The organism is Lysobacter sp. K5869, from assembly GCF_018847975.1.
GTDB lineage: Bacteria > Pseudomonadota > Gammaproteobacteria > Xanthomonadales > Xanthomonadaceae > Lysobacter.
In genome coordinates, this window is sequence record NZ_CP072597.1 from 3,575,744 (window position 1) to 3,630,070 (window position 54,327).

Below are 54,327 nucleotides of genomic sequence, written 5' to 3' on the forward strand. Positions count from 1 at the left end.
AGTACAAGGACATCCAGCTGTCGGTGTTCACCGCCTACGACAGCAACGGCGACGGCACCAACGACGCGTTCTTCGGCGACTTCACCAACGCCGGCAAGGGCACGGTGCAGGGCCTGGAAGTCGAGTACCAGTGGCTGCCGACGCGCAACTGGCTGATCTCGGGCAACCTCGCCTGGCTCGACGCGAAGTACGACGAATTCATGTACGCCGGCGTCAACATCGCCAAGGAACAGGAATTCACCAACGCGCCCGAGTTCTCCGGCGCGCTCAACGTCGAATACCGCACCGACCTGTCCGACGGCAGCAACCTGTCGGCGCGCGTGGGCTACAGCTATCAGAGCGAAGTGGTCGCCACCACCGAGATCGTGCGCACCGGCGCCAAGCCGATCACCCAGGACGGTTACGGCCTGATCAACGCCGGCGTGACCTGGAAGGGCAAGGGCCCGTGGACGGTGTCGCTGCAGGGCAGCAACCTCGCCGACAAGGAATACCGCACCACCGGTTACAGCCTGAATTCGGCGCTGGGCGTCTACACCGGCTTCTACGGTCCGCCGCGCCAGTACTCGGTGACGGTCAAGTACGACTTCTGATTCGTTCCAAGCAAGCGTGGGGAGTGCGGCCGGGACGCCGCGTCGGGCCTGCGTTCCTGGGGACGCAGGCCCGGTTTATTCGGCGGCGCGCGAATGCCGAGCGCCGCCAGGGTTGGGAACGGGGCAGGGACGCCCCGTTCGCTTTTACGTTCGCGCGATGCGCAACGCAGCGACTGTAGGAGCGGCGTAAGCCGCGACCAACCGAAGCCGCTAACGCAAGCGAAGCGACCCGAAGATACCGGCAATCGGCCGCCTTCAGACCAACGCGTGACGCAGCCCGGCTTCGGCGGATGCGCTTACGTCAATCGCTGCGGTGGGTCGCGGCTCACGCCGCTCCTACAAGGCGCCTTCGCAACCGCGCCAGCGGCCGGCTGTTCCGCGCTCCGCGCCCCCGCTATCCTGCGCCGATGCGCCACGCCTCATGCCCATGCTGAGCCTCGCCACCGTCGCCTTCGCCAGTCTGGCGTGGCTGGCGTTGATGTTCGGCACTGCGCTGTTCGCCGAACGCCGGCCCGGGGTGCTGGCGCGCCACTGGCATCACATCTACGCGCTGTCGCTGGCGGTGCACTGCACCTCCTGGACCTTCTACGGCACCGTCACCCAGGCCGCGCGCTACGGTTGGCCGCTGCCGCCGACGTTTCTCGGCTCGATCCTGTTCTACGCGCTGGCCGTGGGCTTCATGGTCAAGCTGGTGCGGCTGGCGCGCGAGACCAATGCGACCTCGCTGGCCGATCTGATCGCCACCCGCCTGGGCAAGGACGCGTGGCTGGCCGCGTTGGTGACCTTGGTCGCCGCGCTCGGCCTGATTCCCTACATCGCCCTGCAATTGAAAGCGGTGGCGATGAGCTTCGCCATGCTCACCACCCACGCCACCGACGGCGCCGCGCTGCCGGCGTGGCGCGACAGCGCGCTGTACGTGGCGCTGGCGATGGCCTTGTTCGCGATGCTGTTCGGCACCCGCCGCGCCAGCGCGGCCGAGCACAATCGCGGGCTGGTGCTGGCGATGGCGTTCGAGTCGGTGTTCAAGCTGGCGGCGATGCTGGCGCTGGGCGGCTTCGTCTGGCTCGGCCTGGACGCGCTGCCGCCGGCGCCCGCCGCGCCCGCGCCGGCGGGCGATCCGGCCGGCGGTTTCGCGCCGCTGGTGTTTCTCGGCGCGCTGGCGATGTTCATCCTGCCGCACCAGTTCCACGTCGGCGTGGTCGAATGCCGCGACGAGCGCCACGTGCGCACCGCGCGCTGGCAGTTCCCGCTGTACCTGCTGCTGATCGCAGCGCCGGTGCTGCCGGTGGCGATGCTCGGCCAGCGCCTGCTCGGTTCGCAGGTGCCGTCGGACTTGTACGTGCTGGCGCTGCCGCTGGCGCAGGGCCAGCAAGGGCTGGCGCTGTTCGCGTTTCTCGGCGGGCTCAGCGCCGCCACCGGCATGGTCGTGGTCAGCACGCTGACCTTGAGCCTGATGATCGGCAACCACTGGTTCGCGCCGAACCTGCTGCGCGGCGCGTGGTCGCGCAACCGCGACCTGCGCGGACGGGTGCTGGCGCTGCGCCGCGGCGGCATCGTCGCGATCATGCTGCTGGCCTGGGGCTACAGCCGTTTGATCGCCGGCAGCGAAGCATTGGCCGACGTCGGCGCGGTCTCGTTCTCGGCGCTGGCGACGCTGGCGCCGGCGCTGGCGTTCGCGGTGTGGCGACCGCAGACGCCGGCGCGCGCGGCCATCGCCGGCATCGCCGCGGGCTTCGCGGTGTGGTGCTGGACGTTGTTGCTGCCGATGCTGTTCGAGGTGCGCGGCGCCGCGCCGGCGTGGTTCGCGCAGGGGCCGCTGGGGATGGAATGGCTGGCGCCGGAGCGCTTGTTCGGTCTGACCGGTTGGAGCCGGCTCGGCCGCGCGGTCGGCGCGAGCTTGTTCGTCGGCACCCTGGTCACCGTGCTGGCCGCGCTGTGGCGGCGCGAGCCGGCCAAGCGCGCGCGCCGCGGGCTCGACGCGCAGACCCTGCGCGACGCCGGCCTGCGCTTCCTGCCGCGCGAACGCGTGGCGCAGCTGCTCGACGGCGTGCCGACCGGCGCGCCGGTGGCGGCGGCGGTGGAAGCGGGCGTGGAGCGCGAACTGGCCGCGGTGCTGGGGTCGTCGTCGGCGCGGGTGCTGCTCGACGCGGCGCGGCGCGAGGCCGGGCGCGATCTGGACACGGTCGCGGCGATCGTCGGCGAAGCCTCGGCGGATTTGCGCTTCAACCAGCGCGTGCTCGAAGCGGCGCTGCAGAACATGAGCCAGGGCATCAGCGTGGTCGATGCGCAGCTGCATCTGGTGGCGTGGAATCGCCGTTACGCCGAACTGTTCGATTTCCCGCCGGACCTGTTGCAGGTCGGCCGTCCCATCGCCGATCTGGCGCGCTGGGCGATGCACCGGCTGCCGTTCCAGGGCGATCTGGAAGGCGCGCTGCAGCGGCGGCTGGCGTACATGCGCGCCGGCACCGCGCATTTGTCCGAACGCGTGCTCGCCGACGGCAGCATTCTGGAAATCCGCGGCAACCCGATGCCGGGCGGCGGTTTCGTCGCCACCTTCACCGATGTCACCGCGTTCCGCCGCGCCGAGGCCGGATTGATCCAGGCCAACGAAACCCTGGAGCAGCGCGTGGCCGAGCGCACCGCGGATCTGGAGGTCGCGACGCAGGAAGCGCAGCGCGCCAACGAGGCCAAGAGCCGCTTCCTCGCCGCGGTCGGCCACGATCTGATGCAGCCCTTGCACGCCGCGCAGTTGTTCGCCGATGCGCTGAGCCAGCAGGTGGTCGATCCGGCCCAGCGCGACACCGTCGCGCGCATCGGCGGCGCGCTGGAGTCCACCGGCGATCTGCTCACCGGGCTGCTCGATATGTCGCGTTTGCAAGCCGGCGGTTTGGTGCCGCAACCGCGCGAATTTCCGCTGGCCGAAGTGCTGGATCCGCTCGCCGCGCAATTCGCCGCCATCGCCGCCGCGCGCGGCCTGCGTTTCCGCTACGTGCCCACGCTCGCGTGGACGCGCAGCGATCCGCAATTGCTGCGGCGGGTGCTGCAGAACTTCCTCGCCAACGCGGTGCGCTACACCGCGCAGGGGCGGGTGTTGCTGGGCGTGCGCCGCGGCGCGGGCGGCTTGCGCATCGAAGTGCACGACACCGGTCCGGGCATCGATCCGGCGCAGCGCGAGGCGATCTTCGAGGAATTCCGCCGCGGCCAGGACGCGCCGGGGCAGGGGCTGGGGCTCGGCTTGTCGATCGCCGACCGCATCGCGCAGTTGCTCGACGCGCCGTTGAGCCTGCGCAGCCGGGTCGGCCGCGGCACCGCGTTCGGCGTGCGCGTGGCCGCGGTGCGCGCGGCGCAGGCGCCGCTGCCGGCCGGCGCGCGCGGCGCGTTCGCGGGCTTGCGCGTGCTCGCGGTCGACAACGACGCGCAGGCGCTGGCGGCGTTGGGCGAAGTGTTGCGGCGCTGGGGCTGCGAAGTCGCCACCGCCGCCGACGAAGCCGGCGCGCGCGCGGCCTTGCGCGCGGCGCCGGCGCAGCTGTGGCTGTTCGACTTCCACCTCGACCGCGACGACACCGGCGTGGCCCTGGCCCAGCGCCTGGAGCCCGAGTTCGGCGCGCCGCCGTGCCTGCTGCTCAGCGCCGACGGCGGCGCGCAGGTGCGCGCGGCGGTGCACGCGGCCGGCCGCTCGCTGCTGACCAAGCCGGTCAAGCCGCTGGCGCTGAAGTCGGTGCTCGACCGGCTCCTCGCCGGCGCCGCCGCGGCGCGATGAACGGGTAAAGCCGGCCGGAACGGCCCGACTTCGGTTCCGCGACGGCCGTCTGAAATCCGCTGGCGATTTTTTCGCCAAATCTGTTGCAACGCTTATGTAACAAAGGCTTCAGCCCTGTCCGACCCCCACTGTCCGCAGGTTTGTCCACAGGCTGTGTGGACAACATCGGCGGTTGGAGTGAGGGCGGGAGAGCTTGACGTGAGTGTGGGTGAGCGGCTAGGGCGGGAGAGCGGGAAGAAGGGAGCAAAGGGAAAGAGGGGAATGGAGGGAAAGAGGGGAATGGAGGGAATCGAGGGGCGGGCGCGGTCGAAGCGCCGACGAGACCGGCGTTCCCGCCATTCCCCGTTCCCTTCGTTCCCCTTATTCCCTTATTCCCTTATTCCCTTATTCCCTTATTCCCTTATTCCCTTATTCCCTTGCTCTCGCTTACTCCATCCGCCGCGCCGGATCCGCCAGCTCCAGCTCGCGCAGCACCACGCCCGCCTGCGTCCGGTTGCGCACGCCCAGACGGTCGAAGATCGCCGACAGATGCGCCTTGACCGTGCGCTCCTGGACTTCCAGGCGGTCGGCGATCTGCTTGTTGAGCAGGCCTTGCGCGACCAGGGTCAGGACCCGGAACTGCTGCGGCGAGAGACTGGCCAAGCGCGAAGCGAGATCGGCGTCGCCGCGTTCGCTGTGGGTGCGCGCGACCGCCGCGCGCAGCGAGGCCGGCAGCCATTGCTCGCAGGCCAGCACCGCGCGGATCGCGTCGCGCAGTTCGTCCAGGCCCGAGCTCTTGGGCAGGTAACCGGCGGCGCCGTGGTCGAGCGCGCGCCGCACCACGCGCGGATCGTCGTTGGCCGAGACCACGGCCACCGCGGTGCCGGGGAACTGGGCGCGGATCGCGGCGAGGCCGGCGAGGCCGTGGTTGCCGGGCATGTGCAGATCCAGCAGGACCAGATCGATGCCGGGTTCGGCTTCCAGCGCGGCCAGCGCGTCGTCGAGCGTGCCGGCTTCGCGCACCACGGTCTCGGGCACCGCGTCGGCGGCGGCCTGACGCAGCGCAGCGCGGAACAGCGGGTGGTCGTCGGCGATCAGCAGGGTCGGCATCGCGTTTAGCCTAGCAGGCCGGAGCGGGACGGGAGCGCGGCGCGCGCGGGCGCCGGGCGCAGGTGTACCAAAGTACGATGAGCGCGCGCCGGCGGATTGCTAGCCTGCGCGGATGAGCGCCCACACCTTACGCACCGCGGCCCTGGCCGCCTCCTTGCTGCTGGCCTGCACGGCCGGCGCCGCCAGCGCCGCCCCGGCGCGCAAAGCCGCCCGACCGGCCGCACAGGACTCCGTCGCGATGTACACGCAGGAACGCCAGACCGACCACCGCGACAGCGACGACTTGTTGACCGCCGGCCTCGGCCTGGACGGCCTGCGCGCGATGACGCCGCCGGCGTTCGCCGACGCCGCCCATCCCAGCGCCGCGGAACTGCGCCGCCGCGCGCTGTGGTCGAACTGGCGCGGCATCGCCGATCTCGCGCCCGGCGGCGGCTACGGCGAACTTTACGGCAGCCTGGCCAACGTGCCCGGCCGCGAGTACAGCGCGTTCGCGCGCGTGCCCGGCGCGCATCAGCCGCACCGCGTGCTGGTGCAGGTGCCCGACGGGTTCGACCGCGACAAGCGCTGCGTCGTGGTCAGCGCCTCGTCGGGGTCGCGCGGCATCTACGGTTCCATCGCCGTGGCCGGCGCCTGGGGTTTGCCGAAGGGCTGCGCGGTCGCCTACACCGACAAGGGCGCGGGCACCGATTATTTCGATCTCGACGCCGGCGTCGGCGTGCGCGCCGACGGCACCGTCGGCAAGCCCGGCGACGGCGAACTGGCGTTCCTGCCCGACGCGCAGGCGCGCAAGGCCGGCGGCGTCGCGTTCAAGCACGCGCATTCGCAGGACAACCCCGAAGCCGATTGGGGCCGCCACGTGCAGCAGGCCGCGCGCTTCGCGCTGCGCGCGCTGGACCGCGCGTTTCCCGACGCCGCGCCGTTCACCTGGGCCAATACCCGGGTGATCGCGGTCGGCATCTCCAACGGCGGCGGCGCGGTGCTGCGCGCGGCCGAGTTGGGCGAGGAGCCGTGGCTCGACGCGGTGGTCGCCGGCGAACCCAACGTCTACGTGCAAGGCGCGCGGCCGTTGTACGACTACACCACCCAAGCCGCGCTGCTGATGCCGTGCGCGCTGCTGCACAAGCCGCTCGGCGCGATGCCGGTGGCGCCGCTGAGCGGCGACAGCGCGCAATCGTTCTGCGATTTCGCCGCCGAACACGGCTTGCTCGGCGACGCCGCGCGCGCCGGCGACACCGCCGCGCGCGCGCAGGCCGCGTACGAGCGCATGCGCGGCGACGGCTGGAGCGACGACGCGCTGCGCGCCGGCGCGCTGTCGGTGAACTTCGATCTGTGGCGCGCGGTCGCGGCGACCTACGCCTCGTCTTACGGCCGCTACGCGCCGGTCGCGCGCGAAACCGGCGCGGCGAATCAACCGTGGGTGGCGTATGCCTATTCGACCGCCACGCCGGCCGCCGCCGCCGACGCGCCGCCGGCGCCGCGCGCGGCCAGCGAAACCGAACGCGCGGCGTGGTGGGCCGACGCCAGCGGCATTCCGCCCGGTGCCGGCGTGCAGTTGTTCGGCCCCGCCGGCGCGCCGCGCCTGCAGTCGCTGGCCGGATTGCGCGAGCTGTGGACCGGCCAGCCGCTGCGCGCGGACGCCGACAAAGCCGGCCTGAAGGCGGCCGGCGAGCGCGTGCGCAAGGGCGTCGAACAGACCCGCGCCGGCGCGCCGCGCAAGGGCTTGCCGGTGGTGGTGGTGCACGGCCTCGACGACGGCCTGATCCCGCCGGCGTTCAGCAGCGCGCCGTACGTGGCGATGGCGCGCAAGGCCGGGGCGCAGGTGACTTATTGGCAGGTCAAGAACGTGCAGCACTTCGACGCCTTCCTCGGCCTGCCGACGCTGGGCGCGCGTTACCTGCCGCTGCTGCCATACGTGTACGCGGCGCTGGACCGGGTCGACGCGCATCTGGCCGGCGGCGCGGCGCTGCCGGGCGACGCGGTGATCGACACCGTGCCGCGCGCGCAAGGGCAGGGCTTGCAGGCGCAGAATCTGGCGGTGCCGAAGTAAGCCGCCGGATCGACGCGCCGGCGCCGATGTAAACCGCTGAACCGAGCCGGCGCGCACGGCCGGCATTGCGCCGGGATTCAGGCCCGGCGTCGCGAATGCCGCGCCGTACGCATCGCGCGCGGCGCGCTTGCGACTTCAGCCTCTTGCGGCGCACGCGCCGGCTTTGGCAGGCTGAACGCCCTCAGGCGGCCGCGTGGCCGCCCGCCACGGAGTCGCTCCGCATGCCGCGTCACTTTTCGATGCTCCGCGAGTTCCACCTCGCGGATTGGTTCACCCTCGCCAACGCCTTCTGCGGCACCGGCGCGATCTTCGCCGCGATGCGCTTCCTGCAGGACGGGCAGGTGCGCCACCTGATGATCGGCATGGCCTTGATCCCGCTGGCGTTCGTGTTCGACGCGCTCGACGGGCGGGTGGCGCGCTGGCGCAAGTCCTCGTCCACGCTCGGGCGCGAGCTCGATTCGCTGGCCGACGTGATCTCCTTCGGCGTCGCCCCGGCCGCGCTGGCCTACGCCTGCGGCCTGCAGGGCGGGTGGGACTGGGTGGTGTTGAGCTATTTCGTCGGCTGCGGCGTCAGCCGTCTGGCGCGCTACAACGTCACCGCCGAAGCGCTGGCCGGCGACGAAGGCAAGGTCAAATACTTCGAAGGCACGCCGATCCCGACCAGCCTGTTGCTGGTGATCGTGCTGGCGGTGGCGGCGTGGCAGGGCGCGATCGGCGCGGATTTGTGGTTCGGCGGCGTGCGCATCGGCCCGTGGCTGTTCCATCCGCTGGTGCTGATGTTCGCGCTGTCGGGCTCGTTGATGATCAGCAAGACGCTGCACATTCCGAAGCCCTGAGCGATTCCGCATCGCGCTTCCTGTAGGAGCGCCGCGAGCCGCGACCGCAGTGTTCCAATCTTGCGCCGGACGCCGCGATTCGCGGTCGCGGCTCGCGCCGCTCCTACGCGGCATCGTCGAAACTCGCGCGCAACCGCCGCATTCACGCCGTTATGTGCCCCAGCGCACAAGCAGCGCCCGGCAACGCGCCGTTGCTATCATCGGCGCAAACCCTGGAGGCGGCGATGGCGAATTTCGGTTTCGGCTCGAACAACCCCGGCGATTTCGGCGCCGGCGCAGGTTTCAATCCGCAGGACTTCGAGCGCCTCGCGCGTCAGTACTGGGGCGCATGGGGCGAGATGATGCGCGGCGCCGCGCCGCAGCCGCCCGCGCAGCCCTCGATCCCGGGCTGGAACGAGGCGCTGAACTGGTGGTCGCAGCTCGCCCGCGGCGGCGCCCAGCCGCAGGTCGAGGACACGCTCGACCGCTTCAACAGTCAGGCGCGCGGTTGGTTCGGCGAAATCCAGAAGCTGGCCGCGCAGTTCGCCGGCCGCGACGCCTCCGCCGCCGACATCGCCGGCGCCTGGAAGCAGGCGCTGGGCGGGCAGGGCGCCAATCCCTTCGCCGACGTGTTCGGCGCGATGCGCGGCCCGGGCCAGCAGGATTTCGCCCGTTGGGTCGAACAGGTCAAGCCGTTCCTGGAACGCATGCGCGATGGCGGCAGCAGCCTGCTCGGCCTGCCCGCGTTCGGTTTCGCGCGCGAGCATCAAGAGCGCGTGCAGCAACTGGCCCAGGCCTATCTCAACTATCAGCAGCAAAGCCAGGCCTACAACGCGCTGATGGCCGAAGCCGGTCAGGACGCGTTCAAGCGCTTCGAGGACAAGCTGGCCGAACGCAGCGAGCCCGGCCGGCAGATCGGCAGCGCGCGCGCCTTGTTCGATCTGTGGATCGACGCGGCCGAGGACGCGTACGCCGAGATCGCGCTGTCGCCGCGCTTCCGCGACGCCTACGCGGCGCTGGTGAATTCGCAGATGCGCCTGCGCGGCGGCGTGCAGAAGGAAATCGAGCAGGCCAGCACCCAGTTCGGCATTCCGACCCGCACCGAGATCGACGCGGCGCACCGCAAGATCGTCCAGCTCGAACGCGAGCTGCGCCGTTTGCGCGACGAATTGCTCGACGCGCGCGGCCGCGACGCCGCGGCCGAACCGCCGTCCAAGCCCGCGCCCAAGGCAGCTTCCAAGCCGGCGGCGAAGCAGGCCGCCGCGGCCAAGCCGCGCACGGCCCAGGCCGCCGCGCCGGCGCCGAGCCGTTCGGCCGCCGCGAGCAAGCCCGCCGCCAGCAAGCCTGCCACCGGCAAGCCCGCCGCGAAGAAAACCGCCATCGCCCGCCCGCAACCGCCGGCCAAGCCCGCGGCCGCGAAAGCCGCCGCTCCGGCCAAGCGCGCCGCCGCGCCCGCGAAGTCGGGCAAGTCCGTGAAGCCGGCCAAGTCCGCCAAGCAGGGAGCGCGCTGAGATGACCGCACCGATCAACTTCACCGCCGAATCATTGGCCCAGGAAGCGCTCAACGCCCAGCGCAAGCTCGGCGCCGGTCTGGAGACGCTGCACGAGGTCGACAACATCGACTACGGCGCCACCGCGCGCGAGGAAGTCTGGCGCGACGGCAAGGTCGCGCTGTACCGTTTCCGCGGCGAGCAGGCGCCGACCGCCAAGGCGCCGCTGCTGATCGCCTACGCGCTGGTCAACCGGCCGTACATGGTCGATCTGCAGGCCGACAAATCCATCGTCCGCGGCCTGCTCGAACGCGGCCAGGACGTGTACATCCTCGACTGGGGCTATCCCGACCGTTCCGACCGCTATCTGGAACTGGAGGATTACATCCAGCGCTTCCTCGGCGGCGCCGTCGACCACCTGCGCCGCGAATACCGCCAGGACGCGATCAACCTGCTCGGTATCTGCCAGGGCGGCGCGTTCTCGCTGTGCTATTCGGCGCTGAACCCGACCAAGGTGCGCAACCTCATCACCATGGTCACGCCGGTGGATTTCCACACCCGCGACAACATGCTCTCGAACTGGACCCGCGGCCTGGACGTGGACCAGTTCGTCGACACGCTCGGCAACGTGCCCGCCGACGTCATGAACTGGTGCTACCTCACGCTCAAGCCGTGGCGGCTGTTCGTGCAGAAGTACGTCGGCCTGATCGACATCCTCGACGACAAGCGCGCGCTGGAAGACTTCCTGCGCATGGAGAAGTGGATCTTCGACTCGCCCGATCAGGCCGGCGAGGCCTTCCGCCAGTTCATCAAGCAGTTCTACCAGGGCAACGGCTTCGTCAACGGCGGCATCGACATCGGCGGGCGCGCGGTCGACCTGGGCTATGTCGATATGCCGGTGCTGAACATCTACGCCGAGCAGGACCATCTGGTGCCGCCGGCCGCGTCGAAGGCGCTGAAGGATTTGGTCGGCAGCGAGGATTACAGCGAACTGTCGTTCAAGGGCGGGCACATCGGCATCTACGTGTCCGGCCGCGCCCAGCGCGAAGTGCCGGGCGCGATCCACGACTGGTTGACCCAGCGCTCGCGCTGAGCGCGGGCGGCGCGACGGCGCGGCCTTCGCCGCGTTGTCGCGTGGGAGCGCGTCCCGCTGCCGCGCGGACGCGCTCGTGCAAGCTCACACCCGCACACCCGCACACCCGCACACCCGCACACCCGCACACCCGCACACCCGTGGGTCCGCACATCCGCACATCCGCACGTCCGCCCGCGAGCGAACGTGAGCACGTGAGCCCAAGCGCCCACGAACGAACGCTCGCCCGCGCCCGCGAGCGGCCCGATTCGATGCAGCCCGCTTTAACGCCGTCCGGGTTAGTCTCCCGTGTCCCCTCCGCGGAGCCGCCCCGCATGCGCCGTTTCCTGCTGCCGCTGCTGTCGATCCTGCTCGCCGCCTGCGCCACCGCGCCGCACGACGGCGCCGCCGCCGCTGCCGCCGCCACACCCACGCCCGCCGGCACCGCGCCGCGCGATCCGGCCGAATGGGAGCCGACCGTGCAGGCCTGGGAGGCCGACGACGCGCGCGTGCGCCGCATGCCGGGCAGCGTGGTGTTCGTCGGTAGTTCCTCGATCCGGCTGTGGACCACGCTGGCCGAAGACTTCCCCGGCGTCGCCACGATCAACCGCGGCTACGGCAGTTCGCGCGCTTACGATTCGGTCTACTTCGCCGACCGCATCGTCAACGCCTACCAGCCGCGCGCGGTGGTGTTCTACGCCGGCGAGAACGATCTGCACGAAGGCCGCACCCCGCGCCAGGTGCGCGACGATTTCGCCGCGTTCGTGCGCAAGGTCCAGGCCGCAACGCCGAAGGCGCGCATCGCCTTCGTCTCGATCAAGCCCAGCCCCTCGCGCGCGGCGATCGCGCCGCAGGTGCGCGAGGCCAACGCGCTGATCCGCGATTTCGCCCGCGGCGTGCGCGGCGTCGACTATCTCGACGTATACACGCCGATGCTCGGCGCCGACGGCGCGCCGCGCGAAGAACTGTTCGTCGCCGACCGCCTGCACATGAACCGCGCCGGCTACGAACTGTGGACCGGCGTGATCGGCCGCTGGCTCGCCAAACTTCCGCAAAAATCATGAACGCACGAATCCTTGTCGTCGCAGCGCTGAGCGCGCTGCTCGCCGCCGCGCCGTCCGCCCACGCCGCGCCTTCGGCCCAGGCCGAACGCGAGACCGAGCAATTGATCCAGGCGCTCGGCCGCTCGGGCTGCGAGTTCGAGCGCAACGGCAGCTGGTACGGCGCGGCCCAGGCGCAGGAGCATTTGCGCAAGAAGCTGGCCTACCTGCGCAAGCGCGGCTTGGCCGACACCGCCGAGCTGTTCATCGAGCGCGGCGCCAGCCAGAGCAGCTTCAGCGGCCAGCCTTACCACGTGCGTTGCGGCGGGGCCGCGGCGACGACCTCAGCGGCGTGGCTGCAGGCCAAACTCGTTCAGCTACGCGCGGCGAAACCGTAGACGCCACCGTCGCGACGACGCGCTAGACTGGCCGCGACTCCCCGCCGGAACGCCCGCGAACGATGAGCCGCGCCCGCCGAACCCTGTGCCGTTCGCGCCACGACCGCATGATCGCGGGCGTGTGCGGCGGGCTCGCCTTGCGCCTGCGCTGGAACCCGGTGCTGGTGCGCGCCGGCTTCGTCGTGCTGGCCCTGGCCACGTTCGTGCTGCCGGTGGCGCTGGCCTATCTGGTGCTGTGGCTGCTGATGCCGGAAGAGGGCTGCTGACTGGGCGCGGCGCTGCGAACGGCCGCACGCGCGGGCGGCACCGCGCTCGGCCTGATCTGGACTTCGCCGATCAGCGCGCTCGGCCTGATCGCCGGCCTGCTGGCGTTGCCGTTCGGCGCGCGCGCGCGGCTGCGCCGGGGCGATCTCGCGCTCGTGTTCCACCACTGGCCGTGGGGGCCGGGCGGGGCGATCACCTTGGGCAACGTGATCCTGCACACCGGCGGCGATCTGGATTCGCCGTGCCACACCTACGCCCACGACGCCGGCCACGGCGACGAGCCGCCGATCTGCCTGGCCGATCACGAACGCGCGCACGTCTATCAGTACATGGTGCTCGGCCCGCTGTTCCTGCCGCTGTATCTGCTGTGCGGCGGCATCAGCGTGCGCAACCGCTTCGAGCGCGCGGCCGATCGCTACGCGCAGACCGGACGCGGCTGGTGGCCCTGGCCGGGGTGAGCGGCCGCGGCGCGGCGTGAGCCGATTTCCTCGGGGAATGCGAGTACTTCGACGCCGGCGCAGCGACGCGCCGGTCCGGCGCTCACGACGAGCGCCGCGAACCGCATTAACAGAGGACAGGATCGATGACGTTCAAAGCGATCGCGTTGGCGCTGATCGGCGCCGCAGGCCTGATGCACGCCGCCTGCGCCCAGGCGCAGTACAACGAGGGACCGTTCGCCAGCGAGCAGGCGCTGGTGGCGTACTGGCAGACGCAGAACTTCGGCCAGACCGAAATTTTCCTGGACGGCCGCAAGGTCCACCAACGCACCACCGGCTTCGGCCCGCCGCTGACCGAGATGTATTTCCGCTGCAACAACTCGACCCAGGACATCCGCGTGCGTTGCGGCAGCTACAAGGATCCGCACTACGACTTGACCCGCCTGATCGATCTGTTCGACACCAACAACAACACCCGCCCGGCGTATCCGCGCGACGCTTATCTGGACGGCGTGCTGTATCGCGACATCGCCAGCAGCACCAACGGCACCGGTTCTTACTGGAAGACCTGCAAGGGCGATCCCAGCCGCTACTATCCCAGCGGCATTCCGTATTACCTCTACCTTGGCGTGATTCCGGACTTCGGTCCGCCGCCGCCGGTGCCGCAGTGCCCGTCGCGCTGACCGCGCGCTAGCGCCATGCTCACACCGGCTTGACCGGTACGTAACGCCGCTGTGTCTACTCTGCGCACGTCGGAGAAAAACCAGTGGACAGCCGTTCGTTGAAGTAGCTCCGACAACGGAAGACCCGGACACCCGAGGAACATCTCGAGGCCCGGGTCTTCTCATTTGCGCGTGTTTTCGCACGGCCATATCTGCGTGGCCGTGAGTGCCAGTCGGCTGCTGCCGGAGAACTATGAAGCGCAAGCCATCCAACACGGCCTGCGTTTGCGCCTTCACCTTCAATGGCGCCGGCTATCCCCCCGGAGCGGGTGCGTGCAACATCGATCGACGAATGCCAGCGCCAAGAAGGATCGATGCCTGCGATCGGAAACGCAGTAAACGAAGAATTAAAGAGCCGTTTGCAGGCGTGGGGAGCGAAGGCGGGAACGGCAGGCGAAGCGCGGCCAAGCCGTTGAATCCTCCGCCAATGCGGTGAAACTCCTGCCAGCACCATCTGGTCGGATTAAACGTCCGCTGGGTTGAGCGAATGCGTGTGGTCGTGTCCGGGCGCGTGCGCCCGCATTCCCGCTCAGCCGCCCGCTGCGCGCAGCGGCAAGCGTATCGCGCTTTCGCCGCCGTCCGCGCCGTTGGGTCCATAGCGCCGTTCGATGAAATCGATCCCTTCTTCGCCGATCAGCACGATGGTGCTGCAGCGCGTGCCGTAGTTTTCGCCGAGCACGAACGGCGGCGACAGCAAGCGCTCCAGTTCCAGGCCGACGCCGGTGTCGGGCAGGGCGTCGTCGGGCGCGATCGTGGTGTCGGCCATCGCCGCCAGCAGCATCGCCAGGCCGGGATCGGCGCTGGACGGCGCGTCGCCGTCGCGGCGCAACGGCGCTTGCTGCGACGCCGGCGATTCCAGCCACGCCGACAGCGCGCGCGTGGCCAAGCCGCTCTTGGGCCAGGCCGCATCGAAGGCGCCGTTGGTCATCGCGTGCACGCCGGGCGCGACCGCGAAGGTTTGGAACGGGCCGTGGCCGGCGGGCGGGTGGTTGCTGCCGAAGCGCAGTTCCTCGCCGTCCCACAGCAGCAGGTTGAAGCGGCCGAATTGGCCGGCTTGCGGGCGCAACGTTTCCAGATAGTCCCGCGCGCTCATCGCGCCGCGCGCGAACTCGCGCACCAGCGCGCCGCGCGAACGCGGCGCGGTTTCCAACTGGCGCCCGTCGCGCACGTTGGTCACCGCGGCGAGGCGGCCGCGGTCGGACACCATCAGCCAACTGCCGCCCTGCGAGAGGTCGCGGCCGCCGTAGACGCGCGGATCGTCGGGATCGGCGCCGGCCGGCGCGGTCGGTCGCGGGTGGGCTTCGTCGCGGTTGGCGATCAGCGCCAGCGAGTAGCGGGGATGGTGTTGCCAGGCGAGGGCGATCAGGCACATGGCCCGCATTCTAGTCCCGCCGGCTATGCATAGTTGCTCACAGCGCGGCTCGCGCCACAACCGGCATGCGGCCTAAGGGCCCCCGGACCAATGGCAGAGGCCGCGGCCGCGCGCTGGCCATATTCTGGCCACCGTCTCATCGGCTGAGACCTGTCCCCGCTCTCCTAGCCGGCTCATGGGCCGGGCGGATCGCAGGGGAGAGGCAATCGATGAATCGTGGCGCCAGGATGTCGTTGGAGTTGTTCGCGCCGGCCCTGATCGTGGCCGCCGGCGCGCTCGCCGTGGGCACGCTGCCGGCCGACGCGGTCGCCGCGTCCAGCCTGCCGGGCGGTTCGTACGCGCGACTGGCGCAGTGTTTGCAAGTCGGCGGCCTCGGCATCGCCGCGGCCATGCTCGTCCATTCGCTCTGGCGCCTGTGGCGCTGGGAGCGCGGCAGGGAGCCGCAATGCGCCTGCGGCGGCCTGCTGTCGCGGCCGCGCCGCCACCGCGACGGCCTGCGCCGCTGCCTGGGATGCCGCCGTCCTCACCCGGAGATCTGACCATGCTCACCGCCGCCGCCATCCGTTGCACCGTCGGCCTGTGGCCGCTCGCGGCGATCGCGCTCGCGGCGGGCGAGGGCGGCGATATCGACGCGTCGGAGCGCCGCGATTGCGAGCGCCCGGAACCGGGCGCGGCGGACGCCGAGGACCGCGAACCGCGACGGCCGACTTGATCGCGATGGGGGCAGACGCCGGCCCGAGAGCCGGTTATACTTCCCGGCCCGCTGCCGGAGTGGCGGAATCGGTAGACGCAGCGGACTCAAAATCCGCCGCCCTTAAAAGCGTGTGGGTTCGAGTCCCACCTCCGGCACCAATATGCTGACCGTGGCGGTTCGTTGCGGTTCGCTGGTTAAGAAAAGAAGCCCCTTTTTAGGGGCTTTTTTGTTGCCCGAAGTTCGTAGAAGACCGCTGCAGACCGCTTGAGCCGGGGGCATGTGGGGGCAGGGGGCACCCAGGGGTATCTGAGCCCCTGTTAGAGCCGATGCCCCCATGGCTGCGCACGCCGGAAAATTCACCTTGGTGACCATCAAGAACGCGAAGTGCGGCGACAAGCCAGTGCGTCTGTTCGGTGGCGGCGGCTTGTACTTGGAGTTGATGTCCAACGGCTCTCGCTATTGGCGCCTCAAGTACCGGATCAACGGCAAGGAGAAGCGTCTTGCCTTGGGGTGTATCCCGAGATCTCGTTGGTTGCAGCCCGCGAGAAGCGGGATGAAGTCCGCATGGTGATTTGGGACCGGGTGGATTCGTCTGCCAAGCGTCAGACCTACCGTCCGTTAGCCAAGCTCTCCAGTGAGACGACCTTTAAGGCCATCGCTCAGGAGTGACTGGCTTTGCAGGTGAAGACGCTCGCCGCGGTGACCTACGGCAAAGCCGAATGGCTTTTGGGGATGGCTTCGAACGAGATCGGAAGCCGTCCTATCGCGGATATTTCCGCTCCTGACATCCTCGCCGTGCTTCGTAAACGCGATTCATCATGCAGGCAGCGTCCATTTCTTGGCTAGACTAATTCAATCACTGTGACGCCGGGGGCATACGTGCCGACGAGAGAAGATCTGATCGCGCATCTGTGGCAGGAAGTCATCAATCCGTTCGATGACGCCACCGCACTCGACAACATCATCGCTAACTGCAAGCGCCGGCCTGACGGTCCATTCGCGGGCGTTGGGCCGGCCATCGAACGAGCCTTGGCGGCCGGTGTTTCGGCGGAAGATATCTGCTTGCTGATGAAGGACGCAGCATACGAAGCGGTCTTTGGGACGCTGTACGCCATGAGTGATCCCGGCGTGGATGGCAACGAAGTCCTTGGTCTTTATGAAGAACTACTCTCATCGCCGAACGCTAGGTGGTGACCCGTTGGCTCGAGTTAGGAACGAGATCCGCTCGGCTACCCCGGCCGCTTCAATGCAAGCGGCTCTTAGGCGATGAAGACGCCGTGCATTTCGTAGTGCCGACGAGTCCCTCGCGGCGCTTGGGCGATCAACTCGTCCCAGCGCTTCTCGAAGTTGAACGCTCGCCCCGTATCGGTGGCGGCTCAGGTCTCTCCGACCTCAAGGGGCATCCTTTAGCGTCGTGGCTCGGACCTTCGCGCGGCGAATAGACAGGGACGTATGGCATGCAGGTGGCCTGGGCCGGCCTTACCCCGCGCGGGACAACCAATCGATGTCGATTGACGATACCTAGCCGTCGACCACATGTGCGTCGACCACGCGGAGATTCACGATCTTCTCCAAGATGGCGAGCATGTCGGCCTTGTTGTGATACGACTCGCCACCATTCGCAACGGGCTCGCCGTTCCTCCCCTTGATGCGCCAGCGCCATTGGCCGAAGGTTGGAGATTGAGCGGATATAAACCGCGCCAGTCCCGCTTCTTCTCCCGCCTTAATGCCCTCTCGGTAGATCTCCAAACGCAGCTCACCAGCCATATTGATCCCCCTATGTTGTCCAAGAGACAACGTAGTGGACGCATCCATCAGGCCAGCCGTAAACGGTGAGACCGCCGGCTCTACCATGCCGACCTGCCACTCCCGCTAGACTATTGGCATGTTTACCCGGAGACAAAGATGAAACGGGTGTTGTCATTCACGCTGCTTTTTATCGCCACTCCTGTCTTCGCGGCCGACAACGGGAGCCCCGCCGCTGTGGCGGCCTACACAAGATCCTCTCTTCTGGCATTCGTGTCGGACGACGATGCCTCGATGCCATCGCCATTGATTTTCCGCGCGACAAGGTCGTCAGGCGGCACTGTGCCCGACCGCTATGAAGTCAGAATGGGGCAGCCTCTCTTTGTCTCCCCAACAACCTTGTATCCAACTTGGAGCAAGGGAAGCCCAAGCTACGTTTTCGTTGTATTGCCTTGCGCAGAAGAGCCGAGGGCGCGAGCAAGGGAGGCGCCCGGTTATTTGATGGAATTTGAGCGAGAGAGTCAAAAGAGGCCGGGATACTACACGGATGTCTACCGCGCTCAGTATCAGTACGGCCAAGGCTCGGAGTTTATGGTTCTAGACATCCAGAACTCGAAGTCAAACTGTGGTGTCAAAGCCTACAGGGCCAAAGACGGTAAGGGAGGGCCTCAACTGGTTCCGCTGCGCGCGCAGGAGGTCGAACTCAAGGACGTGTTCGTTTGCGAGTTCAATGTGAGGTCTTGCGGATAAGCTGCGCGATCTCTACGAAACCCTGGGCGATTCGAAGGCCTTGATGAATATGACGGGTTCTGATTTTCTATGAAGATCGTTTACACCCTCTTGCAGGACTTGAAGAACAACCCGCTGCGAGTGGACCGTGTCCGCGCGACGACTCTCGACGACTCCAAACCCTACCTCGGGCTTGCGGGTGCGCAAGGCTTATTCGCCAGCAAAGAGTGGTGGCGAGCCATCATCGACGGCGATCTGGAAGTGGTGTTCTTTTCAGGCACGATACGCCGCCTGTTCATTCCCGGAATGCCGGGCGACGCCATCAGCGAACCCGATTTCGAATGCGTGTCCGAGGATGGCGAAGTTCGCATATCGAGTCGATATGCGAACGACGCCACCGATCTGGAATTGTTCCAGGTCGGAAAGAAGGTGAAGATGGCCTATGTACTGGATCAGTTGAAGGCGCCTCGTTCCGATGGCGCAACGGGCTACGCGGATATCCTGCTTGAATTATCGATAGAGGAGTGATCGGCGCCCGTACAGAACATTGCTGAAGTAGAGGGCGTCGCAAAGATCCGCGGCTCGGACTTTAGCGCGTCGGATCGATAGCGGCATGAGTGGGCGCCTCACTGGTCTGGACCAATCCTGCTTCTGCGAGTCGCCAGCTGTAGTGCCGCGTGCGCCGCCATGTATAGCGGCGGCGCCTTGTTCGCTCAGCGCTTTGGCGTAGCGGTTGAATGACCAGCCATGCCGTTTAGAACAGCAATTGCAGCTCGGCGTAGCTCGGGCGATGCCGCGCGATAACAGATGAGCAAATCCAATTCGTCATTGCCGACCATCGAGTCGTCGCGACGGCCAGCTATGATGTAAGTGAGGTCGAATTTAGCTCTGGCCAGCAATGCCATGTACGCGAGGTCTGGCGTTGACTCGTCCATTTCGTAGGCCGCTTGAGTGCGCAAGCTGACCTGGCCCGTTGCGGCCGTGATCGACTGGTTCATACCCAGTCTTTCCCTTTCATCCGCGATCCGTGAGCCGATTGTGCCTTTGTCGGTATGCATAGATGTGCGCCTTCCTTTGTGTGCATCTAGGTGAGCCTCCTTGCGTCTGAATCGAAACAGATATCCTCGGAACTGCTCATTCACTAGTAGCTCGAGGTGTCTCACTAACTACCTGCCACATCGACTAAGCCCAGCCGGGAAGCGGCTTCGGCCTGAGTGACTTGTCAATCCTCATCAGGCCAGTTGTAGTGGAGATAGGCGACAAAATTGTCATCGCTGTCGTAGATCTCAAATCTGTGCTTGATCCTGGCTGCCGCAAGAGCTGACGAGACCGCCATGGAATCCCGCATGAGCGTTTCTCGGTTGTTGGAATCTGCGTCGATCGAAGGCTTATCGCCACAGTCACCACAGCATTGCCGGAACACAAAATTGCTGTCGCCCTCAACGCGCACGGAGTACTCGCCCTCCGAGACGTGCAAGCCACCGTCGACAAGAAGCCGAACTAGCTCATCCTTGGATGGCCAGGGCGCGCATTCGCCAGAAAGGGCTAAGAAGCAGTTTGTCATCCGGTCTGATGCCTGAGGTGAACCGGTCCGCGGAGCGACTTCGGCTCGCGTAGGGATATGGGGCTTGACGCTTACGCGCCACGTCAGGGCGATCGTATCTCTGTCAGTCGCAACCTGCGAGATGGCCGGCGGTGCCATGCCGCCCATGCCGATCTGCCACTGGCGCTACCCCTGCCGCCTGCGCTCGATTACCTTCCCAGAGGCCGATGAGCCTGGTGAGGCCGTGGCCCTCATCGAGGAGGAGCGCGAGGCGGACGAGTGGGGTAAGGCGTCTAAGAAGCCAACTAAGAAAAGTTCGAAATCGCCAGTTTAGGAAGGTGCTTCGCGCTGGGAGTTGCCCGCCCACACCTGATCTTCTAGCCGAATCGCTGAGGGGGCATTTATGGGCGCAAGATGCCGGCTGCAAATTTCGAAAACATCGAATATTCAAAGTGTTATAAGTCTTTAGAGGTTTCCACCACCGCACAAAATAAGCCGGCCGTAGCGATTCGTTACGGTTCGCTGGATAAGAAAAAGAAGCCCCTCGTTAGGGGCTTTTTATTGCCCGGAGTTCGTCGGAGTCCGCTGTTGACCACTCGAAGCCGGAGGCATCTGTGGGGAGAGGGGCGCCTCGGGACATCTGAGCCTCTGTCAGAGCCGTTGCCCTCATGGTCGCCCGTTAGCAATTCAGGCCGTCGCGATCGTGCAGAAGTCGACTCAATCGTTGGCGGACGCATCGCACACGATCCGCATCCTCTCTCGAAGGCCGGCGAACTTCGGCTGGTGGAAGATAGGAGCCAGCCAGACACTTATTTCCGCAAAAGAACCCCAGGCGGATCGCGGTGCGGTTTCCAAGGCAAGTTGCAGTTCCCGCGCGGCAGCGTCCAGCGCTTCCTCGTTGACTATGCGATCTCCTGGCGCCCAGTCTTCTTCGCTGGGCTCCGTCGCTTCGCTGAGCAGCCGATGGAGCTTAAAAAGACGCCATTTCCAGGCAGGCCCCAAACCCTCGGCGATCAGTTCGTCGGCGCGCGCGATCAGTTCAAGATCCTTCCAGAGATAGGCGCGTTGGAGTTCGCAAGCGAGATCGGGCACAAAGCGGTCGCCCCATCGGCGAACGGCCTGTTTCGCCAGAAGAAACGCCGTTTCTTTAGCGCTCGTCCAGTTGTATCCCTTCAGCAGCATTGAAAATTCATCGGCATCGAGCGCTTCCGGGGCGCGCCCATCGAGCATGATGAGAACCACCTCTTGTCCAATTCCCTCGACGAGCGCGTTAGGCCCCTTATAGGCGTCGAAACGCGCGTTCGCCGCCGCGATTCGGTCGGCCGATGAACGGATTCGATGGGGGCCGGAATCACTCACTTTGAAGTCTCAAGTCGTTATCAGCCGCTTGAACGCTGTTCTGCGTCCCGGGCTTTGGTCGGAGGATCGAGCGAGGCATTTTCGTTCTCGTGAGGGCGACCGGATCTCTTGGGAAAGGATAGATCCGTCCTGGACGAATCCAATATGGCGTGGCTCGAATTATGAAGGGGCTTGCATCGGGGCGCGCTTATCGATGCGCCTCGGCAAAACGATGGATCCCATCCTGAATTTCGATCTTCCGTCCATTGCCATGCGCAAGGCCGCGCCACAGCAACCCGCGTTCGTTATCGTCGAGTTGCTCATTGAAGGGCTCCAACAAGCGAGCTTCGGAGACTCCCGCCTTCCGAGCCGCATGGGCGATATCGGCCAATCGAAGATAGTTCTCGCGATAGTCCATCCGCATCCCCTCCAATGCATGAGCGGCGACCGCGGCGTGCAGCCAGCCAAGAGGCGACGAGTTCAGCGATTTCTCCGCCGCAAGCACGCTGAGGTACATGAGTTTGAAGCTCAGCTTATCGTTCAAGCGTTTGCGAAGCTCAATTACCTCGATTCGGTTTAGCGCCCTCAGATGGCGGCTGAGGGCCAGCATCGTTTCGATTGGTTCGTCGGTTTTTGGCTTGAAGCGAAGACTGGTTGAGTCGATGCCTTCAAGCAGTCGGTGGCTTTCGAGCAGATGGCTCAATGAAGTCTCCTGGCAGATCGGTTAATCCTGACGAATCAACCGACGTAGAACTCCACGTCCGCGCGGCGTTCTACGGCCTCGGCCATTCGCTCCTTGAGGTTGCTGAAGCGATGCTCGATGTAGTCCCGCAATCCCGGTTCCTGGTCGGCCACCGCCACGGCGAGACAATCGAGCTGGCGGAAGAACTCCGGAGCTTGTCCCGGGCCGACTTCGTTGAACGTGCCCCAGTTGTCGCACAGATCGAGCCCGAGCCGCTCCGCGACGGGTCCGACGATCCGGCAGACGGCCTCGGTCATGACCGGGATATTGAAGCGCCGCTCTTCCTCGGTCTGCGGGTGGTTGATCAGCGCGACGACGCTCATCGGCGGTGCTCCTGCTTGCGCGCTCAGGCCGTCTGAAGGCCGGCGGTTCGGTGGGGAGGTGCGCCCAGAGAAGGGGCGGGCGAGGTCCAGTGTAAGAGGCCAGGCGGGTTGGGCGCGCTCCGCATGGCTAGGCGTCTCGCTAGGCGGTTGGCGTGTCGCCGCGGTCGCTCGCGACGCCCTCCCGTGGCCGGTGTCGGCGCGCTTTGCCGTAGCGGCCCCAACGCACATTCCTTCCTCGATCCGTTGAGTTAGTCTGAACCGGCCAATGACCTGCCCGAGGGGAACGACGTGACCGAACACGCCGCGTTGCAGGAGCTCAAAGAGGGGATGCAGTACATGCAGCAGCAGCTGCAGTTCATGGCCGAGGATCTGGCCCGGATGAAGGGCGAGTGCGCGGCGTACCGCGAGTTTTCGATGGAGTTGATCGCACGGGTGCCGTCGGGGGATTCGTCCTGCGCGCTGGGCACGGTGCGCGATCCTCGCCAGCTGGCGAACGCGCCGGATCTGCTGTTCCGCGAGGGCATGAGTCAGGCGATCGCGCATCTGGCGCATGCGGTAGGGCAGCAGACGCCGATCTGAGGGCGGGTTCGAGGTCCTGAGCGATCGCGCGCAAGCGCCCGCGTCCGACTCGCGCCGGGCTCGCTTCGGCTCTTCGGACCCAGGACGGTCGGCCGCGCCTTTCGCGGCCTCGGCCCGATGCCTGCCGCGCCCGTTAGGCGGCGCCCGTCCGTGCCGATGAACCCCGACTGTTCGCCCTGAGGCGTTTCGCCGCGCGGGGTTTAAAAGTGTGATTTGTAAGTACGCGTCCGCTTAGGGGATGGGTACGATCCGCGAACATGCGTCCTTCCCCCAAGCGCCCTACAAAGGAGTTGCCGTGCGCCAGATCCTCGCTTTCGCGCTGCTCGCTTCGCTGTCCTTCGCGGCTTTCGCTCAGTCCGTCGCTTTCGGCAACAAGATCCTGCGGGTCGGCGATCCGGTGGGCCGGGTGTTCGAGGTGGCCGGCCAGCCCAGTCGCACCGTGCCGATCGAGAACAAGTACGGGGCGCACGAGGGCGAGCGCCTGGAGTATTTCCTCGGCAACAAGACCGTGCTGATCACCGTGCGCGACGGCAAGGTGACTCAGGTGCAGGAAGTGTTCTGAGCCGCGGCGGCCGCGCCGAGCGCGCGGCCGCTTCAGCGGCGCAGCACGAACGCGCCGCTGTCGAGGGCGTCGACGACCGAACTCAGGACGGACTCCGGCGCTGCGTCGCCGGTGGGCAGCGCGTGCGCGCGCAGATCGCCCAGGTCCGCCAGTTGCGCGTGCAAGCCGGCGACGACGTCGGCGTCGTCGAGGCCGTAGCCGCGTTCGCGGCAGCGCCGGATCGCGGCGTCCAGCGGCGGTTGCAGCACCAGGTAATGCACCGGCGCGGCGAGACGGCGGAACGCGTCGAGAAACCAGGGGCCGATCACGCCGTCGACGACGGTCAGCAGTCCGCCCGCGGCGTAGCCCTGCGCGGCGGCGGCCAGCGCTTGGATCACCGCCGCGTTCTGCGCATGCGCTTGCGGCAGGAACGGCGCGATCGCGCCGTGCTTGATCGCGTGCCAGAAATCGTCGGCGTGCAGATGCGCCTTGGTCGAGCCGGGCAACGCGGCGAGGGCGCGCGCGAGCGTGGTTTTGCCGGCGCCGGGCGGGCCGGAGAGGATCAGGATGTGGCCGGCGAAATCGAGCGCGCCGGCGGGGGATTCGGTCATCGTCGAACGATGCGGCGCGAAGTCGGGTGGGCGGCTCAGAAGCCGCCGTAGCGCGCCATCGCCGCGGCGCAGACGAAGATGCCGGCCACGGCGACCAGTTCCAGCCGGATCAGCAGGCGCAACGCACCGACCTGACGCGGGTCGGGCAGGAAGTTCGGATCGCGCTTGAGCGCGCGGCGCCAGCGCATGAAGCGCACGGTCGGCAGGATCGACAGCAGCGCCACCAGCACGAACAGGCTGAATTTGGCGTGGAACCACGGGTTGTGGTCGTAGAAGGTGTGGCCCTTGATGCCGTAGATCAGCCGCAACACGCCGACCACCAACAGCAGCACCGCGCTCATGCCGTAGCCGGCGTCGAGCCCGGCCAGCCGGCGCAGCGCGGCGGCGTCGATGGGGCCGCGCAGCAGCACCGATTCGGCCACCAGCATCGAGATCAGCGCGAACACCAGCAGGTGGTGGGTGGCGGCGAGGAGCAGGTCGGTGAGCATGCTGGTAGCAGGAGATAGCGAATAGGAGATAGGAGATAGGTGGGGGCGATTGGGGATCGCGGAGATGCTGGACAGCGTGCTGCCGCTATCTCCTACCTCCTACTCGCTATCTCCCAGCCTCAAGCCGCTTCGTCGGTCGCCAGCGTCTTGTCGACGCGGCGGAACCACTCGCCCTCGCGCTGGACGAACATCGAGCAGCACTCCATCGGCGCCTTGTAGATGTGCAGCGACACCGCGACCGCGTCGGCGCTGGCGTTGCGGATGGTGTGGTACTCGTGCGGCGGAATCAGGCTGCCGGCGCTGCCGGGGCCGGCGTGCATGCCGCCGGCGGCGCGGAAGCGGAAGTTCTCGCCGTTGCGTTCGAGCAGCTCGAACTGGGTGATCTCCAACTCGCCGTCCCACACGCCTTCCACGCACCACAGGCCGCTGTGGTCGTGCATCGGCGTGCCTTGGCCGGGGCCCCAGGTCATCGCCACCACGCTGTAGCCCAGTTCGGGGCTGCGGTAGAGCTCGCGGCGGGCGTAGTGGTCTTCGATCGGGTCGAACACGCAGTCGGGCAGGTTCACGTCGCGGTCGCGGATCATCTTGCACAGGGTGTTGCGCAAGGCCGCGGTGACGGCGTGCTCGTCGCCGGCGGCGACCGCGGCGTCGATGGCGGCGACCAGCTTGTCGTGGCCGGGGAAATCCAGGTCGGGCAGGGCGTCGGTGGTGTTCATGCCGCCGATTCTACGCCCGTCCGCAGCTCGGCGAGAAATCCGCCCACGGCCGGGCCGAAACGGCCGATGTCGACCAGGAAGGCGTCGTGGCCCTGCGGCGACTCCAGCGGCAGGAAGCGCGCGTCGGCGCCGCCGGCGCGCAGGCCGTCGGCGACTTCGCGCTGCTGCTGCAGCGGGAACAGGATGTCGGTGTGCACGCCGATGGCCAGGGCCTTTTCGACCCGGATCGAGGCGAGGCCGCGCAGTACCTGTTCATCATTGTCGAGGCCGTCGCCGCCGCCGCAGTAATCGCCGATGTCGAACCAGTCCATCGAGCGGCTCAGATACAGATAGCAATTCGGGTCGAAGCGGCGCACGAACCGGCGGGCGTGGCCTTCCAGGTAGCTTTCGACCTCGAATTCCAGGCCGAAGGGTTCCTCGTCGAGGCGGTCGGAATCCAGCCGCACGCGGCCGAAGCGGCCGTCCCATTCCAGCGCCGAGCGGTAGGTGATGACGCCGAGCTTGCGCGCCATGCGCATGCCCGATTCGGGGTAGTGCGCTTCGTCGTAGCGGCCCTGGTTCCACTGCGGGTCCAGGCGGATCGCCTCGCGCTGCAGCGAGCGGATCGCGATGGAGAACGGCAGCGCGCGCGCCGCGCCGGAGATGTTGATGTGGGCGCGGGCCAAGCCCGGATGGCGGATCAGCAGGGCCAGCGCGGTCATGCCGCCCATCGAATTGCCGATCACGCAGGCCAGCCGCTCGATGCCGAGCGCGCGTACCACGTGCGCGGCGGCATCGGCGCCGTCTTCGACCGACAGTTCGGGGAATTCCAGGCGGTACAGGTCGCCGGTGGCGGCGTCGATGGAGGCCGGGCCGGTGGAGCCCTTGCAACTGCCCAGCGAGTTCACGCAGATCACGAACCAGTGGTCGCTGTCGATCGGCTTGCCCGGGCCGAGCATCTGCTCCCACCAGCCCGGCTCGGGGTTGCCGGCGTTGGCGGCGGCGTGCGCGTCGGGCGACAGGCCGGTGACGATGAGCACGGCGTTGTCGCGCGCGGCGTTGAGCTCGCCCCAGGTTTCGTAGGCGATGCGCGCGCCGGTCAGGGCGCCGCCGCGCTTCATCGGGAACGGCGAGGGCAGGTCGATGTGGCGGGTGCCGGGCGGAATGAATTCGGTCATGCCTTGCTCGTGTGGCCGGCGCGGGCCGGCGTTGGCGAACGGGTGGGTCGTGTGCGGCGGCCGCGCGCGGGGCGCGGCGGCGGTCGCGGTGCAGCCTAAACCATCGTCGCGGGGCGCGGGTGCGACCGGAACTGCGGTTGCGTTATCGCGATATGGCGGGAGTCGTCCGATCGTTGCGGTGCGCGGGCGCTTATGACGTCGGGGATGGTCGGTGCGAACGCGGCGCCATGTCCCGGGACCGAAGTCTTCGCTGCCGGCGCGGCGCTTACTCGACCACGCGGTCGATGGTCACGACCACGGTGTCCTTGCGGTCGCTGGCGACGGTTTGCGGCGCCGAGGCCAAATCGCCCGGCTGCGGAATCGCGTTGCCCGACGCGGAGACGCGCGCCAGCACCTGCACCTTGGGCAGCTGCGAGAGCTTCATCGTCGGCATCGGGCTGTCGCCGTCGTCCAGGCGGACCTCGAGCGGGAACGCGCCGAGTGGGTGCTTTTCGACCGCGACCGGCATCGGCGGGCCGCCGTCCTGGCGCGCGAGCACGAACACGCTGGCGCTGGCCGGCAGCTTGGCCTTGAGCGCGGGCGCGAGTTCGACCCGGACCTTGAGCCCGGGGCCGCTCGCGGCCGCGTTGCCGGCCGCGGCGCCCGCGTTCGGCGGCGCCAGCGGCTCCAGGCCGGCGTCCTTGCGCGCGCCGTTGATCTGATCGAGCAGGCTGGCCGCGGTGCCGGCCTGGACCACCGCCAGCAGCGGTTCCCAGGTCTTGGCCGCGTCGCCGGGGCGGTCGGCCTGACGCTGGGCGATGCCGAGGAACCAGCGCGCGCGCTGGTGCATGGGCTGTTGCTCCAGCGCGTGTTCGAGCATGCGCACCGCGTCTTCGTCGAAGCGGCGCTCGCGCGTGGCCAGGGCGCGCGCCTCGGCGGCTTCGGCGAGCAGGTCGGGATTGTCGGGGGCGAGCTTGAGCGCGCGCGCGTAGGCGTCGCGGGCCTTCACCGCCAGCCCCTCGGCGGTGTAGGCGCTGGCGAGCAGGCGCCAGCCTTCGATCTGGTTCGGGTCGCGTTCCAGTTCGGCTTCGAGCTGGGTGACCGCGTCGGCCAAGGTCTTGGGCGCGCGGCGTTGTTCGGGTTCGAGCGCGCGCGGCGTGCCCAGGCCGAGGTACAGCGCCAGCGTCGCCAGCGCGAGGCCCGCGCCCAGGCCCGCGCCCAGCGCCGGACGCGCGCGCCACAGCGGATGCAGCGCGTAGCCGAGCACGAACAGCACCAACGCCGCGCCCGCCGCGGCGAACACCGCGGTGGAACCCGAACCCATCGTCACCGCCATCACCATTCCTGATCCTCGTCGCTGCGCTCGTTGCGCGCCAGGTCTGTGCGCGTGCCGTCGTCCGGGCCGGCCGCGTGCGAGCGCGAACGCGCCAGCCGCAGCACCACGAAACCGCCGGCCAGCAACACCAGCACCGGCCCGAACCACAGCAGCCAGGTCTTGGATTCAACACGAGGACGGTAGAGCACGAACTCGCCGTAGCGGTCGACCAGGAACTCCTTGATCTGCGCGTCGCTCTTGCCCTGGCGCATCAGGTCGAGCACTTCGCGGCGCAGATCGTGGGCGATCTGGGCGTTGGAATCGGCCAGCGACTGGTTCTGGCACATCACGCAGCGCAGTTCGGCGACCAGGTCGTGGAAGCGGCGTTCCTCGGCGGGATCGTTGTAGCGCAGCGGCGCGGGATCGTTGGCCGGTTGCGCCGACAGCGGCGCGCAGAGCGCGAACGTCAACGCGACGGCGGCGGCCGCGTTGCGCAGCGCGGCGACGACACGGCGGCGGCCTCGCGCGGCGGCGCGGCGGTGGCTATCGCTCATCGCGTCTTCCCGAGCGCGTCGAGCTGCGGGATCAGTTCGTCGCGGACGACCTTGTCGGTCAGCGGCCCGACGAACTTCCAGCGCACCACGCCCTGGGCGTCGACCAGGAAGGTTTCCGGCGCGCCGTAGATGCCCCAGTCGATCGCCGCCTTGCCTTCGTAATCGGCGACCACGACGAAGTACGGATTGCCGAACTCTTCCAGCCAGCGCAGCGCGTCGGCGTGTTCGTCCTTCCAGTTGAAGCCGACCACGCGCAGGCGCTTGGTTTCGGCGAAACGGGTCAGCACCGGGTGTTCGTCGCGGCAGGCCGGGCACCAACTGCCCCAGACGTTGAGCAGGTACGGCGCGCCGCGCAGGTCTTCGGTCGAGAGCAAGCGCCCGGCTTCGTGCAGCACCGGCAGCGAGAAGTGCGGCGCCGGCTTGCCGATCAGCGGCGAGGGCAGTTTCTCGCGGTCGGGATTGCGGCTGAGCCACACGCCGGCCGCGAGCAGGACCGCCAGCGCGCCGAACACCGCCAGCGGCAGCCAGCGGGCCTTGTCGCGGCGCGCGCCGTTGTGGGGGGCGGGGGTGTTCATGCGTGTTGCTCTCCTGCGATGGTGCCTGCGGCGTCGATCGGTTCGCGCGGCCGCGGCGCCGCGCCCGCGCGCGCGTCGGCCTTGACCCGGAAGCGCCGGTCGGCCGCGGCGACGAAGCCGCCGAGCATCATCATCAGCGCGCCGAGCCAGACCCAGCGCACGAACGGCTTGATGTGCACGCGCACCGCCCAGGCGCCGTTGCCGAGCGGCTCGCCGAGCGCGACGTACAAGTCGCGGGTGACGCCGCGCGAAATCGCCGCTTCGGTCATCACCTGGCCGCCGCTGGCGTAGGCGCGCTTTTCCGGGTGCAGCACGGTCAGCTCGCGATCGCCGTCGAACACGGTGACGGTGCCGTAATCGGCTTCGTAGTTCGGGCCGATGCTGTGCTTGACGCTGTCGAAACGGAACGAATAGCGGCCCAGATCCAGGCTCTTGCCCGGCGCCAGCGCGACTTCGCGCTGCACGCTGAGCCCTTCGACCAGCAACGCGCCGACCAGGAACACCGCGACGCCGAAATGCGCCAGGGTCATGCCGAGCATTTCGGCGGTGAAGCGCTTGGCCCCGGGCCGGGCGCCGTCGCCGCGCAGGCGCGTCCACACGAAACGCGCGGTGCCGGCCGCGACCCACAGCGCGCCGCCGACGCCGGCGGCGACCTTGAGCGGGCCTTGCGGGGCGAGGAAGAACGCCGCGATCGCCGCGCCGATGGCGACGCCCGCCCACGGCACCAGCATCGCCGCCGGGCGCGAGGCCTGTTCGCGCTGCCAGCGGAACAGCGGGCCGAACGGCAGCAGCAGCACCAGCGGCGCCATCAGCAGCACGAACATCAGCGCGAAGTAGGGCGGGCCGACCGAAATCTTGCCGAGGTCGAGCGAGTCGGCGAGCAGCGGATACAGCGTGCCGAGCAAGACCATCGCGCAGGCCGTGGTCAGCAGCAGGTTGTTGGCCAGCAGCAGGGTTTCGCGCGAGGAGAACTCGAACGGCTTGCCCGGATCGTCCTGCGCCGACGGCGCGCGCAGCGCGTACAGCAGCAGCGAGCCGCCGATGACGACGCCGAGGAAGATCAGCACGAACAAGCCGCGCGAGGGATCGGCGGCGAAGGCGTGCACGCTGGTCAGCACGCCGGAGCGGACCAGGAAGGTGCCGAGCAGCGACAGCGAGAACGCGGCGATCGCCAGCAGCAAGGTCCAGCCGCGGAAGCTGCCGCGCTTTTCGGTCACCGCTTGCGAATGCAGCAGCGCCGCGCCGGCCAGCCACGGCATGAAGCTGGCGTTCTCGACCGGATCCCAGAACCACCAGCCGCCCCAGCCCAGTTCGTAGTACGCCCACCACGAGCCCAGGGCGATGCCGAGGGTGAGGAAGGCCCAGGCGACGTTGGTCCACGGCCGGGTCCAGCGCAGCCAGCGCGCGTCGATGCGGCCGTCGAGCAGCGCGGCGATGGCGAAGGCGAACGGCACGCTGAAGCCGACGTAGCCGGCGTAGAGCATCGGCGGGTGGATGATGAGGCCGGGATCCTGCAGCAGCGGATTGAGGTCGCGGCCTTCCGCCACCGCCGGCAGCAGGCGCGCGAACGGATTGCTGGTGAAGATCAGGAAGGCCAGGAAGCCGACGCTGACGATGCCCATCACGCCGAGCACGCGCGCGATCACCGGCGCCGGCAAGGCCTGCGAGAAGCGCGCCACCGCGCCGGTCCACAGCGCCAGCACCAGCGCCCACAGCAGCAGCGAGCCTTCGTGCGCGCCCCACACCGCCGAGTAGCGGTAGGCCACCGGCAGCAGCGAGTTGCTGTTCTCGGCGACGTAGCGCAGCGAAAAATCCTGGGCGACGAAGGCCTGGGTGAGGATCGCGAACGCGAACGCGACCAGGACCAGTTGCGAATACGCCGCCGGCCGCGCCAGCGCCATCCACGAATCGATGCCGCGCTGCGCGCCGATCAGCGGCAGCGCCGCCTGCAGCAGCGAGATCAGCAGGGCGAGGATGAGGGCGATCTGGCCGAGTTCAGGCAGCATGGAGCGGCGCCTTATGCAAGAGGGAAAGAACCGGGCCGGCGAGGTCCGCGCGGCGGGCGCCGCGCAAGCGCGCGCGGCGAGCGTGCGGCGACGGCGCGGCCGCGTCCGCCGCGATCAACGCGCGGCCTCCTTGCCGCCGGGCGCCGCGACATCGTGCTTCTTGTGCGCCTGGCCCATCTTGTCGGCCACTTCCTTGGGCATGTAGGTCTCGTCGTGCTTGGCCAGGATCTCCTCGGCCACGAAGGTGTCGCCCTGCATGCGGCCGGTGGCGACCACGGCCTGCTTCTCGCGGAACAGGTCGGGCAGGATGCCGGTGTACTTCACCGGCATCTGCGCGTCGCCGTCGGTAACCCGGAAGCTGGTGTCGAGCGAACCCGGCGCGCGCTGGAACGAACCGGCCGCGACCATGCCGCCGAGGCGGAAGCGCGCATGCCCGCCGGCTTCGCCGCGCAGGATTTCGCTGGGCGTGTAGAGGTAGGCGATGTTGCGCTGCAAGGCGGTGGCGACCAGGGCGGTGGCCGCGCCGGCGGCGGCGACCAGCCCGAGCACCCACAGCAGACGGCGGCGGCGGGTCGGATTCATCGGCTCAACTCGGTGGTGGCGTCGTCGCGCGACGCGGGGCGGGCCTGCGCGCGCTCGGCGCGCTGGCGGGCGAGGCGCAGTTCGCGGCGGATGCGCAGGTGGGTGGCGAGGTAATCCCAGGCCAACACCACGACGAACACGCTGTAGGCGCCGATCAGATACGGGACGTGGGTCATGCGCGCTTCTCCGCCGCCGGCGCGCCTTGCGCGAGTTCGGCGACCCAGGCCTTGCCCGATTCGCGGCGCAGGTTGTCGGCGCGCGCGCGGGCGAGCAGGGCGCCGACGAACCACAGCTTGGTGCCGATCAACAGCCAGATCAGCGGCGGCAGCATGCTGGGGTCCATGTGCGATTGGCCGAACATGTTGATGGTCGAGCCCTGGTGCAGCGAGTTCCACCACACCACCGAATAACGGATCACCGGCAGCAGCGCCACACCGACGATGGCCAGCAGCCCGGCCGCGCGCGCCGCGTTGCGGCGGTCGTCGATGGCGTGGTACAGGCCGATCACGCCCAGGTACAAAAACAGAAGAATGAGTTCGGTGGTCAGACGCGGATCCCATTCCCACCACGTGCCCCACATCGGCTTGCCCCAGATCGAGCCGGTGGCCAGGGTGATCAGGGTGAAGCCGGCGCCGATCGGCGCGCAGGCCATGGCCAGGATCTCGCACAGCTTGATCCGCCAGACCAGGGCGATGGCCGCATAGATCGCCATCAGCGCGAACACCGCCAGGCTCATCCAGGCGCTGGGCACGTGGATGTAGAAGATGCGGAAACCGTCGAGCTGCTCGCTGTGCGGCGGCGCCACGAACAAGGCGCCGTAGATGCCCCAGGCCATGACCAGCAGGCCCAGGCCGTAACCCCAAGGCGCCCAGCGCGCGGCGAAGCGGTCGAAGACGGGCGGCGAGCCGAGTTTGTGGAACCACAGGACGAGCGGATTCATTCGGCGGTTCGTTCGCGGTGTGGCGTCTGGGTCGCCGCGGCGGCCTGGACGGTTGGGGCGCGCCGGAAGCGCGCGGGCTGAAGACAGAAGGTCCGACTATGCCGCGGCGGCGTCAGTTCAACGCGATGCGGATCGCCGCAGCCGCCGCCAGCGGCGCCAGCAGCAATGCGACCGCCAGGATCGCGGCCAGCAGCAACAAGCCGCCGACCGGGTCCAATCCCTGGGCCGCCCGCGCCACGCTGCCGGCGCCGAACACCAGCACCGGCACGTACAGCGGCAAAGCCAGCAAGGCCACGAGGATACCAGAGCGCCGCATCCCGACCGTCAGCGCGGCGACCACCGCGCCGAGCAGGCTCAGCACCGGCGTGCCCAGCGCCAGCGACAGCATCAACACCGGCAATTGCTCGCGCGGCAGGTACAGCAATTCGCCCAGCACCGGCGCGGCGACCAATAGCGGCAGCGAGGTCGTCGCCCAGTGGGTGAAGGTGCGTACCGCCACCAACCAACCCAGCGGCACCGGCGCCAGCATCCATTGTTCCAGCGAGCCGTCGTCGGCGTCGCCGCGGAATAGGCTGTCCAGCGCCAGCAAACCGGCCAACAGGCAGGCCAGCCACAGCACCCCGGCGGCGACCTTGGCCAACGCCGCGTGATCGCCGCCCAGCGCCAATGCGAACAACGCCACCATCAACAACGCGAACAGCGCCGGTTGCAGGGCATCGCCGCGGCGGCGCCAGAGCAGGCGCAGGTCGCGCGCGATCAGCGCGCGGGCGGCGCCGAGCAGGCCGGGCGCGGCGGCATGGGGCGCCGCGCCTTGCGCGGGCGCGGCGTGAGCCGGCGCGGCCTGGGACGGCGACGCGGCGCGGGCCGGTTCGACGGGCGCGCTCATGCGGCCTTCTCCAGCATCAGCAGGCGGGTGCGCACCGGCGGGGCGGCATAGGCGCCGTGGGTGGTGACCAGCGCGGCGCCGCCTTCGCGCAGATGCGCCTGGACCATGCGGTTGACCAGTTCGATGCCTTCCAGATCCAGATTGGCGTAAGGCTCGTCGAGCAGCCACAGCGGCGCCGGCGACATCCACAGCCGCGCCAGCGACAGGCGTTTCTTCTGTCCGGCCGAGAGTTGCCGCGCCAGCGCGTCCTCGTAGCCGGCCAGCCCGACCGTGGCCAGCGCGCGCGCCGGGTTCTGGCTGGGGCGGCGGCCGTGCAGGCCGCACAGGAAGTCGAGGTTCTCCACCGCGGTCAGGTCGGCCTTGAGGCCGGGCAGGTGGCTCAGATAAGCGATCGCGCGGGCGCGCCGCATCGGGTCGGCCGGCTCGCCCTCCAGCGCGATCCGGCCGTCGTCGGCGCGCAGCAGCCCGGCCAACACTCTTAATAAGGTGGTCTTGCCGGCGCCGTTGTCGCCCTGCACCAGCAAGGCCTCGCCGGCCTCGACCGCGAAATCCAGCGGCCCGAACACAGGCTCGTCGTTGCGCGCGAAGCGCAGGCCGCGGGCTTGCAGCAGCGGTGGGGCGGCGGAGTGCAGGGCGGTCACCGTCGGGCGTGCGGCCGGCGGGCCGCGGATCGCGCAGTTTATGCGAGTCGCCGTGTTCAGTGAGGGCCGCGCCGGGACTTGCGGCGCGGGGCGGCCCCGCCCACTCTCGGCGGCTGATCGGCGCCGTCGCGAGGGGACATGGCCAGGGACAAGATCGAAAAGCTCAAGAAGTCGCGGGTGTACTCGTGCCCGGGAATCGACGCGGAGGGTTACGAAAGCACCTACCTCGCCACCGGCCACGACGACGCCGCGGCGCTGGCGCATCTGCGCAGCAGCGGCGTCGAACCCCTGGGGCCGGCGAAGTTCGAAGGCCACCGGCCGGTGCGGCCCACCGGCGATGGGCGGTTCGAGGTGCTGATCGGCGAGCGCGACCAGGCCGTCACCGATGCGAGAGCGCATGTGCTGTTCGTGGTCGAGGAGGCGTCCTTGGAGGGGCAGGATTTGCTGTCCAAGAATCTCAAGGGCACTCGCGAGGCCGAGGCGCGCCATGAGCGGGAGCGGCGCGAGATGGGCTGCGACGACGATTGAGGGCGGGGCGAGCGGCTCGATTCGATCAAGAAGGTCCGGCGGCGGGAGTAACTCGCCGCCTCAGTCGCCGACCCACTCCGTATGCTCGCTCGCCGCGGCCTCGTCCGGCCGCGCGATCAGCATGCGCAGCCGCACCGGCTCGCCGCGCTGCCACGCCAGCACCCCGGCCTGACCGAACTCGCGTGCCAGCGCGTTGCCGGCGGTGTCGTCCAGATCGGCCAGCAGCCAGCCGGGTTCGCGCCAGCGTCCGGCCTGATCCTGCGCCCAGGCCGCGTGGCGCTGCACGCCGGCGGCGTCCAGGCGCGCGATCAGGCGCTCGTCGGCGGCTTGGTTGGCGCTGTCGGAATGCGGCTGCGAGGCCGGGTTCCAGGCGCTGACGAACAGATAGCGCCCGGCCGGCCAATACGCTTCCAGGTCGCGCGCGGGGCGGCCCACGCGCAGGGGCAGGGCGTCGCCGTCCAAGGCCACCGCGTATTCGGCGGCGGCGTAGGCCAGGGCCAGTTCGGCGGCGTCGACCACTTGCAGTTCGCGCATGCGGCCAGTGTCGCGGCCGGCACGGCCGTGCGCAAATCCGGCCGACGGGCGGGCCGCGCGGCCTGTCCAGTCGCGCGCGGCGATAGCCACATGCCCACGCGTCATCGCCGCCGCCTCACCGCGTCTCACCGGCGGCAACACGGTTTTCGTACACTCGGTCCTTTCCATCGCGCGGCCCGCTTCGCCCATGACCCTCGCCACCAAGCTGCCGAAAGTCGGTACCACCATCTTCACCGTGATGTCGCAGCTCGCGCTCGAGCACCAGGCGGTCAACCTCGGCCAGGGCTTCCCCGACTTCGACGTGCCCCAGCGATTGGTCGACGCGCTGGCGCGGGCGATGGCCGAGGGCAAGAACCAGTACGCGCCGATGACCGGCGTGCCGGCGCTGCGCCAGGCCATCGCCGACAAGACCGAAGCCTGCTACGGCTACCGTCCCGACGCCGACAGCGAGATCACCGTGGTCTCCGGCGCCAGCGAAGCGATCTTCGACGCGGTCCAGGCGGTGGTGCGTCCGGGCGAGGAGGTCGTGGTGCTCGACCCGTGCTACGACTGCTACGAGCCGGCGATCGATCTGGCCGGCGGCCGCGCCGTGCACGTGCCGCTGGATCCGGTCACCTTCGCCGTCGATTGGGACCGGGTGCGCGCCGCCATCGGCCCGAACACCCGCCTGCTGATGATCAACTCGCCGCACAACCCGTCCGGCGCGATGTTCGACGCCGACGACATCGCCCGGCTCAGCGAAATCGTCGCGTCCACCGGCGTGTGGCTGATCTCCGACGAGGTCTACGAGCACATCGTCTTCGACGGCCGCCGCCACGAATCGGTGCTGCGCTACCCGCACCTGCGCGAACGCGCCTTCGTGGTGTCGAGCTTCGGCAAGACCTACCACTGCACCGGCTGGAAGATCGGGTACTGCATCGCACCGCCGGCGTTGTCGGCCGAGCTGCGCAAAGTCCATCAGTACAATAGCTTTTGCAGTTTCGCTCCGGCCCAATGGGCCTTTGCCGAGATGATCCAGGCCGAACCGGAGCACTACCGGCAGCTCGGCGCGTTCTACGAGACCAAGCGCGACGGTTTCCGCGAGCAGCTGCTGACCACGCGGCTCAAGCCGCTGCCGGTGCCGGGCGGCTACTTCCAGCTGGTCGATTACTCCGAAATCAGCGACCTCGACGATGCCGCGTTCTGCCGTTGGCTGACCATCGAGAAGGGCGTCGCCGCGATCCCGCTGTCGCCGTTCTACGAGTCGCCACCGGTGGGGCAGCGTATGGTGCGGCTGTGTTTCGCCAAGAATCAGGCCACTTTGGATGCAGCAATCAAGCGCTTGGTCGCACTTTAATTGCATTCTTGAGATGGATATCTCACCCGGTCTTGTCGTAAGCTTCAGGTTCGGTCTACTCTTTGAGGACGAGCGCCGTTAAGGCGGTCGGGAGAGAGCCGTAGTTTTCTATGGGGAGTTCATGGACAGAACGATCTACGTGAGCCGCGCGTCCGGCGCGGTCATGCAGTCGCTGCCTTGCGCAAAGGGGGCAGGACTCGCACGCCTTCGATCGCAAGGCGTGTCCTATGTCTCAGTTTGGTCGGCCCAGGTTTGGCCGCCGCAATTCCGATAACCGCAACGAGGACGCCACGCGCGCATGGCCCAATGGCCCGCGCCGCGGCTCCGACCGGACGACTGCGCGTACAAGATCAACCTATGGCAGGGGATAGCGTGAGAAATTCAATTGCAACCAGCCCGCGTCTGTGGATCGCGATCGCCCTGGCGGTCGGCCTCGCGGGTTGCGCCACTCGTCCGGCGCCCGACTTCGGCGGCCGCTGGAAGCCGGTGAACCGCTACGCGGAAGTTCCCGACGAGATTCCGCTGCACAAGTCCTACGTGTACTACCCGTCGCCGATGGACGGCACGCTCAAGAACATGCTCACCCGTTGGGCGAAGGACGCGAATCTGAAGCTGGATTACCAGCACTATTCCGACTTCACCCTGTTCCAGGGCGTGTCCCAGATCAACACCACCAGCCTGCCCGACGCGGTCTCGCAGCTCAACAGCGCCTATGCGGGGCACGGCGTGTCGATCAGCCGCGAAGGCGAGCAGATCGTGGTGCGGTCGGCGGGATCGGCGGCCACGGCCGCGCCGGCGCCGTAATCGCGCGTCGCGGCAACGGCGGGTAGCGGAGCGCGCGCTCCGCCGCTCGCGCAGCGCAAACCCAGGGGATGCAGCACAGATGTTCGGAAAGAACAAGAACGTTACTCCGCAAGTGGAGAACGCGGTCGCCAAGGCGGTCAATTACGAAGTCACCGTCGCCGACATCGCTCGGCGCAGCGAGAAACGCGCGTGGATGGTCGCTTTCGCGTCCGTCATCATGTCGCTGATCCTCGCCGGCGGTTACTTCTACTTCCTGCCGCTGAAGGAAAAGGTGCCGTATCTGGTCATGGCCGACGCCTACACCGGTCAGGCCACGGTCGCGCGCCTGCGCGACGACTTCAGCCAGAACAGCATCACCGCCAACGAAGCGATCAATAAGAGCAACATCTCGCACTTCGTGGCGGCGCGCGAATCCTACGACTTCTCGCAGATCGGCGACCGCGACTGGGCGACGGTGTACGCGATGGGCGCCCCGCAGGTGACCAAGGCGTACTCGATCGTCTACAGCAACAGCAATCCGCAGAATCCGATCACCTTGTTCGGCAAGAGCAAGACGATCCGCGTGCGCATCCTCAGCATCCAGCTGCATTCCGGCGACTCCGCGGTCAAGAGCGCCACCGTCCGCTTCCAGCGCACCCTGTTCGACAAGGACACGGGCAACCAGGAGCCGATGGACAGCAAGATCGCGGCGATCGAATACACCTACAAGTCCAACCTGAAGATGGACGACGCCAACCGCGTCCTCAATCCGCTGGGCTTCCAGGTCAGCAACTACCGCGTCGACAACGACTTCGCGCCGGCGCCGCCGCCGCCGCCGGACTATCCGGTCGGCTCGGGCACGGCCCAACCGGCCGCCGCTCAGCCGGCGCCGGGCGCCGCGCCCGCCGCGTACCCGCCGGGCACGGTGCCGCCGCAGCCGGGCGTTCCGCAGCAAGGCGTGCCGCAGCAAGGCGTGCCGCAGCAGCCCGGCGCCGCGCCGGCCGCGTACCCGCCCGGTACCGCGCCGCAGCAACCCGGCGTCGCGCCGGCCCCGAATCCCGCCTATCCGGCCGGCGCGCCGGCGGCACCTGCACCTGCACCGACCGGTACTGCGAATGGAGTCAGCACCCGATGAATTGCTTGCGTAAACAAAGCCTGGCCGCCCTGTTGCTGCTGGCGGTCTCCTTCCTGGCCCTGCCTGCCTCGGCGCAGGTGGTGCAGGAATACGAATACGAAGCCAATCGCATCTATCAGGTGCGTACCGGCCTGGGCATCACCACCCAGATCGAGCTGAGCCCGAGCGAGAACATCCTCGACTACAGCACCGGCTTCAGCAGCGGTTGGGACCTCAGCCGTCGCGACAACATCTTCTATTTGAAGCCGAAGAACGTCGACGTCGACACCAACATGATGATCCGGACGACGACGCACTCGTACATCCTGGAACTGAAGGTGGTGGCGACCGACTGGCGCGTGCTGGAGCAGGCCAAGCAGGCCGGCGTGCAGTACAAGATCAAGTTCGTGTATCCCAACGGCACCGAGTTCTCCGCGGCCAAGGAAAGCACCGAGGAGGCCACGGCCGAGCTCAACACGACGCTCGACAAGAACCGCCTGTACAACTTCGATTACCAGTTCTCCAGCCGTAAGAAGCAATCCTGGCTGGTGCCGACCAACGTCTACGACGACGGCCAGTTCACCTACATCAAGATCAACGCGCTCAAGGATTTGCCGACCGGCAACTTCCCGGCCGTGTTCGGACGCGAGCGCGAGGGCAGCGAAGACTTCGTGGTCAACACCACGGTCGAGGGCAACACCATCATCGTGCACGGCACGTATCCCTACTTGACCATCCGTCACGGCAAGAACGTCGTCGGTCTGCGCAGGAAGAAGCAGAAATGAGCCAAAACATGCCTCCCAATCAGCCGGGCCAGCCCGACAACGGCACTCCGCAGGATGGCGGCAGCAGCTACGGCTACGCCGGCGCCAACCCTTATTACGGTCAGGCCGGCGGCGCCGCCGCGGCGCCCGATCTGGACGCCAACGCGCCGATGCTCAAGAGTTCCGACGTCCAGCGTCTGAACCGCAAGGCGTTGCTGTTCCTCGGCGGCATCGTGCTGCTGTTGCTGGCGGTCGCGTTCTTCCTGCTCAAGAGCGCCACGAGCAGCGAAGAGAAGCCGAAGAAGGTCGACGAGGAAGTCATCAGCGTGCCGGACGCGCCGGTCGCGACCCAGCAGCCGCAGCTGCCGCCGTTGCCGCCCGATCCGGTGCCGGTCGAGCCGATCCCGATGGCTCAGCCGCCGCAGCAGCAGGCGCAGCAGCCGCAGGAAGGCGAGGGCCAGCCGGTCGAGCGCGGTCCCAGCCTGGTCGAGCGCCGCATGCTCGGCGAGAGCCAGGGCGGTTCCGGCGGCCAGAACTCCTCCGATCCGACCCAGCAGTACCTGGCGATGGTCGCGGCGCAGGGTCAGCCCGGCGGCGCCCAGGCCGGGCAGGGTGCCGCGGCCAACTCCGACCGCGACAGCCTGACCTCGGCTCAGCCGCTGTACAACCCCGACACGCTGCTGCTGCGCGGTACCTACATCCGCTGCGTGATGGAAACCCGGATCGTCACCGACATCCCCGGCTTCTCGTCGTGCGTGGTGACCGAGCCGATCTATTCGGTCAACGGCCGCCGTCTGCTGCTGCCGAAGGGCTCGAAGGTGTCCGGCCGTTACCAGAACGGCAACACCGACAGCAAGCGCGTGGCCGTGGTGTGGGATCGCATCACCACCCCGACCGGCCTGGACGTCAACATGGCCAGCCCGGCCGTGGACAACCTCGGCGGCGCCGGCATCCCGGGCCAGTACGACGCGCACTGGGGCAGCCGCATCGCCTCGGCGCTGCTGATCAGCCTGATCAGCGACGCGTTCAAGTACGCGGCGGCGAAGAACGGTCCGGAAAGCACCACCGTCACCCAGGGCGGCACCGTGGTCACCCAGCCGTACGAGAGCAACACCGCCCAGGCCATGGAGCGTTTGGCGAACCAGGCCCTGGACAAGAGCGTCAACCGTCCGGCGACGATCACCATCAACCAAGGCACCATCGTGAACATCTACGTCGCCAAGGACGTGGACTTCTCGCCGGTCCTGCGTTGATCGATACAGGCAACAGAGCGGTTACAGGCAATGGATTCGGATAATTCACCGATCGCGCAGATTTCCAACGACTTCCTGGACTACCAGTACCAGGTGCTCGGCATCCTGGAGTACATGAGCTCCCCGGACGTCACGGAAATCTGCATCAACCGCCCGGGCGAGCTGTACCTGGAAACCCGCGGCGGTTGGCAGCGCCTGGACGTACCGAGCCTGACCTTCGAGCGGGCTCGGCAGTTCTGTACCGCGGTGGTCAACGAGAGCAACACCGGACAGCGCATCACCGATGCCGATCCGGTGGTCTCGTTGACCTTCCCGACCGGACAGCGCGCGCAGTTCGTGATTCCGCCGGCCTGCGACGCGAACAAGGTGTCGATCACCATCCGTTTGCCGTCCAAGCACAACAAGACGCTGCAGCAGTATCAGGAAGACGGTTTCTTCGAGCAGATCCTGGAGTCGGGCGCGAGCATCACCGAGCACGACAAGGAACTGCTGGAGATCCGCGCCCAGCGCAACTACGCCGAATTCTTCAAGAAAGCGGTGCAGTACAAGAAGAACATCGTCGTCGCCGGCGCCACCGGCAGCGGCAAGACGACTTTCATGAAGTCGTTGGTCGGCCACATTCCCGACTACGAGCGTCTGGTGACCATCGAAGATGCTCGCGAGCTCTTCATCACCCAGCCCAATGTCGTGCACTTGCTCTACTCGAAAGGTGGACAAAGCACGAGCAACATCACGGCCAAGAGTTGTATGGAAGCGTGCCTGCGCATGAAGCCGGACCGCATCATCCTGGCCGAGTTGCGCGGCGACGAGTCGTTCTACTTCATCCGAAACTGCGCCTCCGGTCATCCAGGTTCCATCACCAGCTGCCATGCTGGCAGCACGGCGCAGACCTGGGATCAGTTGGCGTTGATGGTGAAGGCGTCGGCCGAGGGGTCGGGTTTGGAGTTCGCGGTGATCAAGCGCCTGTTGATGCTGACGATCGACATCGTCGTGCACATCAAGGCGCACGCGGGGCAGCGTTTCATCACCGGCATCGACTTCAGCCCGGAACGCCAGTTGGCCGCGAACTGAGACGGCCGTACGGGTGGGTGTCGTTGACAAAGCTGGCTGCAACGTGAATGATAACGTCGGCGATTTGGGTTCGCAGCCTTGTCGCTATCCATCTCATAAGGGACGGGGAGTGACGCCAAGGTTGGCGGACGGGGGGAGCTAGGGAATGTTGCCCGGGATCGAACTTACAAATTGCACGGGCTTGGCGGTTCCGCACGAGGTGATGCACCACGTCGTGCGCGTGGAATCGTCCTTCAATCCCTACGCCATCGGCGTAGTGGGCGGCCGACTGGTGCGCCAGCCCAAGACCCTGACCGAAGCCGTCGCCACCGTGCGCATGCTCGAGCGGCGGGGCTACAACTTTTCCATCGGCGTCGCCCAGGTCAATCGCTACAACCTCGGCAAGTACGGCCTGGACTCCTACGAGAAAGCTTTCGACGTCTGCCCGAACCTGCAGGCCGGATCGCGCATCCTGGCCGAGTGCTACCAGCGCTCGCAGGATTGGGGCAAGTCCTTCAGCTGCTACTACTCCGGCAACTTCGTCACCGGTTTCCGCCACGGCTACGTGCAGAAGATCTACGCCTCGATGCGCAACGGCCAGGCCGGCGCGACCGAAATGGGCGCGATCGCCGTGATCGAAAATCCCAAGGCCGGCGCCGCCGCCGCGCCGGCCGCTTACGCGCCGGGCCGGCGCACCGCGGTCGCCCGCGCCGAATCCATGGTCGCCGCGCGCGTGCGCGAGCCGGATACGGCCGCGACCCAGGCCGCGCTGTCCGCCGCCGCGTTGGCCGCGCCCGCGCCGATGCCGGTCGCCGCGGCCCAGCCCATGGCCGTCGCCCAGACGCTGCCCGCCCAGCCGATGCCGATGCAGGTCGCGCCGGTCGTGGCCGCGGCCCTGCCGCAGCAGGTGCAGGCGCAGCAGCCGGTCAGCGTGTCGTTGATGCACGGCCCGGCCGCGCCGCAGGGCAGGGCGCCGGCCAAGCCGCCTTCGCAAGGCGACCAGGCCTTCGTTTTCTAGCAGGGATGTTCGCTTTTCCCGGCCCAGATTCCGCCGGACCTTCACGCCAGCTCAGCCACCGTTTCGTTCCTCATTAGTCATTAGATCAGCACGACCGTTTTTCTCCACCGACCGCGTCACCTACGTTCCAAGCTCGATTTCGCCCACAACGAACAGAAGGGATATCTCATGAATTCCAACATCTACGTCAAGAACTTCGTTTCCGCCTTCCTCATGGCCGCCGTGTTCGTCGCCCTGCTGGCGCTGCCGGAAGTCGGTTTCGCTCAGACCGCCGATCAGGCCAAGAAGAGCGTTTCCGGCTTCATGAACAACCTGAACTCGCTGCTGAACATCGCCTCGATCGCGATCGTCACCATCGCGGTGATCTTCGCCGGTTACGGCATCGCGTTCGCCCACAAGCGTCTGTCGGAAGTCGCGCCGGTCCTGATCGGCGGCTTCCTGATCGGCGCCGCGGGCCAGCTGGCCAAGATGCTGATCGGCGACAAGGTCGGCACCGACACCAGCTCGGCGCTGGTGACGGCCATCCTGCAGAACTATGCATAAGAACGTGCTGTTCCGGGGCTGTACCCGCCCGGCCATGTTCATCGGGGTGCCGTACGTACCCTTTACGTTCGGAGCGGGCGCTTGCCTGCTCCTTACGTTCTACGTCGACATGTACTGCATCGTGACGCTGCCCATCGTGATCGTGATCATGCGCCAGATGGCGCGTCGCGATGAAATGATCTTCCGCCTGCTCGGACTGCGCCTGCAGTTCCGTTTCAGGATGAGGAATCTGCAGCAGCACCAGGGCATGTGGGTGTTCACGCCCAACGCTTATCGCAATCCGGGCGACAAGAAAAGCTGAGACTGACCCGCAGCCGCCGTGCGCCTCGCGCATGGCGGCTGCACCCGGTCCGGGAACCCTAGCCCCGCGCCGGACGTTCGATCCGATCGTACCCACCTCACGGAAGCGCCGACCTCTACATGTTCACGCCCGATACTCCCATCAGCGAATTCATTCCGCTGTCCACGCATGTGGCGCCCACCGTGATCAAGACCACCGGCGGCGATTTCATGCTGGTCTGGCGCCTGGGCGGTTTGCCGTTCGTGGGCCGCGAAGAGTGGGAGCTCGAGCACCGCCACAACACCTTCAACCGGCTGCTGCAGACCCTGCGCGCGCCGGACTTCACCAACGTGGCGTTCTGGGTGCACGACGTGCGCCGCCGCCGCCGCATCAACACCGAGAACAAGTTCGGCCAGCTCTTCAATCAGGATCTGTCCGACGGCTACTACGCCTCGCTGTCGGCGCAGAAGCTGATGCAGAACGAGCTGTACCTGACCATGCTGTACCGGCCGGTGGTCGGCAGCAAACGCTTCGTCGAGAAGTCCGCCAGCGCCCAGGTGCTGCAGGAACAGCAGGACCAGTCGGTCGCCAAGGTGCTGGAGCTGGCCGGCAACGTCGAGGCGGTGATCAAGGACTACGCGCCTTACCGCCTGGGCATGTACGAGGCCAAGAACGGCATCGTGTTCTCCGAGGCGCTGGAATTCTTCGGCTACCTGCTCAACCGCCTGGAAGAGCCGGTGCCGGTGCTCAACGCGCCGGTCTACAACTACCTGCCGGTGAGCCGTTTGACCTTCTCGGCCAAGTCCGGCGACTTCGTGGTGACCACGCCGACCGGCGCGAACCACTTCGGCGCGATCTTGAACGTCAAGGAATACGCCGAGGGCACCTATCCGGGCATCCTCAACGGCCTGAAGTACCTCGACTACGAATACGTCATCACCCACTCCTTCAGCCCGATGGGGCGCCATGACGCGCTCAAGGTGCTCGACCGCACCAAGGGCATGATGGTGTCCTCCGGCGACAAGGCGGTCAGCCAGATCGTCGAACTCGACTACGCGATGGACCAGCTCGCCTCGGGCAACTTCGTGCTCGGTGAGTACCACTTCACCTTCGCCATCTACGCCGAAAGCCAGGAAAAGCTGGCGGCCCAGGTGGCGTCGGCGCGCGCGGAACTGTCCAACGCCGGCTTCGTCTCGGCCAAGGAAGACCTGGCGATCACCGCGTCGTTCTATTCGCAGTTCCCGGCCAACTGGAAGTACCGCACGCGACTGGCCAACGTCAGCTCGCTGAACTTCCTCGGCCTGTCGCCGCTGCACAACTTCGCCACCGGCAAGCCGCACAACAACCCGTGGGGCGACAGCGTGACCACGCTGCAGACCACCAACGGCCAGCCGTACTACTTCAATTTCCACGCCACCCATCCGGCGGAAAACTCGCTGGGCGAGAAGGCGATCGCCAACACCATGGTGATCGGCAAGTCCGGTACCGGTAAGACCGCGCTGATCAACTTCCTGCTCAGCCAGGTGCAGAAGCTCAAGCCGACGCCGACGATCTTCTTCTTCGACAAGGACCGCGGCGCGGAGATCTTCGTGCGCGCCTGCGGCGGCAACTATCTGGCGCTGGACAACGGTCAGCCGACCGGCTTCAACCCGTTCCAGTGCGAGAACAACGAAACCAACGTCCAGTTCCTCGCCGACCTGATCAAGGTGCTGGCCAACAAGTCGCAGTATTCGGCGCGCGAAGACGAGGACATCTTCCGCGCGGTCGAGAACATCCTCGACACGCCGATGCACCTGCGCAGCATGACCAACTTCCAGAAGAGCCTGCCCAACATGGGCGACGACGGCCTCTACGCGCGCCTGCGCAAGTGGACCGCCGGCAACTCGCTGGGCTGGGTGTTCGACAATCCGGTGGACACGATCAACCTGGAGAAGGCGAACATCATCGGGTTCGACTACACCGATGTCATCGACAACATCGAGGTGCGCGTCCCGGTCATCAACTATTTGCTGCACCGTCTGGAGCAATTGATCGACGGCCGCCCGCTAATCTACGTCATGGACGAGTTCTGGAAGATTCTGGACGGCGGCGGCGCGCTCAAGGAATTCGCCAAGAACAAGCAGAAGACCATCCGTAAGCAGAACGGCCTGGGCATTTTCGCCACGCAGAGCCCGGAGGACGCGCTGGCCAGCGACATCTCCGCCTCGCTGATCGAACAGACCGCGACACTGATCCTGCTGCCCAACCCGAACGCCAGCCGCGAGGACTACATCGAAGGCCTCAAGCTGACCGACGCGGAATACGAAGTGGTGAGGAGCCTGGACGAGCGTTCGCGCTGCTTCCTGGTCAAGCAGGGCCATGCGGCGACGGTGTGCCAGCTCAACCTGCGCGGCATGGACGACGCCCTGGCGGTCATCTCGGCGTCGACCGACAACATCGAAATCATGCACCGCGTCCTGCAGAACGCCGCCGACAAGGCGGGGATCAGCCCGGACGACCTGACCCCGGAGCAGTGGCTAGCCGACTTCTACGCCAACCGCAAGGGCTCGGGCAAGGGCAAGGCGGTTCAGGCCGAGTCGCGCACCGCGCGGGCCTGACCCGGGCCGGGCGCCGGCCACGTTACAACCGAAAGGATTGGCTGTATCGCAGTAACCGCCGCTGGCCCGGGAGCCCGCGGCGGCCACTCAAGGAGAGTCACGATGCACCACAAATCGTCCGCTTTGCTGTTCGCGCTGTTGCTCGGCGCCGGCGCGATGTTCGTGCCGCGGCCCGCGCAGGCGTTCTGCACGTTCAACTACTACTACTGGCAGTTCATGGGCGCGTGCATGACCCAGCCGACCCAGATCCTGAACAAGGTCGAGTGGGTGTCCAGCTACACCCAGGACGTGTCCAAGTACAAGAACTGGATCGACCAGGTCAAGAAGAACAAGGAACGCTTCGAGCAGCTCAACCCGGGCAATTTCAACCTGGGCGAGATGACCGGCACGCGGGTCCAGATCGAGGATCTCAAGGAGCGCCCGGTCGGCGAAGGCGTGGACGCGGTGTGCGGCGAGAAGGGCCGTAGCGTCGTGGCCGACGAGCAATACAACATCTGCAAGGCGAAGCAGCAGCTGATCAATCGCCGCTACAACCTGATGGTGAAGATGTTCAAGGACGCGGAAACCCGCGATAAGAAGATCGCCGACATCCGCGCCAACCGTGGCGGCATCAGCGGGGCCAAGGATGCCGGCCGCCTGATCGCCAACACCAATACCTCCATGCAGCTCAAGGCGGGCACCGTCAACGACGGCCAGAACTACCTGATGACCATGGAGCTGTACACGTCGATGATCGCGGTGCTGGACGACCAAATGGCGAAGACCGCGCGCAGGGCGTTGACCAACGAGGGCGCGAACCAGAAGGGCCCGTTCGGCTTGCCGCCGATCGCGGGCAAGGTGGTGCAGGGCGTGGCGCTCAAAGCAGGGCTGTCGCTGGCCCAGTCCCGGGAACTTTGACGCCGGACGATACCGGATTGCCGTCTTTCAATTTCAAGGAATCTCGATCATGAAGCAGACCGCCTCTTCTTCGTTCCACACCCTGGCCATGGCCGTCGCCCTGGTCGTTTCCGCCGGCGTCGCGCTGGCGCCCGCTCCGGCGCACGCGCAGTGGGCGACCGAGTTCACCCAGGGCATGAACTACGCCAAGCTGATGCAGTCGGCCAAGACCCTGTCCGACCAGTACACCAAGCTCAAGGATCAGCTGAGCACGCTGCAGAAGCAGTACGACCAGCTCAATCCCGGCAACTTCAATCTGGGTTCGATCACCGGCTTCCGCGACGACAATCCGGAGTTCAAGGAGCGCGGCACCAACGAAGGCATCGAAGCCTGCGAGAAGGGCCGCAGCAACGTGGCGACCCAGCAGCTTGCGATCTGCCAGAAGTCCGTGCAGATCAGCAATCTGCGCTTCAACGCCATGGTCAAGATGCTCAAGGACGTCAAGACCCGCGACGACGAAATCCAGAAGCTGATGAAGCAGCGCGAGAAGCTGACCGGCGCGCAGGACAAGGGCAAGCTCGACGCCAACACCAACGACATCGCCCGTCTGCAGACGCAGATGGAGAACGATATCCAGAACGGCAAGTACACCCTGGATACCTATACCGCGATCCTCAACACCTTGAACGACGACATGGTCGCCACCGCCAAGCGCGCGCTGACCAACGAGGGCGCGAGCCAGAAGGGCCCGTTCGGCCTGCCGGCGATCGGCAAGGTCGTGCAGGGCGTCGCGCTGAAGGGCGCGCTGTCGGTCGCCGGCAAGCGCGACCTGTAATTCGGATCGCCGCCGCGGGGAGCGGTGGCGGACGAAGCAACGACAAAGTAGCGGTGGGCCGCCGGCCCGCCGATGGAGACGGAAAGACGTATGGACATCCACACCGTATCGCTGGGGACCGGCTCGCTGCTGGACTGGCTCGACTTGCACGTGCAGCTGCAGAACATGGAGTTCTTCTCGCTGATCAAAAGTCACGTCGACAAGATGATCATGAAGTTCCAGGGCAACCTGCTCAAGCGAGTGGCCCAGGTCATCGGCGCCGTAGCGGCCTCGATCGTGACCCTCTGGATCATCGTCCAGGGCTTCCGCATCGCCACCGGCCAATCGCGCGAGCCGATGATGGCGCTGGTGGTGAATTCGCTGAGGTCGGTCCTGATCGTGGGCATGGCGGTGACCATGGCCGGCACGGTCAACGTCAACTACGTGGCTCTGACCGACGGCCTGAGCGGCGTGGTGCGCAATGTCGTGACCGGCCGCACGGATGAAGGTCCGTACGAGGACATGGACAAGGTGCTCGGCATCCTGCAGGCCGGTCTGGATCTGGTCGGCTCGGTCAAGGTCGGCGAAGACCCGATGGTCAACGACACCAAGAACCGCGCGATGACCATGATCGGCGTCGGCCTCGGCGGCCCGGTCATCATGGCCATGATCGCCATGCTGTTGAACAAGATCGCTATGGCTCTGTTCATCGGACTGGGGCCATTCTTCGTCCTGTGCTTGCTGTTCGATCAAACCAAGGCCTTGTTCCAACGATGGTTGTTCTATGGCATAGCCACGATGATGTCGATGGGCGTGCTGATCGTGATGACGACGATCTCCATCGATCTCGTATTGGCGGTAGGCAGCGCGTTCTGGGCGACGGACTTGTTGGGATTAACCAACAGCAACGAAAGCATGATGAGTCTTGCGCTGCAGCAGGGCGGTTTGGGTACGATCCTGTCGGCGTTGATCGTGACCGCGCCGCCGATGGCGGGCGCGTTCTTCAACGGCGTGTTGGGTAGCTTCAATCCGTACAACTCGTTCCAAAGCGGTGGTGAGTCGTTCGGTAAAGCCGCTGAGGCGCGTGCGAGGGCTCAAGCCGCCGGTGGCGGATATACGCCGCCGCAGCCGCAGGTGTCGCAGCCGGCGCCGGGGCAACCGGGCGGTCCTGGCCAGTACGCCAACAGGCCGACGGGCTAACGGTTTCATAGGAGATTCGAGTCATGCGCAGCGGCAATCGTTGGTTCTATTCGTTGGCCTTGGTTGTCGCGGGACTCGTTGTCGGTGGCAATGTGAGCGCGGAACAAGGGTGTGGGGATGGGTACGTTCCGACCACCACGCCGGCGGGCGTCCAATGCATGCCGATTCCTGGGCTGTATCGCGAAACGCCGGGTTCCGACTCGCCGCCGCCGGCTCCGCCGATACGTTGGGCCAGCCGTTGGGGCGCGATCGCGATGGACAACGCTTCCGGGAAGACCGCTATTGTCGGAAGCATGTCCAGCCAGAAGAAGGCCGAGAAGGCCGCGGTCGCTCAATGCAAGAGCAAGGGCGGCGGCGATTGTCAGGTGAAGATTTCTTACGCCAATCAATGCGGTGTTTTGGCGTGGGGCAACAACCGGATGGTCACGGCGAATGGGACGAGTCTCGAGGAAGCGTCCGAAAAGGGGCTCAATCAGTGCAGGCAAGAGGCGGGCACCGAGTGCGAAATCTTCTTCTCGGATTGCAGCTTACCCGTGCGGATTCAGTGAAATTGCTCGGATAGTCGATCATCCGGTTTCGTTTTGACTTCGGCGCTCCTCTGGGGCGCCGAAGTCGTTTGTGGGATGCGTTTATGCATTGGAGGCGGCATGGAATATGGTCCGCTGAGCGCTATTCGCTTAAATTCGTTGCGGACTCTGTGGGCGCAGGGAAGGAGATGAGCATGTGGAGAGCTGGTCGTAAGCTCCATGTCCTTGCTTGGTGGGTCGCGATGATCGCAGCGGGAAATGTACGAGCCGAGCAAGGCTGCGGCGACGGATACATCCCGACCACCACGCCTAATGGTGTTCAATGCATGCCCATTCCTGGGTTGTATCAAACGCCCGCGGAGGCGCCGGCTCCTACGGTTCCACGGAGTCGGTGGGCTGATCGCTGGGGCGCTATCGCTACGGATAGCGCTTCAGGCAGCACCGGTATCGTCGGCAGCATGTCCAGCGAACGTAAGGCGAGGCAAGGCGCGTTGGCCCAGTGCAAGAGCAAGGGCGGCGCCGATTGCCAAATACAGATCACTTATTCGAACCAGTGCGGCGTGCTGGCGTGGGGCAACAACAAGATGAGCGCCGCTCGCGGCGCTACTCTCGAAGAAGCCTCAAAAATGGCCATCGACGAGTGCGAGCGCGGCGCTGGTACTTCATGCAAAGTTTTCTTTTCGGACTGCAGTTTGCCTGAGCGGAGATAGCGGCGTGGCGAAGCGGCAATCGTTGGCTCTGCGTCATTGCGGCCGCGCTATTCGCGACCGACGCAAAGGGGCCGGTAGGTGTCCGAGCGCTGCGCGCATTGCGCGACGGTTGGAAATTCCCTGGAGCCGGAGAGTGCGACGCTCGCCAGCGGCTTGTTTCGCCGGGCCGTCTTGCGGTAACCGTTCGACGTCGATGGCGCAGGTTGAACTTCGACCCTCCTCAAGCCTGCATGCAACTGTGATAAAACACCCACACCGCACACGCCGCAGGTCGGCGAGGTCCGCATGAAGTTTTCGCCCCATTGCGCATTGATGCTCGTCGCGGCCCTGATGGTAGGCTGTAAGCCTGCTTCGGCCCCGTCGTCCGCCCAGACCTCGCCGGCCGCCGCGCCGGCGGCTCCGGCGGCCGCCGCGGCGGCGCAAGTTGAGCAAGGAAAGCAGGTGATGAGTCCGCTGCAAGGTCTGCTGGATGTGTTGGCCGCTCAGGGCGGCGCGACGTGGTCGGCGTTCGAGAGCGCCGCTGGCGTGCACTGGCGCGACCCGGCGCCGCAGGACAATCCCGATTCGACGTCGCCCGAGGACGCGCGTTACCGCGCCGGCACCTTGTTGCTGAGCGGCTTCGGCCTGGTCGACGTGCCCGACGGCAAGACCGGCGCCGAGGCCGGCACCCGTCAGGCCAACGAAGGCGAGGTTGGCGCCACGCTGAACGGGGACGGCGAGCGCGTGCATTCGCTGGTGCTGGTGAAGTTCTACGCCAACGAGAACTACCTCGAAGTGCTGCAGCGCCAGTTCGGCGCGGGCGCGTCGGTCAAGCCGATCGCCGGACAGTGCGAGTTGGACTACGGCACCACGGCCGAGAACACCCAGGCCAATCAGTTCTTCGAGCTGCGCTTGACAGACACGAAAATCGTGTATGCTGAGGGCTATGTGGACGACGGCGGCAATCAAGGCCCCGGCACCACCACGTATCAGTTCACCCTAACCAAGCCGGCGCAGAAGATCGCGTCGATGCGCTGTAAGGAGCTCTGAAGCCTCTGACGGAGGCTTGCGGTACCCGGTCCCGGTAAGGACCACACACAACTTAACGATCCAGTCTATCCATATAGGAACAGCATCATGGCTGATAGACGTGAGAAGGCAGCGGCCACTGCCCACGAGTACCACCAGGGTACGATCGCGAACTTGGACGACGCGATGACCCGGCGATTGGTTGCTTCTACGGTCATGACCGAGAGCAACGGCGGTGATCTGGCCATCACCAACAAGCAAGGTTACGTCGGTCGCTATCAAGCGGGAGCCGGTTGGCTCGCCGACGCCGGCTATGTCGACAAGAACAAGCTCGACGCCGCGATGAAACGCGACGGCTTCGACCCTGCCACCGTGCGCGGCGCGGAATGGAAATGGGCGAGCGCCGGCGGCATGACCCGCTTCCTCGACGACAAGTCCAACTGGAACCACGGCCTGAGCCTGGACCAGTACAAGGGCTCGGCCGAGCTGCAGGACAAGGCCTTCAAGACCAACAGCGACCAGGCCTATCGCCAGGCGCTCAAGGCCGGCGTGCTCGACGAAGACTCCAAGCCCGAATTGGTCGCCGGTTTCCTCAAGGCGCGCCACATCGCGGGTTACGGCGGCGCCGTGGCCGCGGTCACCGGCGGGCGCGCAACGCGCGACGCCAACGGCACCAGCAACTACGACTACCTGCACGACATCACCCGCAATCGCGACGGCCTGAATCAATACATGGCGCGCGATCCGAAGACGCTGTCGCGCGGCGACGAGCCGCAGCCGGCGCGTCCGGCGGCGAGCGCGAACGCGCCGGCGATGGCCGACGGCCTGCTCAAGCACGGCGAGCGCGGCGCGGACGTGCGCGCGATGCAGGAAGCGCTCAACAAACTCGGTTACCGCGACGCGCAGGGCCAGCCCTTGCGCGCCGACGGCGACTACGGCGACCGCACCGGCGAATCGCTGCGCGGTTTCCAGCGCGCGCACGGGCTCAAGGAGGACGGCGTCGCCGGCCCCAAGACCCTCGACGCGCTCAAGCAGGCGGCGCAATCGCCGCTGCTGTCCAATCCCGCCCATCCCGACCACGGCCTGTACAAGGGCGCCGTGGACGGCCTGGAAAAGCTCGGCCCGAACGCGTTCAAGAACCGCGACGAGCTCGAGCGCACGGCGGGCACGCTGGCCTACGAAGCCAAGATCGGCGGCTTCAAGCAGATCGACCACGTCGTCCCCACCGCCAACGGCGCAGGCCTGTTCGCGGTGCAGGGCGGGCTGAGCGATCCGGGCCATCAGCGCCTCCACGTCGACAAGCAGCAAGCGGCGAATCAGCCGCTGGAGCAGTCGACCTATCAGGCCAAGCTCGACGCCCCGCAAGCGGCGCCCAGCCAGGACACGCAGAGAAACCGAACCCAGGGCCTCTGAGCCGCGGCAACGCGTTCGCGTACGGATCGCTTCGATCCGCGCGCAACGCGTCGCCACGGCGGCGGTCGCCCGGGAGCGCGCTGCGCGCGGCTTCGGCCGCGTCCCGTCCGCCTCGGACCGCGAGCCCGGCCACGGCCGATGCGACGACCTCATCGATCAGAACACCCGATCCATGCAACCGATCAAAACCTCCATCACCTCTGCGAACGCACCGCGGCGCCCGACGCCCGCACCGCGATTCCGGCCCGCGCTCGCGCTGGGGCTGCTGATCGCGACGCTGGCCGGCTGCAACGCCGCGCTCGCGCTGGGGCTGCTGATCGCGACGCTGGCCGGCTGCAACGCCGCGCCCGATGCGACCGCGCAGAGCGCTTCCACGGCGGCCTCCCAGGCCGTCGCCCAACCCGACGCCAAGCCCATGCACGACACTCAGCACACCGTTCCCGCCATCGCCCCGCCGTCGCCCGGCGCCGTGCTCGACGCGATCTACGACGCGCGCGGCGACGGCTCGGACTCGTACGAAGTCGCCAACGGTTCGGTCGCGACCTTCTGGTACGGCTACGAATTCGACTTCGGCGGCAAGCGCTACTACAGCGGTTTCGCTTACGCCACGCCGGAAAAGTACGGCAAGGAACGCGACGAGGAACTGCCCGCGCCGGACGCGCTGGTGACGCTGTCGCAGGCGACCTTCGAGCGCAGCGGCGACGCCGCGCAGCCGTGGACGCTGCTGGGTTCGCAGCCCTCGCTCGGCGAATTCGGTCGCTACGAGCGCGCGCCGACGGTGGACAAGGCGCGCGAGATCGCCCGCTTCGTCACCGACGGCGGCGGCGAAGTGCTGGCGGTGCCGTCGAGCCAGAGCATCAACGAAGGCATCAGCGCGCATTACTACGATCTATTCGTGCGCACCCACAGCGACGAACTGCCGGGCAATCCGGGGCCGTGGCGCTACGCCGGCAACGTCGATGCCGGCAGCGACAACGCCGACGGCTGCGCCACCGACGCGGTCGACGCCAAGACCTTGCCGCCGTGCGTGAGCAGCAAGGGCGCGATCGCGTTCCAGGCGGCCGGCGGCGCGTTGCCGCAGATCGCGGTGGCGATGTCCGGCACCGAGATTTCCGGCCCCGGCCAAGTGCGCACGCTCGATAGCGGCGACCGCGCGCTGTACCGCTACGACGACAAAACTCAAGCGTACCGCTCGACCGCGGCGCGCTGATCCGATTACCGAACACCCACGACAACGACACGACGCGGCCAGCCGCCGCGACGAACTAAACCAAGAGAGAGGACGCCATGGCGCACGACTACAGCAAAAAGGAAGTTCTGGACATCGTGGAGCGCGAAGCCAAGCAAAGCGGCATTCCGCGCGACGACTTTCTGCGCTTCGCCTACATCGAAACCGGCGGACGGTTCGACGAGAAGGCCGCGCACCGCAACAGCAAGGGCGAAGTGACCGCCGCCGGCCTGTTCCAGTTCGTGCCGGACACCGCTAAGGCCTACGGCATCCACGGCCGCGAATTCGATCCGGTGGTCAACACCGACGCCGCGGCGAAGCTGTACCTGCACAACCGCGAAACCCTGACCAACCGCCACGCCACCGACGGCCGCGCGTATTTGTCGGGCAAGCCGGAGCCGGACGGCATGGACATGTACCTGGCGCACCAGCAGGGCGCGCGCGGCTACCGCTCGATCCAGACCGCGATCGCCACCGGCCACTTCCTCGACGAGAAGACCCGCGAAAATTTCCGTCCGAACATCTCCAGCGAGGATTGCGAAAAGATCCTGGGCATCACCAAGAAGGAGTTCATGAAGCTGCCCGATCGCGAGATGGCGCAGAACTTCGTGAAGTACTGGGACACCAAGTACGACCGGATCGCGATCCCGGAGAAGAACATCCAGCCGCTGCGCGACGAGCCGCACGCGCCGAAGCAGCCGGCCGCGCAGCATCAGCCGGCGCCTCATCAGCCCGCGCCGCACCAGCCGGCTCCGCACCAGCCCGCCGCGCAGCAACCCGCCGCGCAGCAGCCGGCGGCGCCCAAGCCGGGCGCGGCGGCCGGCGGCATCGCGCTGGAGTCGGCGTATCAGCTGACCCTGCAGTACGACTACGTCAAGTACGGCTTCGGTTCCAAGAACGTGGACAGCGGCAAGGTCGATTGCTCGGGGTGGATCACCCACCTGCAGAACTCGACGATGAAGGAGATCAA

60 protein-coding genes and 1 tRNA gene (2 of these 61 only partly in view) are annotated in these 54,327 nt (G+C 67.2%); 39 read left to right on the forward strand and 22 right to left on the reverse strand.

Annotated elements, in window-relative coordinates; translation table 11 throughout:
• Window positions 1–590: the final stretch of a TonB-dependent receptor gene (locus J5226_RS15585; protein WP_255322807.1), read on the forward strand. Its footprint begins 1,657 nt before the window's first position; only the last 590 of its 2,247 coding nucleotides appear in the window; its start codon lies off the left edge, out of view; the stop codon is at window positions 588–590.
• Window positions 591–1,017: 427 nt separating this feature from the next.
• A complete protein-coding gene (locus J5226_RS15590) occupies window positions 1,018–4,350 on the forward strand; it encodes a PAS-domain containing protein (protein WP_215840453.1) in 3,333 nt (1,110 codons plus the stop codon).
• A gap of 426 nt (window positions 4,351–4,776) precedes the next feature.
• Here the strand turns inward: J5226_RS15590 and J5226_RS15595 are convergent, their stop codons facing one another.
• Entirely contained in the window at window positions 4,777–5,439 is a 663-nt protein-coding gene (locus J5226_RS15595) for a response regulator transcription factor (protein ID WP_215835362.1), read from the reverse strand.
• A gap of 112 nt (window positions 5,440–5,551) precedes the next feature.
• Between J5226_RS15595 and J5226_RS15600 the strand changes: the two genes are divergently transcribed.
• The 9 genes from J5226_RS15600 to J5226_RS15640 all read left to right on the forward strand — a co-directional run bounded on the left by J5226_RS15600 (window position 5,552) and on the right by J5226_RS15640 (window position 13,685).
• Window positions 5,552–7,486, forward strand: a complete 1,935-nt coding sequence (locus J5226_RS15600; RefSeq protein WP_215835363.1) for a 3-hydroxybutyrate oligomer hydrolase family protein — start codon at window positions 5,552–5,554, stop codon at window positions 7,484–7,486.
• 221 nt (window positions 7,487–7,707) lie between these two features.
• Complete coding sequence (locus J5226_RS15605) at window positions 7,708–8,322, forward strand: CDP-alcohol phosphatidyltransferase family protein (RefSeq protein WP_215835364.1); 615 nt, start codon at window positions 7,708–7,710, stop codon at window positions 8,320–8,322.
• Between the two features lie 224 nt (window positions 8,323–8,546).
• Complete coding sequence (gene phaE / locus J5226_RS15610) at window positions 8,547–9,812, forward strand: class III poly(R)-hydroxyalkanoic acid synthase subunit PhaE (RefSeq protein WP_215835365.1); 1,266 nt, start codon at window positions 8,547–8,549, stop codon at window positions 9,810–9,812.
• Window position 9,813: 1 nt separating this feature from the next.
• The gene (locus J5226_RS15615) at window positions 9,814–10,884 is read left to right on the forward strand and encodes a class III poly(R)-hydroxyalkanoic acid synthase subunit PhaC (protein ID WP_215835366.1); all 1,071 of its coding nucleotides are present in this window, start codon (window positions 9,814–9,816) and stop codon (window positions 10,882–10,884) included.
• 314 nt (window positions 10,885–11,198) lie between these two features.
• Window positions 11,199–11,927 carry an SGNH/GDSL hydrolase family protein gene (locus J5226_RS15620; protein WP_215835367.1) on the forward strand — a complete coding sequence of 243 codons (729 nt, stop codon included), beginning with the start codon at window positions 11,199–11,201 and terminating at the stop codon, window positions 11,925–11,927.
• Complete coding sequence (locus J5226_RS15625) at window positions 11,924–12,301, forward strand: DUF5329 family protein (RefSeq protein ID WP_215835368.1); 378 nt, start codon at window positions 11,924–11,926, stop codon at window positions 12,299–12,301. Before J5226_RS15620 ends, J5226_RS15625 begins: the two co-directional genes overlap by 4 nt.
• A gap of 62 nt (window positions 12,302–12,363) precedes the next feature.
• Complete coding sequence (locus tag J5226_RS15630) at window positions 12,364–12,567, forward strand: PspC domain-containing protein (protein ID WP_215835369.1); 204 nt, start codon at window positions 12,364–12,366, stop codon at window positions 12,565–12,567.
• Window positions 12,568–12,579: 12 nt separating this feature from the next.
• Window positions 12,580–13,023: a hypothetical protein gene (locus J5226_RS15635; RefSeq protein WP_215840454.1), complete on the forward strand. Its 444-nt coding sequence runs from the start codon at window positions 12,580–12,582 to the stop codon at window positions 13,021–13,023.
• Window positions 13,024–13,148: 125 nt separating this feature from the next.
• The gene (locus J5226_RS15640) at window positions 13,149–13,685 is read left to right on the forward strand and encodes a hypothetical protein (RefSeq protein WP_215835370.1); all 537 of its coding nucleotides are present in this window, start codon (window positions 13,149–13,151) and stop codon (window positions 13,683–13,685) included.
• Between the two features lie 568 nt (window positions 13,686–14,253).
• Here J5226_RS15640 and J5226_RS15645 read toward each other — a convergent pair.
• Window positions 14,254–15,096, reverse strand: coding sequence for an NRDE family protein (locus J5226_RS15645; protein WP_215835371.1), 843 nt, complete (start codon window positions 15,094–15,096; stop codon window positions 14,254–14,256).
• 209 nt (window positions 15,097–15,305) lie between these two features.
• Here J5226_RS15645 and J5226_RS15650 point away from each other — a divergent pair, with 209 nt between their 5' ends.
• The 5 genes from J5226_RS15650 to J5226_RS15670 all read left to right on the forward strand — a co-directional run bounded on the left by J5226_RS15650 (window position 15,306) and on the right by J5226_RS15670 (window position 16,984).
• A complete protein-coding gene (locus J5226_RS15650) occupies window positions 15,306–15,635 on the forward strand; it encodes a hypothetical protein (protein ID WP_215835372.1) in 330 nt (109 codons plus the stop codon).
• Between the two features lie 2 nt (window positions 15,636–15,637).
• Entirely contained in the window at window positions 15,638–15,808 is a 171-nt protein-coding gene (locus J5226_RS15655; protein ID WP_215835373.1) for a hypothetical protein, read from the forward strand.
• Between the two features lie 53 nt (window positions 15,809–15,861).
• Window positions 15,862–15,948, forward strand: a tRNA-Leu gene (locus J5226_RS15660).
• 176 nt (window positions 15,949–16,124) lie between these two features.
• Complete coding sequence (locus J5226_RS15665) at window positions 16,125–16,361, forward strand: Arm DNA-binding domain-containing protein (protein ID WP_215835374.1); 237 nt, start codon at window positions 16,125–16,127, stop codon at window positions 16,359–16,361.
• Between the two features lie 308 nt (window positions 16,362–16,669).
• Window positions 16,670–16,984: a hypothetical protein gene (locus J5226_RS15670; protein ID WP_215835375.1), complete on the forward strand. Its 315-nt coding sequence runs from the start codon at window positions 16,670–16,672 to the stop codon at window positions 16,982–16,984.
• 327 nt (window positions 16,985–17,311) lie between these two features.
• Here the strand turns inward: J5226_RS15670 and J5226_RS15675 are convergent, their stop codons facing one another.
• Complete coding sequence (locus J5226_RS15675) at window positions 17,312–17,605, reverse strand: YegP family protein (protein WP_215835376.1); 294 nt, start codon at window positions 17,603–17,605, stop codon at window positions 17,312–17,314.
• 90 nt (window positions 17,606–17,695) lie between these two features.
• Between J5226_RS15675 and J5226_RS15680 the strand changes: the two genes are divergently transcribed.
• Together J5226_RS15680 and J5226_RS15685 are read left to right on the forward strand one after the other, a co-directional pair.
• Window positions 17,696–18,286 carry a hypothetical protein gene (locus tag J5226_RS15680; protein WP_215835377.1) on the forward strand — a complete coding sequence of 197 codons (591 nt, stop codon included), beginning with the start codon at window positions 17,696–17,698 and terminating at the stop codon, window positions 18,284–18,286.
• A gap of 69 nt (window positions 18,287–18,355) precedes the next feature.
• A complete protein-coding gene (locus J5226_RS15685) occupies window positions 18,356–18,793 on the forward strand; it encodes a hypothetical protein (RefSeq protein ID WP_215835378.1) in 438 nt (145 codons plus the stop codon).
• Window positions 18,794–18,978: 185 nt separating this feature from the next.
• Here the strand turns inward: J5226_RS15685 and J5226_RS15690 are convergent, their stop codons facing one another.
• The 5 genes from J5226_RS15690 to J5226_RS15710 all read right to left on the reverse strand — a co-directional run bounded on the left by J5226_RS15690 (window position 18,979) and on the right by J5226_RS15710 (window position 22,211).
• The gene (locus tag J5226_RS15690; protein WP_215835379.1) at window positions 18,979–19,263 is read right to left on the reverse strand and encodes a hypothetical protein; all 285 of its coding nucleotides are present in this window, start codon (window positions 19,261–19,263) and stop codon (window positions 18,979–18,981) included.
• 224 nt (window positions 19,264–19,487) lie between these two features.
• Window positions 19,488–19,976, reverse strand: a complete 489-nt coding sequence (locus J5226_RS15695; protein WP_215835380.1) for a hypothetical protein — start codon at window positions 19,974–19,976, stop codon at window positions 19,488–19,490.
• Window positions 19,977–20,525: 549 nt separating this feature from the next.
• Window positions 20,526–21,167, reverse strand: coding sequence for a hypothetical protein (locus tag J5226_RS15700; protein WP_215835381.1), 642 nt, complete (start codon window positions 21,165–21,167; stop codon window positions 20,526–20,528).
• A gap of 187 nt (window positions 21,168–21,354) precedes the next feature.
• Complete coding sequence (locus J5226_RS15705; RefSeq protein WP_215835382.1) at window positions 21,355–21,849, reverse strand: hypothetical protein; 495 nt, start codon at window positions 21,847–21,849, stop codon at window positions 21,355–21,357.
• A gap of 35 nt (window positions 21,850–21,884) precedes the next feature.
• The gene (locus J5226_RS15710; protein ID WP_215835383.1) at window positions 21,885–22,211 is read right to left on the reverse strand and encodes a hypothetical protein; all 327 of its coding nucleotides are present in this window, start codon (window positions 22,209–22,211) and stop codon (window positions 21,885–21,887) included.
• A gap of 288 nt (window positions 22,212–22,499) precedes the next feature.
• Here J5226_RS15710 and J5226_RS15715 point away from each other — a divergent pair, with 288 nt between their 5' ends.
• Both J5226_RS15715 and J5226_RS15720 read left to right on the forward strand, forming a co-directional pair.
• A complete protein-coding gene (locus tag J5226_RS15715) occupies window positions 22,500–22,790 on the forward strand; it encodes a hypothetical protein (RefSeq protein ID WP_215835384.1) in 291 nt (96 codons plus the stop codon).
• Window positions 22,791–23,085: 295 nt separating this feature from the next.
• Window positions 23,086–23,352 (forward strand): DUF2845 domain-containing protein, encoded by a 267-nt coding sequence (locus J5226_RS15720; protein WP_215835385.1) that lies wholly within the window; start codon window positions 23,086–23,088, stop codon window positions 23,350–23,352.
• Between the two features lie 32 nt (window positions 23,353–23,384).
• Here J5226_RS15720 and J5226_RS15725 read toward each other — a convergent pair whose 3' ends face one another.
• The 13 genes from J5226_RS15725 to ccmA form a co-directional block, all read right to left on the reverse strand.
• Window positions 23,385–23,942 carry an AAA family ATPase gene (locus tag J5226_RS15725; protein ID WP_215835386.1) on the reverse strand — a complete coding sequence of 186 codons (558 nt, stop codon included), beginning with the start codon at window positions 23,940–23,942 and terminating at the stop codon, window positions 23,385–23,387.
• A gap of 35 nt (window positions 23,943–23,977) precedes the next feature.
• Window positions 23,978–24,430, reverse strand: coding sequence for a DUF2214 family protein (locus J5226_RS15730; RefSeq protein ID WP_215835387.1), 453 nt, complete (start codon window positions 24,428–24,430; stop codon window positions 23,978–23,980).
• A 119-nt stretch (window positions 24,431–24,549) separates the two neighbouring features.
• On the reverse strand, window positions 24,550–25,146 hold the full coding sequence (locus J5226_RS15735) for a cysteine dioxygenase family protein (RefSeq protein WP_255322809.1): 597 nt from the start codon (window positions 25,144–25,146) through the stop codon (window positions 24,550–24,552).
• Window positions 25,143–26,303: a homoserine O-acetyltransferase gene (locus tag J5226_RS15740; RefSeq protein ID WP_215835388.1), complete on the reverse strand. Its 1,161-nt coding sequence runs from the start codon at window positions 26,301–26,303 to the stop codon at window positions 25,143–25,145. The genes J5226_RS15735 and J5226_RS15740 overlap by 4 nt, the downstream gene beginning before the upstream one ends.
• Before the next feature lie 265 nt (window positions 26,304–26,568).
• Entirely contained in the window at window positions 26,569–27,618 is a 1,050-nt protein-coding gene (locus J5226_RS15745) for a tetratricopeptide repeat protein (protein WP_255322810.1), read from the reverse strand.
• On the reverse strand, window positions 27,618–28,151 hold the full coding sequence (locus J5226_RS15750; RefSeq protein ID WP_215835389.1) for a cytochrome c-type biogenesis protein: 534 nt from the start codon (window positions 28,149–28,151) through the stop codon (window positions 27,618–27,620). Before J5226_RS15750 ends, J5226_RS15745 begins: the two co-directional genes overlap by 1 nt.
• Window positions 28,148–28,726, reverse strand: a complete 579-nt coding sequence (locus tag J5226_RS15755) for a DsbE family thiol:disulfide interchange protein (protein ID WP_215835390.1) — start codon at window positions 28,724–28,726, stop codon at window positions 28,148–28,150. The genes J5226_RS15750 and J5226_RS15755 overlap by 4 nt, the downstream gene beginning before the upstream one ends.
• Window positions 28,723–30,732 carry a heme lyase CcmF/NrfE family subunit gene (locus J5226_RS15760; RefSeq protein ID WP_215835391.1) on the reverse strand — a complete coding sequence of 670 codons (2,010 nt, stop codon included), beginning with the start codon at window positions 30,730–30,732 and terminating at the stop codon, window positions 28,723–28,725. Before J5226_RS15760 ends, J5226_RS15755 begins: the two co-directional genes overlap by 4 nt.
• Window positions 30,733–30,846: 114 nt before the next feature.
• Window positions 30,847–31,314, reverse strand: a complete 468-nt coding sequence (ccmE, locus tag J5226_RS15765) for a cytochrome c maturation protein CcmE (protein ID WP_215835392.1) — start codon at window positions 31,312–31,314, stop codon at window positions 30,847–30,849.
• Window positions 31,311–31,490: a heme exporter protein CcmD gene (locus tag J5226_RS15770; RefSeq protein WP_215835393.1), complete on the reverse strand. Its 180-nt coding sequence runs from the start codon at window positions 31,488–31,490 to the stop codon at window positions 31,311–31,313. Before J5226_RS15770 ends, ccmE begins: the two co-directional genes overlap by 4 nt.
• A complete protein-coding gene (locus tag J5226_RS15775; protein ID WP_215835394.1) occupies window positions 31,487–32,254 on the reverse strand; it encodes a heme ABC transporter permease in 768 nt (255 codons plus the stop codon). Before J5226_RS15775 ends, J5226_RS15770 begins: the two co-directional genes overlap by 4 nt.
• 112 nt (window positions 32,255–32,366) lie before the next feature.
• Window positions 32,367–33,140, reverse strand: a complete 774-nt coding sequence (ccmB, locus tag J5226_RS15780) for a heme exporter protein CcmB (protein ID WP_215835395.1) — start codon at window positions 33,138–33,140, stop codon at window positions 32,367–32,369.
• Window positions 33,137–33,781 carry a heme ABC exporter ATP-binding protein CcmA gene (gene ccmA, locus J5226_RS15785; RefSeq protein ID WP_255322811.1) on the reverse strand — a complete coding sequence of 215 codons (645 nt, stop codon included), beginning with the start codon at window positions 33,779–33,781 and terminating at the stop codon, window positions 33,137–33,139. The genes ccmB and ccmA overlap by 4 nt, the downstream gene beginning before the upstream one ends.
• Window positions 33,782–33,919: 138 nt before the next feature.
• Here ccmA and J5226_RS25450 point away from each other — a divergent pair, with 138 nt between their 5' ends.
• Window positions 33,920–34,309, forward strand: coding sequence for a hypothetical protein (locus tag J5226_RS25450; protein ID WP_255322812.1), 390 nt, complete (start codon window positions 33,920–33,922; stop codon window positions 34,307–34,309).
• A gap of 60 nt (window positions 34,310–34,369) precedes the next feature.
• Here J5226_RS25450 and J5226_RS15790 read toward each other — a convergent pair whose 3' ends face one another.
• The gene (locus tag J5226_RS15790) at window positions 34,370–34,843 is read right to left on the reverse strand and encodes a DUF3293 domain-containing protein (protein WP_215835396.1); all 474 of its coding nucleotides are present in this window, start codon (window positions 34,841–34,843) and stop codon (window positions 34,370–34,372) included.
• Between the two features lie 187 nt (window positions 34,844–35,030).
• Here J5226_RS15790 and J5226_RS15795 point away from each other — a divergent pair, with 187 nt between their 5' ends.
• From J5226_RS15795 to J5226_RS15885, 18 genes are all read left to right on the forward strand, one after another.
• Window positions 35,031–36,179: a pyridoxal phosphate-dependent aminotransferase gene (locus J5226_RS15795; RefSeq protein ID WP_215835397.1), complete on the forward strand. Its 1,149-nt coding sequence runs from the start codon at window positions 35,031–35,033 to the stop codon at window positions 36,177–36,179.
• A 372-nt stretch (window positions 36,180–36,551) separates the two neighbouring features.
• Entirely contained in the window at window positions 36,552–36,983 is a 432-nt protein-coding gene (locus J5226_RS15800; RefSeq protein ID WP_255322813.1) for a toxin co-regulated pilus biosynthesis Q family protein, read from the forward strand.
• A gap of 79 nt (window positions 36,984–37,062) precedes the next feature.
• On the forward strand, window positions 37,063–38,097 hold the full coding sequence (locus J5226_RS15805) for a type IV secretion system protein (RefSeq protein ID WP_215835399.1): 1,035 nt from the start codon (window positions 37,063–37,065) through the stop codon (window positions 38,095–38,097).
• Window positions 38,094–38,861, forward strand: a complete 768-nt coding sequence (locus J5226_RS15810; protein WP_215835400.1) for a TrbG/VirB9 family P-type conjugative transfer protein — start codon at window positions 38,094–38,096, stop codon at window positions 38,859–38,861. Before J5226_RS15805 ends, J5226_RS15810 begins: the two co-directional genes overlap by 4 nt.
• Window positions 38,858–40,093 (forward strand): TrbI/VirB10 family protein, encoded by a 1,236-nt coding sequence (locus tag J5226_RS15815; protein WP_215835401.1) that lies wholly within the window; start codon window positions 38,858–38,860, stop codon window positions 40,091–40,093. Before J5226_RS15810 ends, J5226_RS15815 begins: the two co-directional genes overlap by 4 nt.
• Before the next feature lie 30 nt (window positions 40,094–40,123).
• Window positions 40,124–41,164: a P-type DNA transfer ATPase VirB11 gene (gene virB11 / locus J5226_RS15820; protein WP_215835402.1), complete on the forward strand. Its 1,041-nt coding sequence runs from the start codon at window positions 40,124–40,126 to the stop codon at window positions 41,162–41,164.
• A 145-nt stretch (window positions 41,165–41,309) separates the two neighbouring features.
• Window positions 41,310–42,161 carry a lytic transglycosylase domain-containing protein gene (locus J5226_RS15825; protein ID WP_215835403.1) on the forward strand — a complete coding sequence of 284 codons (852 nt, stop codon included), beginning with the start codon at window positions 41,310–41,312 and terminating at the stop codon, window positions 42,159–42,161.
• A 168-nt stretch (window positions 42,162–42,329) separates the two neighbouring features.
• Window positions 42,330–42,704 (forward strand): TrbC/VirB2 family protein, encoded by a 375-nt coding sequence (locus J5226_RS15830; RefSeq protein ID WP_215835404.1) that lies wholly within the window; start codon window positions 42,330–42,332, stop codon window positions 42,702–42,704.
• On the forward strand, window positions 42,697–43,005 hold the full coding sequence (locus tag J5226_RS15835) for a VirB3 family type IV secretion system protein (protein WP_215835405.1): 309 nt from the start codon (window positions 42,697–42,699) through the stop codon (window positions 43,003–43,005). The genes J5226_RS15830 and J5226_RS15835 overlap by 8 nt, the downstream gene beginning before the upstream one ends.
• 119 nt (window positions 43,006–43,124) lie before the next feature.
• Window positions 43,125–45,581 (forward strand): VirB4 family type IV secretion/conjugal transfer ATPase, encoded by a 2,457-nt coding sequence (locus J5226_RS15840; RefSeq protein ID WP_215835406.1) that lies wholly within the window; start codon window positions 43,125–43,127, stop codon window positions 45,579–45,581.
• Window positions 45,582–45,683: 102 nt separating this feature from the next.
• On the forward strand, window positions 45,684–46,478 hold the full coding sequence (locus J5226_RS15845) for a hypothetical protein (protein WP_215835407.1): 795 nt from the start codon (window positions 45,684–45,686) through the stop codon (window positions 46,476–46,478).
• 49 nt (window positions 46,479–46,527) lie between these two features.
• Window positions 46,528–47,292 (forward strand): type IV secretion system protein, encoded by a 765-nt coding sequence (locus J5226_RS15850; protein WP_215835408.1) that lies wholly within the window; start codon window positions 46,528–46,530, stop codon window positions 47,290–47,292.
• Window positions 47,293–47,382: 90 nt separating this feature from the next.
• Window positions 47,383–48,471 (forward strand): type IV secretion system protein, encoded by a 1,089-nt coding sequence (locus J5226_RS15855; protein ID WP_215835409.1) that lies wholly within the window; start codon window positions 47,383–47,385, stop codon window positions 48,469–48,471.
• A 23-nt stretch (window positions 48,472–48,494) separates the two neighbouring features.
• Window positions 48,495–49,019, forward strand: coding sequence for a DUF4189 domain-containing protein (locus J5226_RS15860; protein WP_215835410.1), 525 nt, complete (start codon window positions 48,495–48,497; stop codon window positions 49,017–49,019).
• Window positions 49,020–50,152: 1,133 nt separating this feature from the next.
• Window positions 50,153–50,737 (forward strand): hypothetical protein, encoded by a 585-nt coding sequence (locus J5226_RS15870; RefSeq protein ID WP_215835412.1) that lies wholly within the window; start codon window positions 50,153–50,155, stop codon window positions 50,735–50,737.
• 87 nt (window positions 50,738–50,824) lie between these two features.
• Window positions 50,825–52,129: a peptidoglycan-binding domain-containing protein gene (locus tag J5226_RS15875; protein ID WP_255322814.1), complete on the forward strand. Its 1,305-nt coding sequence runs from the start codon at window positions 50,825–50,827 to the stop codon at window positions 52,127–52,129.
• A 172-nt stretch (window positions 52,130–52,301) separates the two neighbouring features.
• Complete coding sequence (locus tag J5226_RS15880; RefSeq protein ID WP_215835413.1) at window positions 52,302–53,339, forward strand: hypothetical protein; 1,038 nt, start codon at window positions 52,302–52,304, stop codon at window positions 53,337–53,339.
• A 77-nt stretch (window positions 53,340–53,416) separates the two neighbouring features.
• Window positions 53,417–54,327, forward strand: the start of a protein-coding gene (locus tag J5226_RS15885; protein ID WP_215835414.1) for an XVIPCD domain-containing protein. It continues 1,096 nt past the right edge of the window; 911 of the gene's 2,007 nt are visible here — the first part of the coding sequence; the start codon lies at window positions 53,417–53,419; the stop codon falls past the right edge of the window.

What these genes read in the sequence shown, in the direction of transcription:
- J5226_RS15590 (WP_215840453.1), top strand. Translation starts at nt 1,018, where the DNA reads ATGCTGAGCCTCGCCACCGTCGCCTTCGCCAGTCTGGCGTGGCTGGCG.
- J5226_RS15595 (WP_215835362.1), bottom strand. Translation starts at nt 5,439, where the DNA reads ATGCCGACCCTGCTGATCGCCGACGACCACCCGCTGTTCCGCGCTGCG.
- J5226_RS15600 (WP_215835363.1), top strand. Translation starts at nt 5,552, where the DNA reads ATGAGCGCCCACACCTTACGCACCGCGGCCCTGGCCGCCTCCTTGCTG.
- J5226_RS15605 (WP_215835364.1), top strand. Translation starts at nt 7,708, where the DNA reads ATGCCGCGTCACTTTTCGATGCTCCGCGAGTTCCACCTCGCGGATTGG.
- phaE (WP_215835365.1), top strand. Translation starts at nt 8,547, where the DNA reads ATGGCGAATTTCGGTTTCGGCTCGAACAACCCCGGCGATTTCGGCGCC.
- J5226_RS15615 (WP_215835366.1), top strand. Translation starts at nt 9,814, where the DNA reads ATGACCGCACCGATCAACTTCACCGCCGAATCATTGGCCCAGGAAGCG.
- J5226_RS15620 (WP_215835367.1), top strand. Translation starts at nt 11,199, where the DNA reads ATGCGCCGTTTCCTGCTGCCGCTGCTGTCGATCCTGCTCGCCGCCTGC.
- J5226_RS15625 (WP_215835368.1), top strand. Translation starts at nt 11,924, where the DNA reads ATGAACGCACGAATCCTTGTCGTCGCAGCGCTGAGCGCGCTGCTCGCC.
- J5226_RS15630 (WP_215835369.1), top strand. Translation starts at nt 12,364, where the DNA reads ATGAGCCGCGCCCGCCGAACCCTGTGCCGTTCGCGCCACGACCGCATG.
- J5226_RS15640 (WP_215835370.1), top strand. Translation starts at nt 13,149, where the DNA reads ATGACGTTCAAAGCGATCGCGTTGGCGCTGATCGGCGCCGCAGGCCTG.
- J5226_RS15645 (WP_215835371.1), bottom strand. Translation starts at nt 15,096, where the DNA reads ATGTGCCTGATCGCCCTCGCCTGGCAACACCATCCCCGCTACTCGCTG.
- J5226_RS15650 (WP_215835372.1), top strand. Translation starts at nt 15,306, where the DNA reads ATGAATCGTGGCGCCAGGATGTCGTTGGAGTTGTTCGCGCCGGCCCTG.
- J5226_RS15655 (WP_215835373.1), top strand. Translation starts at nt 15,638, where the DNA reads ATGCTCACCGCCGCCGCCATCCGTTGCACCGTCGGCCTGTGGCCGCTC.
- J5226_RS15665 (WP_215835374.1), top strand. Translation starts at nt 16,125, where the DNA reads ATGGCTGCGCACGCCGGAAAATTCACCTTGGTGACCATCAAGAACGCG.
- J5226_RS15675 (WP_215835376.1), bottom strand. Translation starts at nt 17,605, where the DNA reads ATGGATGCGTCCACTACGTTGTCTCTTGGACAACATAGGGGGATCAAT.
- J5226_RS15680 (WP_215835377.1), top strand. Translation starts at nt 17,696, where the DNA reads ATGAAACGGGTGTTGTCATTCACGCTGCTTTTTATCGCCACTCCTGTC.
- J5226_RS15685 (WP_215835378.1), top strand. Translation starts at nt 18,356, where the DNA reads ATGAAGATCGTTTACACCCTCTTGCAGGACTTGAAGAACAACCCGCTG.
- J5226_RS15690 (WP_215835379.1), bottom strand. Translation starts at nt 19,263, where the DNA reads ATGAACCAGTCGATCACGGCCGCAACGGGCCAGGTCAGCTTGCGCACT.
- J5226_RS15695 (WP_215835380.1), bottom strand. Translation starts at nt 19,976, where the DNA reads ATGGGCGGCATGGCACCGCCGGCCATCTCGCAGGTTGCGACTGACAGA.
- J5226_RS15710 (WP_215835383.1), bottom strand. Translation starts at nt 22,211, where the DNA reads ATGAGCGTCGTCGCGCTGATCAACCACCCGCAGACCGAGGAAGAGCGG.
- J5226_RS15725 (WP_215835386.1), bottom strand. Translation starts at nt 23,942, where the DNA reads ATGACCGAATCCCCCGCCGGCGCGCTCGATTTCGCCGGCCACATCCTG.
- J5226_RS15730 (WP_215835387.1), bottom strand. Translation starts at nt 24,430, where the DNA reads ATGCTCACCGACCTGCTCCTCGCCGCCACCCACCACCTGCTGGTGTTC.
- J5226_RS15735 (WP_255322809.1), bottom strand. Translation starts at nt 25,146, where the DNA reads ATGAACACCACCGACGCCCTGCCCGACCTGGATTTCCCCGGCCACGAC.
- J5226_RS15740 (WP_215835388.1), bottom strand. Translation starts at nt 26,303, where the DNA reads ATGACCGAATTCATTCCGCCCGGCACCCGCCACATCGACCTGCCCTCG.
- J5226_RS15745 (WP_255322810.1), bottom strand. Translation starts at nt 27,618, where the DNA reads ATGGCGGTGACGATGGGTTCGGGTTCCACCGCGGTGTTCGCCGCGGCG.
- J5226_RS15750 (WP_215835389.1), bottom strand. Translation starts at nt 28,151, where the DNA reads ATGAGCGATAGCCACCGCCGCGCCGCCGCGCGAGGCCGCCGCCGTGTC.
- J5226_RS15755 (WP_215835390.1), bottom strand. Translation starts at nt 28,726, where the DNA reads ATGAACACCCCCGCCCCCCACAACGGCGCGCGCCGCGACAAGGCCCGC.
- J5226_RS15760 (WP_215835391.1), bottom strand. Translation starts at nt 30,732, where the DNA reads ATGCTGCCTGAACTCGGCCAGATCGCCCTCATCCTCGCCCTGCTGATC.
- ccmE (WP_215835392.1), bottom strand. Translation starts at nt 31,314, where the DNA reads ATGAATCCGACCCGCCGCCGCCGTCTGCTGTGGGTGCTCGGGCTGGTC.
- J5226_RS15770 (WP_215835393.1), bottom strand. Translation starts at nt 31,490, where the DNA reads ATGACCCACGTCCCGTATCTGATCGGCGCCTACAGCGTGTTCGTCGTG.
- J5226_RS15775 (WP_215835394.1), bottom strand. Translation starts at nt 32,254, where the DNA reads ATGAATCCGCTCGTCCTGTGGTTCCACAAACTCGGCTCGCCGCCCGTC.
- ccmB (WP_215835395.1), bottom strand. Translation starts at nt 33,140, where the DNA reads ATGAGCGCGCCCGTCGAACCGGCCCGCGCCGCGTCGCCGTCCCAGGCC.
- J5226_RS25450 (WP_255322812.1), top strand. Translation starts at nt 33,920, where the DNA reads ATGGCCAGGGACAAGATCGAAAAGCTCAAGAAGTCGCGGGTGTACTCG.
- J5226_RS15790 (WP_215835396.1), bottom strand. Translation starts at nt 34,843, where the DNA reads ATGCGCGAACTGCAAGTGGTCGACGCCGCCGAACTGGCCCTGGCCTAC.
- J5226_RS15795 (WP_215835397.1), top strand. Translation starts at nt 35,031, where the DNA reads ATGACCCTCGCCACCAAGCTGCCGAAAGTCGGTACCACCATCTTCACC.
- J5226_RS15805 (WP_215835399.1), top strand. Translation starts at nt 37,063, where the DNA reads ATGTTCGGAAAGAACAAGAACGTTACTCCGCAAGTGGAGAACGCGGTC.
- J5226_RS15810 (WP_215835400.1), top strand. Translation starts at nt 38,094, where the DNA reads ATGAATTGCTTGCGTAAACAAAGCCTGGCCGCCCTGTTGCTGCTGGCG.
- J5226_RS15815 (WP_215835401.1), top strand. Translation starts at nt 38,858, where the DNA reads ATGAGCCAAAACATGCCTCCCAATCAGCCGGGCCAGCCCGACAACGGC.
- virB11 (WP_215835402.1), top strand. Translation starts at nt 40,124, where the DNA reads ATGGATTCGGATAATTCACCGATCGCGCAGATTTCCAACGACTTCCTG.
- J5226_RS15825 (WP_215835403.1), top strand. Translation starts at nt 41,310, where the DNA reads ATGTTGCCCGGGATCGAACTTACAAATTGCACGGGCTTGGCGGTTCCG.
- J5226_RS15830 (WP_215835404.1), top strand. Translation starts at nt 42,330, where the DNA reads ATGAATTCCAACATCTACGTCAAGAACTTCGTTTCCGCCTTCCTCATG.
- J5226_RS15835 (WP_215835405.1), top strand. Translation starts at nt 42,697, where the DNA reads ATGCATAAGAACGTGCTGTTCCGGGGCTGTACCCGCCCGGCCATGTTC.
- J5226_RS15840 (WP_215835406.1), top strand. Translation starts at nt 43,125, where the DNA reads ATGTTCACGCCCGATACTCCCATCAGCGAATTCATTCCGCTGTCCACG.
- J5226_RS15845 (WP_215835407.1), top strand. Translation starts at nt 45,684, where the DNA reads ATGCACCACAAATCGTCCGCTTTGCTGTTCGCGCTGTTGCTCGGCGCC.
- J5226_RS15850 (WP_215835408.1), top strand. Translation starts at nt 46,528, where the DNA reads ATGAAGCAGACCGCCTCTTCTTCGTTCCACACCCTGGCCATGGCCGTC.
- J5226_RS15855 (WP_215835409.1), top strand. Translation starts at nt 47,383, where the DNA reads ATGGACATCCACACCGTATCGCTGGGGACCGGCTCGCTGCTGGACTGG.
- J5226_RS15860 (WP_215835410.1), top strand. Translation starts at nt 48,495, where the DNA reads ATGCGCAGCGGCAATCGTTGGTTCTATTCGTTGGCCTTGGTTGTCGCG.
- J5226_RS15870 (WP_215835412.1), top strand. Translation starts at nt 50,153, where the DNA reads ATGAGTCCGCTGCAAGGTCTGCTGGATGTGTTGGCCGCTCAGGGCGGC.
- J5226_RS15875 (WP_255322814.1), top strand. Translation starts at nt 50,825, where the DNA reads ATGGCTGATAGACGTGAGAAGGCAGCGGCCACTGCCCACGAGTACCAC.
- J5226_RS15880 (WP_215835413.1), top strand. Translation starts at nt 52,302, where the DNA reads ATGCAACCGATCAAAACCTCCATCACCTCTGCGAACGCACCGCGGCGC.